The 44,208-nt window shown below is 72.8% G+C and carries 30 protein-coding genes and 2 pseudogenes; 20 read left to right on the top strand and 12 right to left on the bottom strand.

Going from position 1 to position 44,208, the window contains the following annotated elements:
- Nucleotides 1-11: 11 nt before the first annotated feature.
- The 7 genes and pseudogenes from ACFYM0_RS36815 to ACFYM0_RS36845 all read left to right on the top strand — a co-directional run.
- Nucleotides 12-6,092: pseudogene (locus ACFYM0_RS36815) on the top strand (beta-ketoacyl synthase N-terminal-like domain-containing protein); the annotation flags it as partial.
- A gap of 29 nt (nucleotides 6,093-6,121) precedes the next feature.
- Nucleotides 6,122-12,784 carry a type I polyketide synthase gene (locus tag ACFYM0_RS36820; RefSeq protein ID WP_388509759.1) on the top strand — a complete coding sequence of 2,221 codons (6,663 nt, stop codon included), beginning with the start codon at nucleotides 6,122-6,124 and terminating at the stop codon, nucleotides 12,782-12,784.
- Between the two features lie 66 nt (nucleotides 12,785-12,850).
- On the top strand, nucleotides 12,851-13,591 hold the full coding sequence (locus ACFYM0_RS36825) for a thioesterase II family protein (protein WP_388509762.1): 741 nt from the start codon (nucleotides 12,851-12,853) through the stop codon (nucleotides 13,589-13,591).
- Nucleotides 13,592-13,652: 61 nt separating this feature from the next.
- On the top strand, nucleotides 13,653-14,981 hold the full coding sequence (gene ccrA / locus ACFYM0_RS36830) for a crotonyl-CoA carboxylase/reductase (protein ID WP_388509765.1): 1,329 nt from the start codon (nucleotides 13,653-13,655) through the stop codon (nucleotides 14,979-14,981).
- 168 nt (nucleotides 14,982-15,149) lie between these two features.
- Nucleotides 15,150-15,569: an aspartate 1-decarboxylase gene (panD, locus tag ACFYM0_RS36835; RefSeq protein WP_388509768.1), complete on the top strand. Its 420-nt coding sequence runs from the start codon at nucleotides 15,150-15,152 to the stop codon at nucleotides 15,567-15,569.
- Nucleotides 15,570-15,583: 14 nt separating this feature from the next.
- Complete coding sequence (locus ACFYM0_RS36840) at nucleotides 15,584-15,946, top strand: GNAT family N-acetyltransferase (protein ID WP_388509771.1); 363 nt, start codon at nucleotides 15,584-15,586, stop codon at nucleotides 15,944-15,946.
- A gap of 8 nt (nucleotides 15,947-15,954) precedes the next feature.
- Nucleotides 15,955-16,575, top strand: a complete 621-nt coding sequence (locus ACFYM0_RS36845) for an arylsulfatase (protein ID WP_388509773.1) — start codon at nucleotides 15,955-15,957, stop codon at nucleotides 16,573-16,575.
- 276 nt (nucleotides 16,576-16,851) lie between these two features.
- On the opposite strand, the gene gndA is transcribed toward ACFYM0_RS36845, so the two are convergent.
- Nucleotides 16,852-18,297, bottom strand: coding sequence for an NADP-dependent phosphogluconate dehydrogenase (gndA, locus tag ACFYM0_RS36850; protein WP_388509776.1), 1,446 nt, complete (start codon nucleotides 18,295-18,297; stop codon nucleotides 16,852-16,854).
- Between the two features lie 207 nt (nucleotides 18,298-18,504).
- Between gndA and ACFYM0_RS36855 the strand changes: the two genes are divergently transcribed.
- Nucleotides 18,505-19,761, top strand: a complete 1,257-nt coding sequence (locus tag ACFYM0_RS36855) for a transglycosylase family protein (protein WP_388509779.1) — start codon at nucleotides 18,505-18,507, stop codon at nucleotides 19,759-19,761.
- Between the two features lie 186 nt (nucleotides 19,762-19,947).
- Here the strand turns inward: ACFYM0_RS36855 and ACFYM0_RS36860 are convergent.
- Nucleotides 19,948-20,679: pseudogene (locus tag ACFYM0_RS36860) on the bottom strand (DMT family transporter); the annotation flags it as partial.
- Nucleotides 20,680-20,880: 201 nt separating this feature from the next.
- Here ACFYM0_RS36860 and ACFYM0_RS36865 point away from each other — a divergent pair.
- On the top strand, nucleotides 20,881-22,368 hold the full coding sequence (locus tag ACFYM0_RS36865) for an SDR family NAD(P)-dependent oxidoreductase (RefSeq protein ID WP_388509781.1): 1,488 nt from the start codon (nucleotides 20,881-20,883) through the stop codon (nucleotides 22,366-22,368).
- A gap of 99 nt (nucleotides 22,369-22,467) precedes the next feature.
- Here ACFYM0_RS36865 and ACFYM0_RS36870 read toward each other — a convergent pair whose 3' ends face one another.
- Entirely contained in the window at nucleotides 22,468-22,830 is a 363-nt protein-coding gene (locus ACFYM0_RS36870; RefSeq protein ID WP_388509834.1) for a hypothetical protein, read from the bottom strand.
- A gap of 312 nt (nucleotides 22,831-23,142) precedes the next feature.
- Here ACFYM0_RS36870 and ACFYM0_RS36875 point away from each other — a divergent pair, with 312 nt between their 5' ends.
- Together ACFYM0_RS36875 and ACFYM0_RS36880 are read left to right on the top strand one after the other, a co-directional pair.
- Nucleotides 23,143-23,319, top strand: a complete 177-nt coding sequence (locus tag ACFYM0_RS36875) for a hypothetical protein (protein WP_388509783.1) — start codon at nucleotides 23,143-23,145, stop codon at nucleotides 23,317-23,319.
- Nucleotides 23,320-23,541: 222 nt separating this feature from the next.
- Nucleotides 23,542-24,525, top strand: coding sequence for an NAD-dependent epimerase/dehydratase family protein (locus tag ACFYM0_RS36880; RefSeq protein WP_388509786.1), 984 nt, complete (start codon nucleotides 23,542-23,544; stop codon nucleotides 24,523-24,525).
- On the opposite strand, the gene ACFYM0_RS36885 is transcribed toward ACFYM0_RS36880, so the two are convergent.
- The 3 genes from ACFYM0_RS36885 to ACFYM0_RS36895 are packed head-to-tail and all read right to left on the bottom strand — an operon-like array spanning nucleotide 24,511 to nucleotide 27,457.
- Nucleotides 24,511-25,986: a lipase maturation factor family protein gene (locus tag ACFYM0_RS36885; protein ID WP_388509789.1), complete on the bottom strand. Its 1,476-nt coding sequence runs from the start codon at nucleotides 25,984-25,986 to the stop codon at nucleotides 24,511-24,513. The genes ACFYM0_RS36880 and ACFYM0_RS36885 overlap by 15 nt on opposite strands.
- Nucleotides 25,944-26,540 (bottom strand): DUF1990 family protein, encoded by a 597-nt coding sequence (locus ACFYM0_RS36890; RefSeq protein WP_388509792.1) that lies wholly within the window; start codon nucleotides 26,538-26,540, stop codon nucleotides 25,944-25,946. Before ACFYM0_RS36890 ends, ACFYM0_RS36885 begins: the two co-directional genes overlap by 43 nt.
- The gene (locus ACFYM0_RS36895) at nucleotides 26,537-27,457 is read right to left on the bottom strand and encodes a YndJ family protein (protein ID WP_388509795.1); all 921 of its coding nucleotides are present in this window, start codon (nucleotides 27,455-27,457) and stop codon (nucleotides 26,537-26,539) included. Before ACFYM0_RS36895 ends, ACFYM0_RS36890 begins: the two co-directional genes overlap by 4 nt.
- 175 nt (nucleotides 27,458-27,632) lie before the next feature.
- Here ACFYM0_RS36895 and ACFYM0_RS36900 point away from each other — a divergent pair, with 175 nt between their 5' ends.
- The 5 genes from ACFYM0_RS36900 to ACFYM0_RS36920 all read left to right on the top strand — a co-directional run bounded on the left by ACFYM0_RS36900 (nucleotide 27,633) and on the right by ACFYM0_RS36920 (nucleotide 33,114).
- Nucleotides 27,633-28,913, top strand: coding sequence for a DUF6777 domain-containing protein (locus tag ACFYM0_RS36900; RefSeq protein ID WP_388509798.1), 1,281 nt, complete (start codon nucleotides 27,633-27,635; stop codon nucleotides 28,911-28,913).
- Between the two features lie 7 nt (nucleotides 28,914-28,920).
- On the top strand, nucleotides 28,921-30,984 hold the full coding sequence (locus ACFYM0_RS36905) for a SpoIIE family protein phosphatase (RefSeq protein ID WP_388509801.1): 2,064 nt from the start codon (nucleotides 28,921-28,923) through the stop codon (nucleotides 30,982-30,984).
- A gap of 43 nt (nucleotides 30,985-31,027) precedes the next feature.
- The gene (locus tag ACFYM0_RS36910; RefSeq protein WP_388509804.1) at nucleotides 31,028-31,699 is read left to right on the top strand and encodes a signal protein; all 672 of its coding nucleotides are present in this window, start codon (nucleotides 31,028-31,030) and stop codon (nucleotides 31,697-31,699) included.
- A gap of 91 nt (nucleotides 31,700-31,790) precedes the next feature.
- Entirely contained in the window at nucleotides 31,791-32,651 is an 861-nt protein-coding gene (locus tag ACFYM0_RS36915) for an Fpg/Nei family DNA glycosylase (protein ID WP_388509807.1), read from the top strand.
- A 58-nt stretch (nucleotides 32,652-32,709) separates the two neighbouring features.
- Nucleotides 32,710-33,114 carry a hypothetical protein gene (locus ACFYM0_RS36920; RefSeq protein WP_388509810.1) on the top strand — a complete coding sequence of 135 codons (405 nt, stop codon included), beginning with the start codon at nucleotides 32,710-32,712 and terminating at the stop codon, nucleotides 33,112-33,114.
- A gap of 9 nt (nucleotides 33,115-33,123) precedes the next feature.
- Here ACFYM0_RS36920 and ACFYM0_RS36925 read toward each other — a convergent pair whose 3' ends face one another.
- The 3 genes from ACFYM0_RS36925 to ACFYM0_RS36935 all read right to left on the bottom strand — a co-directional run bounded on the left by ACFYM0_RS36925 (nucleotide 33,124) and on the right by ACFYM0_RS36935 (nucleotide 35,123).
- A complete protein-coding gene (locus ACFYM0_RS36925; RefSeq protein ID WP_243341408.1) occupies nucleotides 33,124-33,588 on the bottom strand; it encodes a hypothetical protein in 465 nt (154 codons plus the stop codon).
- Nucleotides 33,589-33,882: 294 nt separating this feature from the next.
- On the bottom strand, nucleotides 33,883-34,536 hold the full coding sequence (locus tag ACFYM0_RS36930) for a class I SAM-dependent methyltransferase (RefSeq protein WP_388509813.1): 654 nt from the start codon (nucleotides 34,534-34,536) through the stop codon (nucleotides 33,883-33,885).
- Between the two features lie 47 nt (nucleotides 34,537-34,583).
- Complete coding sequence (locus tag ACFYM0_RS36935; RefSeq protein WP_388509816.1) at nucleotides 34,584-35,123, bottom strand: sigma-70 family RNA polymerase sigma factor; 540 nt, start codon at nucleotides 35,121-35,123, stop codon at nucleotides 34,584-34,586.
- A 285-nt stretch (nucleotides 35,124-35,408) separates the two neighbouring features.
- Here ACFYM0_RS36935 and ACFYM0_RS36940 point away from each other — a divergent pair, with 285 nt between their 5' ends.
- Nucleotides 35,409-36,614: a CapA family protein gene (locus ACFYM0_RS36940; RefSeq protein WP_388509819.1), complete on the top strand. Its 1,206-nt coding sequence runs from the start codon at nucleotides 35,409-35,411 to the stop codon at nucleotides 36,612-36,614.
- A 57-nt stretch (nucleotides 36,615-36,671) separates the two neighbouring features.
- Here the strand turns inward: ACFYM0_RS36940 and ACFYM0_RS36945 are convergent, their stop codons facing one another.
- Both ACFYM0_RS36945 and ACFYM0_RS36950 read right to left on the bottom strand, forming a co-directional pair.
- Nucleotides 36,672-37,397, bottom strand: coding sequence for a DUF4328 domain-containing protein (locus tag ACFYM0_RS36945; RefSeq protein ID WP_388509821.1), 726 nt, complete (start codon nucleotides 37,395-37,397; stop codon nucleotides 36,672-36,674).
- 196 nt (nucleotides 37,398-37,593) lie between these two features.
- Nucleotides 37,594-38,055: a universal stress protein gene (locus ACFYM0_RS36950; protein WP_266902794.1), complete on the bottom strand. Its 462-nt coding sequence runs from the start codon at nucleotides 38,053-38,055 to the stop codon at nucleotides 37,594-37,596.
- Nucleotides 38,056-38,116: 61 nt separating this feature from the next.
- Between ACFYM0_RS36950 and lysX the strand changes: the two genes are divergently transcribed.
- Both lysX and ACFYM0_RS36960 read left to right on the top strand, forming a co-directional pair.
- Nucleotides 38,117-41,431, top strand: coding sequence for a bifunctional lysylphosphatidylglycerol synthetase/lysine--tRNA ligase LysX (lysX, locus tag ACFYM0_RS36955; RefSeq protein ID WP_388509824.1), 3,315 nt, complete (start codon nucleotides 38,117-38,119; stop codon nucleotides 41,429-41,431).
- Nucleotides 41,432-41,552: 121 nt separating this feature from the next.
- Nucleotides 41,553-42,443, top strand: a complete 891-nt coding sequence (locus tag ACFYM0_RS36960) for a polysaccharide deacetylase family protein (RefSeq protein WP_388509827.1) — start codon at nucleotides 41,553-41,555, stop codon at nucleotides 42,441-42,443.
- A gap of 58 nt (nucleotides 42,444-42,501) precedes the next feature.
- On the opposite strand, the gene ACFYM0_RS36965 is transcribed toward ACFYM0_RS36960, so the two are convergent.
- Nucleotides 42,502-43,191, bottom strand: coding sequence for a class F sortase (locus tag ACFYM0_RS36965; protein WP_388509830.1), 690 nt, complete (start codon nucleotides 43,189-43,191; stop codon nucleotides 42,502-42,504).
- Between the two features lie 352 nt (nucleotides 43,192-43,543).
- Here ACFYM0_RS36965 and ACFYM0_RS36970 point away from each other — a divergent pair, with 352 nt between their 5' ends.
- Complete coding sequence (locus ACFYM0_RS36970) at nucleotides 43,544-44,059, top strand: hypothetical protein (protein WP_327303075.1); 516 nt, start codon at nucleotides 43,544-43,546, stop codon at nucleotides 44,057-44,059.
- The last annotated feature ends 149 nt before the right edge of the window (nucleotides 44,060-44,208 follow it).

Here is a 44,208-nt window from a genome sequence, read left to right on the forward strand (position 1 = left end):
AGTCGGGTGAGCTGACGGGGCATTTGGGCGAGGCGGATGTGCGGCGGTTGTCGCGGTTGGGGCTGCTTCCGCTGGCTTCGGATGATGCGATGGGTTTGTTCGATGCGGCGCGGGTTTCGGGTGAGGCCGTGGTTGCGGTGACCCGGTTGGATGCCGCGGTCCTGCGTGGTCTGGATGAGCCGGCGCCGATGCTGCGTGGGCTTGTGCCTTCGCGTCGGCGGCGTCGTGCCGTGGAGGCTGGTGCGGGGGGCGAGATCTCGCTCGCGCGGCGCCTGGCCGGGCTGTCACCCAAGGAACGCGAACGAACACTGGCCGAGCTGTTGCGCACGCACGTCGCGGACGTCCTGGGCCACACCGGCCCCTACGACCTCGACGCCGACCGCACCTTCCAGGACATGGGCTTCGACTCCCTGACCTCCGTCGAACTGCGCAACCGCCTCGGCACCACCACCGGACTGCGCTTCACCACCACCCTGGTCTTCGACCACCCCACCCCCGGCGCCCTCACCTCCCACCTGCTGGAACGGCTCTCCGGTGAACGCGCTGCCGAAGCCGTCGCCGCGCGCCCGGCCGGTGTCGCGGTGGATGAGCCGATCGCGATCGTGGGGATGGCGTGTCGGTATCCGGGGGGTGTGGGGTCGCCGGAGGAGTTGTGGCGGCTGGTGGCTGATGGTGTGGATGCGGTGGGTGAGTTTCCGGGGAACCGGGGTTGGGATGTGGAGTCGCTTTACGATCCGGATCCGGATCGTGTGGGTACGTCGTATACGCGGCGTGGGGGGTTTCTGTACGACGCGGATGAGTTCGATCCGGAGTTCTTCGGGATGTCTCCGCGGGAGGCCGTGGCGACGGACCCGCAACAACGTCTTCTGCTCCGGACCGCATGGGAGGCGCTGGAGAACGCCGGCATCGTGCCTGCCTCCCTGCGCGGCAGCCGTACGGGCGTGTTCACCGGGGTGATGTACCACGACTACGGCTCGGGACCGGGCACCGTCCCCGAGGAACTCGAGGGTTATCGTGCGGGCGGCACCGCGGGCAGCGTGGCCTCCGGCCGGGTGTCTTACACCTTCGGCTTCGAGGGCCCGGCGGTGACGGTGGACACGGCCTGCTCGTCGTCGCTGGTGGCCCTGCACCTGGCGGCGAGCGCACTGCGGCAGGGCGAGTGCGACCTGGCTCTCGCCGGCGGCGTCACCGTCATGTCCACGCCCCTGGCGTTCACCGAGTTCTCCCGGCAGCGCGGCCTGTCGCCGGACGGTCGCTGCAAGTCCTTCTCGGCGTCGGCCGACGGCACCGGCTGGTCCGAGGGCGCGGGACTGCTGCTCGTCGAGCGGCTGTCGGACGCCCGTCGGCACGGTCACCGGGTGCTGGGCGTGATCCGCGGCTCCGCGATCAACCAGGACGGGGCCTCCAACGGCCTCACGGCTCCCAACGGATCGGCGCAGGAGCGGGTGATCCGGCAGGCGCTGGCGAACGGCGGGCTCGAGCCCGCGGACGTGGACCTGGTGGAGGCGCACGGCACCGGCACGACCCTGGGCGACCCGATCGAGGCGCACGCGCTGCTGGCCACCTACGGCCAGGACCGACCGGAGGACCGGCCGCTGTGGCTGGGCTCGCTGAAGTCGAACATCGGGCACAGCCAGGCCGCCGCAGGAGTCGGCGGCATCATCAAGGCCGTCCAGGCCATCAGCCACGCCTCCCTCCCCAAGAGCCTCCACATCGAGGAGCCGTCGCCGCACGTCGACTGGGATGCGGGTGCGGTGCGGTTGCTGGCGGAGGCCAGGGAGTGGCCGCGGTCGGACCGTCCGCGCCGGGCCGGCGTGTCGTCCTTCGGCATCAGCGGGACCAACGCCCACGTGATCATCGAACAGGGGGACCCCGATCCGCTCCCCGCGCCGACCGCCGGTGCGCCGACGCACCCCGTTCCCTGGCTCGTCTCGGGCCGGGACGAGACGGCGCTGCGGGCGCAGGCGGGACGGCTCCATGCCCACCTGGAGACACGGCCCGACGCCGACCCGGTGCACGTCGGATACTCCCTGGCCACCACCCGAGCCGCACTCGGCCACCGTGCCGCGGTCGTCGGCGCCACCCGCGACGAACTGCTGACCGGCCTGAAGGCCCTCGCCGACGGCGCCGAGACGCCGGCCGGACGAGGCGGTGGTGCGGGTGTCCGTACGGGTCGTGTGGCGTTCGTGTTCACGGGTCAGGGTGCGCAGCGTGCTGCCATGGGTCAGGAGTTGTACGGGGCGTACCCGAGGTTCGCGGCGGCGTTCGATGAGGTGTGCGCCGAGCTGGATCCTCTGCTTCCCCGGCCGCTGCGCGGGGTGATCGCCTCGGGTGAGGGGCTGGATGAGACGGGTTTCACGCAGCCGGCCCTGTTTGCCGTCGAGGTGGCGCTGTTTCGGTTGGTGGAGTCGTGGGGGGTGCGTCCGGACTTCGTCGCGGGTCATTCCATCGGTGAGGTGGCGGCTGCTCATGTGGCGGGTGTGTTGTCGCTGGCGGATGCGTGTGTGCTGGTGGCGGCCCGCGGCCGGTTGATGCAGGAGCTGCCGGCCGGTGGTGCGATGGTGGCGGTGGAGGCGACGGAGGACGAGGTCGCCGTGCTGCTGGCGGGCCGTGGCCATGAGGTGGGTATCGCTGCTGTCAACGGGCCTTCTGCCGTGGTTGTTTCAGGTGTCGAGGAGGCTGTGGCGGAGGTCGCGGCGGAGCTGGCGTCGCGGGGTCGCAGGACCAAGCGGCTCCAGGTCTCCCACGCGTTCCACTCCCCGCTGATGGAGCCCATGCTGGAGGAGTTCGGCCGGGTCGTGGCCGGGCTGGAGTTGCGGCGGCCGCGGATTCCGGTCGTGTCCGCGCTGACGGGTGGGCCGGTCGATCCCGAGCGGTTGACGACGGCCGAGTACTGGGTCGAGCACGTTCGCCGGCCGGTCCGGTACGCGGACGCGTTACGCACCCTGGAAACCGAAGGCACCACGACGTTCGTGGAGATCGGTCCGGACGCGGTCCTTTCCGCCCTGGCCCAGGACGGCCTCGACACCAGCGACGGCGAAGGCGAAGGCCACGGGCGCACGGTGCTTCCGCTGCTCCGGCGCGGCAGGTCCGAGGCCGGCACGCTCGTCCAGGGGATCGGCCTGCTGCACGGCCTCGGCGTCCCGGTGGACTGGCCGGCGTTCTACGAGGGCACCGGCGCGCACCGCGTCGACCTGCCCACCTACGCCTTCCGGCGCGACCGCTACTGGCTCACCCGGACCGCCGGGACCGCCGACGCCTCCGGCCTCGGCCTGACCCCGATCGGACACCCCCTCCTAGGGGCGGCGCTCCCGCTCGCGGGCGGCGACGGCTTCGTGTTCACCACCCACCTGTCGGCCCGTACGCATCCCTGGCTGGAGCAGCACACCGTCCTCGGCAACACCGTCCTCTCCGCCGCCTCGCTCGTCGAGATGGCCGTACGGGCCGGCGACGAGGCAGGGACGTCCGTACTGGAGGAGCTTTCGCTGATCGCGCCGCTCGTCCTCCCCGCGCGCGGCGCGATGCGGCTCCAGGTCCGGGTAGGGGCGCCGGACACCGACGGCGGGCGGCCGCTGACCGTTCACGCACGTCCCGAGGAGGAGCTCGGTGAGGCCCCGTGGGCCGTGTACGCGCAAGGACGCCTGGGCACGGCCGTCAGGCCTCTGCCGGTGGACCGCGGCGCCGACTCCGGTCCGGCGGGAAGGGCCGTCGAGGTCCGGCTGCCCACCGAACTCACTGAGGAGGCCCACCTGTTCGGGCTGCATCCGGCGCTCCTGGACGCCGTGCTCCTCGAGCACCCCTTCGGTGAGCGAGCGGGTGCGGTCGCCGTGCCGGCCGAGTGGCGAGGCGTGCGGCTGCACGCCACGGGCGCCGTGGCAGTGCGGGCCGTGGTCACCGAGACCGGCGAAGCGACCGTCGCCATCGAACTGACCGACGAACGCGGAGGGTTGGTCGCAACGGTCGAAGCCCTGACCTACCGGGACGTTCCGGAGGAACTCTTCGTCTCCCCGGTGGGCGGAGCGCACGACGTTCTGTTGCGGCTGGACTGGACGGAAACCGCTGTCCGCGAGCCCGCCGAGCCCGCCGAACCCGCCGAACCCGCCGAGCCTGTCGAGCCCGGGGAATCCGCCTCGTGGGCGGTCCTGGGCGCCGACGGATACGACGACCTCACCGCCGTCGGGAAGGCCGTCGAGGCCGGCGCGCCGATCGACGCGATCCTCGTGCCCTGGACCTCCCGGGCCGACAGCAGCAGGTACCCCGCCCCGCACGAGGACACGCACCGGGCGACGCTCCTCCTCCGTGAGTGGGAGGCCGACGAACGTCTCGCCGGAACCCGGCTGGTGGTGGTGACCCGTGGTGGCGCCGTCACCGGACGGGCCGACGGGCCGGACCGGGTGGAGCCCGTCGACCCGGTGGCGGCGGCGGTCCGCGGGCTGCTGCGCGCCGCGCAGGCGGAGGCGGAGACGGCCGGCCGCATCGTCATCGTGGATGCCGACCCTTGGGCGGACCCCGCAGCCGCGCCGTCCAAGCAACCGTCCGTCGATCGCGTGACCCTCTCCTCCCTCCTCGCCTCGGGTGAGCCGGAGGCGGCGGTACGGGACGGGCGGCTCCTCGTACCCCGGCTGGTGCGCGTGACCGAGGCCGCCGCCGTCGCACGCCCCGTACCGGCCTTCGACCCCGAGGGCACCGTGCTCGTGACCGGCGGCGCCCGAGGATTGTTCTTCGCGCGGCATCTGGCCGCCCGGTACGGCGTGCGGCACGTGCTGTTCGCCGGCCCGGAGGAAGCCGACGACCCCGGTGTGACCGGCCTGGCCGCCGAACTGGCCGCGCTGGGCGCCGATGTCGTCTTCGCGGTCTGCGACCTCGCCGACCGCGACGCGCTCGCTTCGGTGCTGGCCGGGGTTCCCGCGGAGCACCCGTTGACCGCGGTCGTCCACGGTGCCGGTGCCGGTGCCGGTGCCGGTGCGGGTGCCGGGGACGGCGATCCGATGACTTCGCCGGACGCCGACTCGCCGGATGCCGACTCGCCGGACACGGCTCTGCGTACGGTCGCGGACGGGGCCCGTCATCTGCACGACCTGACCCTCGACACCCCGCTCGCCGCGTTCATCGTGTTCTCGTCCACCGCGGGTACCGTGCCCGGCCCGGGCGTCACCCACCGGGCGGCGGTGGAGGCCTATCTGCACGCCCTGGTCGTGCGGCGCGCGGCCGACGGGTTGCCGGCCCTGTCGCTCTCCTGGGGCCCCTGGGAAGGACCCGTTCCGCAGGACGGAGCGGGGCCGCGTCACCCGGTCCGGTCCGGGTTCCGATCCCTCGCTCCCGAACGGGCGTTGCAGGCGTTCGACGCGGCGCTCGCGATGGACGAGCCGCTGCTGACGGCGGCTCTGGTCAGTCCGTCCGCGCCGCGCTCGGCCGGGGGTGGCGTTCCGCATCTGCTGCGCGGACTGCTCCGGCGTCCGCTGCGGCCCGCACTGGACGTGACGGGTCCGCAGGCCGGGGCGGGAACCGGTGTCGGGGTGCTCGCACGACGGCTGGCCGGACTCGACGGAGACGGACGCCTCCAGGCCGTACGGGAACTGGTCCGGCAGGAGGTGGCGGCCGTCCTGGGGCACGACGACCCCGGATCCGTCGCGCTGGAACGGTCGTTCCAGGATGCGGGGTTCGACTCGATGACCGCTGTGGAGCTGCGCAACCGGCTCGGTGCGGCCGCGGGGCTGAAGCTGCCCGCCACGGTCGTCTTCGACCATCCCTCTCCCGCCGCGCTCATCCGGTTCGTTCTGAGCGAGGTGGCGACGGCGCAGGACCCGGGGACGGGGTCTTCCAGGCCGCCTCTGCTCACCCAGCTCGACTGGCTGGAGGCGGCCGTGGCGGGGCTGCGCCCGCAGGAGGCCGGTCAGGACCCGGACCAAGACCTGGACCTCACCGCCGTCGGCGCGCGGCTGCGGACGGTCCTCGACCGACTCGCCGCGGCCGTGACGCAGGAACGGCCGCAGCACGACGCCGAGGGCACCGAGAGCCGGATCGCCGCCGCGTCGGCCGACGAGATCTTCGACTTCATCGACACCGAGCTCGGCCGCGGGCCGCGCCGATGACGACCCACCGGAAGGAGAACGGTCAGCGCATGTCCAGGGAAGAGCGGATGTCGAAGGAAGGGGACGACATGTCCAGGGAAGAGAAGCTCATCGAATACCTGAAGTGGGTCACCGCCGATCTGGAGAAGACCCGCAGGCGCGTTGCCGAACTGGAAGACGGCGTCCAGGAACCCATCGCCATCGTCGGCATGTCGTGCCGCTTCCCCGGCGCGTCGACCCCCGACGAACTGTGGCGCCTGGCCGTCGAGGAACGTGACGAGATCTCGGACTTCCCCACGGACCGGGGCTGGGACCTGGACGCCCTCTACGATCCGGACCCGGCCAGGCCCGGCACCATCTACATACGCCAGGCCGGCTTCCTGGAATCGGCCACCCGCTTCGACGCCGCCTTCTTCGGCATCTCGCCGCGCGAGGCGCTCGCCATGGACCCCCAGCAACGCGTCCTGCTGGAGTCCGCGTGGGAGGCGCTGGAGCACGCGGGCATCGACCCGCTGTCCCTGAAGGGCAGCAGGACCGGTGTCTTCGCAGGTCTGGTGGAACAGAGCTACCTGGACCTGAACAGCCCCGAGGAGTTCGAGGGCTACCAGATGACCAGCAAGCTCAGCAGCATGGCATCCGGCCGCATCGCCTACGTCCTCGGCCTGGAGGGACCCGCGGTGTCCGTCGACACCGCCTGCTCCTCCGCTCTGGTGTCACTGCACCTGGCGGCCCAGTCGCTGCGTTCGGGCGAGTCGACCCTCGCTCTCGCCGGAGCCTCGTACATCTCCGCGCACCCCGGCGGTTACATCGACGGCTCCCGGCAGCGGGGACTCGCGGTGGACGGCCGCTGCAAGCCGTTCTCCGCCGACGCCGACGGCATCGGCTGGTCGGAAGGGGCCGGTCTGCTCGTCCTGGAGAAGCTCTCCGACGCGCAGCGGGCCGGCCATCACGTCCTCGCCGTCCTGCGGGGAAGCGCGGTCAACCAGGACGGGGCCTCCAACGGACTGACCGCACCGAACGGCCCGTCACAGGAGCGCGTCATCCGGCAGGCCCTGGCCAACGCCGGGCTCACACCGGCTGAGGTGGACGCGGTCGAGGCCCACGGCACCGGCACCCGGCTGGGCGACCCCATCGAGGCGCAGGCCCTGATCGCCGCCTACGGTCAGGCGCGGCCCGAAGGCCGGCCGCTTCTCGTCGGCTCGCTCAAGTCCAACATCGGCCACGCCCAGGCCGCCGCGGGCGTCGGCGGTCTGGTGAAGATGGTGCAGGCCATCCGGCACGGCCTGCTGCCCAGGACGCTGCACCTCGCCGAGCCCACCCCGTTCGTGGACTGGTCGGCCGGCGACGTCGAACTGCTCACCGAGACCCGGCCTTGGCCGCAGACCTCCGCGCCGCGCCGCGCAGCGGTGTCCGCCTTCGGGGCCAGCGGCACCAATGCCCACGTCATCCTGGAGCAGGCCCCGCCCCGGGTCCCCGCCGACGACTCCCCGCAGAAGCCCGGGCCGCAGCAGGCACCCGATCCGTCCACCGCCCTGCCCTGGCTCGTGTCGGCCCGTTCTCCGCAGGCGCTGCGGGCGCAGGCCGCGCGACTGGCCGGTCACCTCAGGACGAGCCGGCCGGACGCGGACCGGGACGCGGACCCGGACGCGGACCGGGACCCGGGCACGGACCCGGGTACGCACCCGGAGCGGGAGCTTCTCGACGTCCCCTACTCGCTGGCCACCACGCGCGCCGTGCTGGAGCACCGCGCCGTGGTCGTCGGCCGGCACCGGGAGGAGGTCCTCGCGGGACTGGACGCGCTGGCCGTCGGCGAGCCCGTGGACCATGCCGTCCAGGGCATCGCGGGCGAGGCGGGCAAGACCGTGTTCGTCTTCCCGGGGCAGGGCAGCCAGTGGGCCGGCATGGCGACCGAGCTGCTGGAGACCTCGGAGGTCTTCGCCGCGCGGATCGCGGAATGCGCACGGGCCCTGGACCCCTTTGTGGACTGGGCGTTGGAGGACGTGCTGCGCGGGGTCGAGGGCGCACCGTCCCTCGACCGGCTGGACGTCGTCCAGCCGGTCCTGTTCGCCGTGCACGTCTCCCTGGCGGCCCTGTGGCGCTCGTACGGACTCGAACCCGCGGCCGTCGTCGGACACTCGCAGGGCGAGATCGCCGCTGCCTGCGTCGCGGGCGGGCTGAGCCTGCCGGACGCGGCCCGCGTGATCGCCCTGCGCAGCCGGATCGCCCTGACGCTGCAAGGGACGGGAGGCATGGGCGCGGTCGGGCTGGCGCGCGTGGAGGTCGAGGCACGGCTGGAGAAGTGGGCCGGGCGGCTGTCCGTCGCCGTGGAGAACGGCCCCACGTCGGTCCTGGTCGCCGGCGAACGCGAGGCGCTGGACGAGTTCATCGCCGAGTGCTCGGCCGAAGGCGCCCGGACCAAGCGGTTCCCCACCGATTTCGCCTCCCACTCGCCCCAGGTCGAGCGGGTCCGCGAGGACATCCTGGCGGCGCTGGCCCCCGTGCGGCCACTGACCGGTTCGGTGCCCTTCTTCTCGACGGTGACCGGAGACTGGGTGGACACGGCCCGCCTCGACGCCGAGTACTGGTACTCCAACATGCGCAGTCCGGTGGAGTTCGCCCGGTCGGTAAGGGCCCTGGCCGCACAGGACCACGGGGCCTTCGTGGAGGTCAGTGCGCACCCGGTGCTCACCTCCTCCCTCCAGGAGAACCTCGGCGACGGCGCCGTCGTCACCGGCACGCTCCGACGGGGCGACGGCGGCCTCGACCGTTTCCTGGCCTCCTGGGCGGGGGCCCAGGTGCGCGGCGTCCGGATCGACCGGGCCGCCGCCTTCGCCGGCCGCGGGGCGCGGCGGGTGCCGCTTCCCACGTACGCCTTCCAGCACGAGCGCTTCTGGTACTCCGCCGGGTCCCGTGCCCTGGACCCGGCCGGCCTGGGGATGGCGCCGACGGGTCACCCGATGCTGGGAGCCGCCGTTGACCTGGCCGGTTCCGACGAAACCCTGTTCACCAGCCGGCTGTCGGCGCGCACCCACCCGTGGCTGGCCGAACACACCCTCGCCGGCGCCGTCGTGCTGCCGCCCTCGGTGCTCGTCGAGCTGGCGCTGCGGGCCGCCGACGAAGTCGGGTGCACGGCCGTGGACGAGCTGAACGTGCTCACCCCGCCGGCGCTGCCCGAAGGGGGCGCCGTGCAGCTGCAGATGAAGGTGGGGCCGGTGGGGGACGGGCAGCAGCGCGCCTTCTCCCTGTACGCCCGCCCCGATGCGAGCGAGGCGGAGTGGACCGAGTACGCCACGGGAAAGCTCAGTCTGCGCGGGCCCGCGGCCGCCGATCCGCTCCTCCCCTGGCCGCCGGCCGACGCGGCGCCGGTCGACCTGGAGTCGGCGTACGCGAAGCTGGCCGACGCGGGTACGGCGTACGGACCGCGGTTGCGCGGCCTCACCTGCCTGTGGACGGCGGACTCCGGCCCCGGGGTGTTCGCCGAGGTCTCCCTGGACGAGGAGGCCGCGTCGGACGCGGCCCGCTTCAACCTGCACCCGGCGCTCCTGGAGGGGGCGGTGCAGGCCGCGCTCCTCTCCGAGGCCGCGTTCCCCGCGGACGCCGGGCACGGACCCCTGCTGGCGACCAGGTGGGGCGGAGTCCAGTTGCACGCGGCGGGAGCCACCGCCGTACGGGCCCGGGTGGTCAGGGCGGACGACGGCGGACTGTCCGTGCTCCTCGCGGACAGGACGGGTCAGCCGGTAGTCACGATCCGCTCGCTCGCCCTCACCCCGGTCGGCGCGGGCAGCGTCGAACGGGCCCGCGGCAGGGCGGCGGACGCCCTGTTCCACACCCACTGGACACCGATCTCCCTCGACGAGCCGGCCGTCCCGGTCCGCTGGGCGGCCGTGGGCGCCGGGGGGTACGGCGACACCGGTGAACTGGCAAAGGCGATCGAGGCGGGCACCCCGGTGGACGCGGTCCGCTACGACATCGCCGGCCCCGCCGTCGACGACGCACCCGATCAGGTCGACGACGCACCCGATCGGGGGGCCGACCCCCGGGTACCCGGGTCCGCGGAGGCCGCCGGCCCTGCCGCCGCCGCCCACCTTCGTACCCGGCACGTCTTGGCCCTGGTCCAGGACTGGCTCGCCGACCAGAGGCTGGCCGACATCCCGCTGGTCCTGGTCACCCGGGGTGCCGTGGCGGCCGGAGGCCGGCGGGTGACCGACCCGGCGGCCACGGCCGTGTGGGGCCAGATCCGCTCCGCGCAGTCCGAGAACCCGGGCCGCTTCGTGCTGGTGGACCTCGACGAGGAGACGCCTTCGACGGCACTCTCCGCGCTCGTGCGCTCCGGGGAAGCACAGGCCGCCGTACGGGCGGGGTGCGTCCTGCTGCCCCAGCTGCGCAGGCCGGCCGCCGCCGCCCCGAAGGCCCCGTCGGGCCGGTTCACGCACGGCGGCACGGTACTGATCACCGGTGGCACCGGCACACTCGGTGCGCTCTTCGCCCGCCATCTGGTGACCGGACACGGGGTGCGCGACCTGCTCCTCACCAGCCGCCGGGGTCCGGACGCCCCGGGCGCCGACCGCCTGGTGGCCGAGCTGTCCGCCCTCGGCGCCCGCGTCGTCGTCGCCGCCTGCGACGCCGCGGACCGCTCCGCGCTGGAACGCGTGCTGGCCGCCGTCCCCGAGGACCGGCCGCTGACCGGCGTCGTCCACGCGGCGGGCATCCTCGGCGACGGGCTGATCACCACCGTCACCCCGGAGCGCCTGGACTCCGTACTGCGGCCGAAGATCGACGCCGCATGGAACCTGCACGAACTGACCAGCGGCCTCGACGTGTCGGCGTTCGTCCTGTTCTCCTCGCTCGCCGGCGCCATCGGCGGTGCGGGCCAGTCCAGCTACGCCGCCGCCAACACCTTCCTGGACGGACTCGCCGAGTACCGTGCGGGTCTTGGACTGCCCGCGACCTCGGTCGCCTGGGGCCTGTGGGCGCAGACCAGTGGCAGCGGCGAGCTGACCCCGGCCGACCTGGAACGCATCGCACGCGCCGGATATCCGCCCATCGCCTCCGACCAGGGACCCGCGATGCTCGACGCCGCGCTCGCTTCCGACCGGGCCGCCGTGGTCGCCGCGCCCCTCGACCTGGCCGCCCTGCGCGAGCAGGCCCGGCCGGCACCGGCGGTGATGCGCGGCCTGCTCCGGGTCCCCGTCCGTCCCGCCGCCCGCAACTCCGGCGCGGCCGCCGACTCCTTCACCGCCAGCCTCGCCGGGCTGGCGGAGGAGGAGCAGCGAGCCCGCGTGCTGGAGACCGTGCGCGCGGAGGCCGGGGCGGTCCTGGGGCACGCCGACCCCGGAACCATCGCGGTCGACCACCGCTTCACCGACCTGGGCTTCGACTCGCTCACGGGCGTCGAGTTCCGCAACCGCCTCGCCGCCCTCACCGGCCTGCGCCTGCCCACCACCCTGGTCTTCGACCACCCCACCCTCACCGAGCTCGCCGGCTTCCTCGTCGCCGAGCTGAGCGGGGAGGGACGGGGCGGCGCGGGCGAGCAGCCCGCCGTGGACTTCACCGCGGAGATACGCCTGGCCGACGACATCCGGCCCGCGGACGAGGTGTGCCGGGTCGCCGTGGATCCGGGGGAGGTCCTGCTCACCGGCGCCACCGGTTTCCTCGGGGCCTATCTGCTGCGCGACCTCATGCGAACGACGTCGGCGCGGGTCCACTGCCTGGTCCGCGGACACGACGAGGCGGACGCCCGGGACAGGCTGCGGGCCAACCTGGAGTGGTACGGCATCGAGGACCAGATCCTCCCCGACCGCCTGGAGGTCGTCGTCGGCGACCTGGCGGAGCCGGCCCTCGGTCTGACCGCCGACCGGTTCGACGCCCTGGCCCGCACGGTCGACGCCGTCTACCACGCGGGGGCCGCGGTCAACTGGGTGCAGCCGTACGCCACCGTGCGCGCGGCCAACGTCGGCGGAACCGAGGAGATCCTGCGCCTCGCGGCCCGCCACCGCACCGTCCCCGTCCATTACGTGTCCACCCTCGGCGTCTACGTGGGCCGGGACACCGCCGGGGCCCCGCTGCGCACCACCGACCCGACCGGCCCCGGCGACACGCTGCCCACCGGATACACCCAGAGCAAGTGGGTTGCCGAACAGGTCATCGGCCTCGCCCGGGACCGCGGACTGCCCGTGTCGGTCTACCGGGTCGACCTGATCGCCGGCGACGCCGAGACCGGCGCCTGCCAGGCCCGGGACTTCGTCTGGCTCAGCCTGAAGGGCATGCTCCAGGCCGGTGCCGTGCCCGGTGAGATCCCGGTGACCTTCCGCCTGATGCCGGTCGGCTACACCAGCGCCGCCATCGTGGACATCTCCGCGCAGCCCGAGGCCGCCGGCGGGACGTTCCACGTGTGCAGCCACAGCGGCCTGACCCTCGGCGACATGGTCGAGGAGCTGCGGGACCTGGGGTACGAGCTGCCCGAGCGGGACCGGAACACCTGGCGCGACCTGGTGACCACCGACCCGGACAACGCGCTCCTGCCGCTCCTCGACGCCTTCGAGGTCATGGCGGACCGGCCCGACGCCTTCTACCCGCCCGTCGACGACAGCGAGACGGCCGGGGCACTGGAGAGCAGTGGCATCACCTGCCCGCCGGCCGACCGCGAACTGTTCCGCAAACACGTCGAGTTCTTCGTCCGGGTGGGCTACTTCCCCCGTCCGGCCACGGCTTGACCTGCCCGCAAGAGCCACGATCGCGCCGCCCCGGCGGCGATGACCACGTCAGCGAAAGGCCCTGCCATGCGTACCGACGCCCCGACCAGCCCGTGGATCCGGCGCTTCCATCCGGCACCCGAGGCCGGGAGGCGGCTGGTCCTGATGCCCCATGCCGGAGGCTCCGCCAGCTTCTTCTTCCCCACCTCGCGCGCCCTCGCGCCGGCAGTGGACGTCCTGGCCGTCCAGTACCCCGGGAGGCAGGACAGGCGTGGCGAAGCCTGCGTCGACGACATCGACACCCTGGCCGACCTGGTCACCGCCCAACTGATCCCCTGGGCCGACCGGCCCCTGGGGCTGTTCGGGCACAGCCTCGGCGCCGCGCTCGCCTTCGAGGTGACCCGGCGGCTGGAGGAGCGCGGCATCGTGCCGCTGAAGCTGTTCCTGTCCGGCCGCCGGGCGCCCGTGGACCGGCGGGGGGAGTCGGTGCACCTGCTAGGCGACGACGACCTCGTCACAGCCATCAAGCGGCTCGCCGGCGCAGAACTCGAGATGCCGGACGACGACCTGCTCCGGCTGGCGCTGCCGGCGATCCGCAGTGACTACAAGGCGGCCGAGACCTACGAGCCGCGCCCGGGGCCCCCGTTGAAGACACCGGTGGTCGCTCTGACCGGCGACAAGGACCCGAAGGTCACCCCCGAGGACGCCGACCGGTGGTCGCGGTACACCACGGGGGCCTTCGAGTTGCGGGTCTTCGACGGCGGCCACTTCTACCTGGTCAAGCGCTTCGACCAGGTGGTCGCCGTCCTGCGGGAGACCTTCGCCTGACGTGCGCCGCCCGCCCCGGCTCCCTGCCCACACGAAACGTACCCATCGAAAGGACCGCCCAGTGTCTGATCTGCTCCAGGCCGTCATCGCCGGCGCCGCACCCGAGGAACTGCTCTCCATCGACCTGCCGTCAAGCTATCGGGCGGCCTACCTCCTCAAGGAGGAGGTCGACATGTTCGAGGGCGTGCGCGACAAGGACGTCCGCAAGTCCCTGCACGTCGGTGAGATGCCCATGCCCGAGCCGGCCCCCGACGAGTGCATCGTCGCGGTGATGTCGGCCGCGATCAACTTCAACACGGTCTGGTCCGCGATCTTCGAACCGGTCCCCACGTTCGCCTTCCTGGAGAAGATGGGCAAGCAGGGACCCAACGGCGCACGCCACGACCTGCCGTTCCACCAGCTCGGATCGGACGCCTCCGGCGTGATCGTGAGGGTCGGAGCGGGCGTCAAGAACTGGAAGGTCGGCGACAAGGTCGTCGTGTCGCCGTCCTACGTGGACGAGGAGGACCACGCGTCCTACGACGACGGAATGCTGAGCGAGACGCAGCTGGCCTGGGGCTTCGAGACGAACTTCGGTGCGCTCGGTGAGTACTGCCTGGTCAAGGCCAACCAGCTGGTCAGGAAGCCGCGGCACCTCAGCTGGGAGGAGGCTGCCTCCAGCACCCTGTGTGCCGCCACCGCCTACCGGATGCTGGTGGGCAGCCACGGGGCCCGGATGCAGCAGGGAGACGTCGTCCTCGTCTGGGGCGGCACCGGCGGTCTCGGGTCGTACGCCATCCAGTTCGTCAAGAACGGCGGCGGCATCCCCGTGGCGGTGGTCGGTTCGGAGGAGAAGGCCCGGCTGGTCCGCGCCCAGGGGTGCGAGCACGTGATCAACCGCTCCGAACTGGACCTTCCCGACGGGAGCTTCCGTCATCCCAAGGCGGGCCGCGTCCTCGGCCAGGCCATCCGCGCGCTGGTCAGCGAGGACCCGCAGATCGTCTTCGAGTATCTGGGCGCCGAGACCTTCGGCGCGTCGGTGTACGTGGCCAAGCGGGGCGGCAGGATCGTCACCTGCGGCTCCTCGACGGGCTACCGGCACGAGTACGACAACCGGTTCCTGTGGATGCGGCTGAAGCAGATCATCGGGTCGCACGGATTCAACTACCACGAGGCCGTACAGACCAACCGGCTGATCGGCATGGGGATGATCCATCCGACGCTGTCGAAGGTCTACTCCCTGACGGAAGCCGCCGAAGCGACCCGAGCCGTGCAGACCAATCAGCACGTGGGCAAGGTCGCCGTCCTGTGCGGGGCGCCGGCCGAGAACCTGGGCGTGGACGACCCCGAACTCCGTGCCGGGATCGGGGAGGAGAAGATCAGCCTCTACAGGCGGTGGGCGCAGCACTGACCTCGTGGAGGGGTGCGTGGCGACGCCCGCCGAACCGTGGTGGGCCACGTGCTCGCAGGCTTCGGCGTGGCCGGTCACCTGACCGGACACGCCGATGGTTGTACTCTGCGGAGACCGCCCTTGACCTGCACTGAGCAGGCAGGGAGCAGACATTTCGGGAGTATGCGCATGCTTCGCACCATGTTCAAGTCCAAGATCCACCGGGCCACCGTCACCCAGGCCGACCTGCACTACGTCGGGTCCGTGACCATCGACGCCGATCTCCTCGACGCGGCGGATCTGCTGCCCGGCGAGCTCGTGCACATCGTCGACATCACCAACGGGGCCCGGCTGGAGACCTACGTCATCGAGGGCGAGCGCGGATCCGGGGTCATCGGGATCAACGGGGCCGCCGCGCACCTGGTGCACCCCGGGGACCTGGTCATCCTCATCAGCTACGCGCAGGTGGACGACGCCGAGGCCCGCGTGTTCGAGCCGCGCGTCGTCCACGTCGACGGCGACAATCGCATCGTCGAGCTGGGTGCGGATCCGTCCGCACCGGTTCCGGGAACGGATCAGGAGCGCAGCCCCCACGCGGTGGCTGTCTGAGGGGAGTCGGGACGATGGCGCAGACCGGATCGAGCGAATCGATCAAGATCGTGGACGACCGCGCGGCCGGGCGGCTGCTGGCCGTCGAGGACGGGGCGGTGGTCGGGTACATCGCCTACTTCGTGCTCGCCGAGGCCCCCCACGCCCTCGTGGCGGTCCACACGATCGTCGAGCCGGGGCACGAGGGCCGAGGGATCGCCGGGAACCTGGTGAAGACCTTCTACGGGCTCGCGGCCGACGAGGGCGTACCCGTCGTTCCGCTCTGCCCCTATGCCGCGAGCTGGGCCGCCAAACATCCCGAGCAGGCGCCCGAGGCACCGGCCGGGGTGGTGGCCGCCGCCAAGGCGCAGCTCGCCTCGGATTCCGACCTGTGGTGACGGGGTCCGTGCCGGACCTGACGCTGCTGCACACCTCGCCCGTGCACGTGCCGGTCTTCGACGCCCTGCGCGACCGGCACCACCCGGGCGCCGTCCTGCGCCACCTGGTGGTGCCGGAGCTGCTGGAGCGGGCCCGTGCGCTGGGGCCCGGGTCGCAGGCCCCGGCCGTGCGGGAGCTGCTGGCGGGCTCCGGCGGGCCCGTCCTGGTCACCTGCTCCTCGATCGGTGCCGTCGCCGAGTCGCTGGCCGGGGAGCTCGGCGTCCCGGTGCTCCGGGTCGACCGGCCGCTGGCGGCCGCCGCGGTCCGTAGCGGGCCGCGGATCCTCGTACTGGCCACGGTGGAGTCGACGCGGGTTCCGACGGCGGAGCTGCTGGAGGAGGAGGCCGACAGGGTGGGCCTGCCGGTGTCGGTCCGTACCAGGCTGGTCGACGGGGCCTGGGACCGCTTCGCGGCGGGCGACGCGGCCGGCTGCCTCGGGCTCGTGGCCGCCGCGGCGGACGCGGTCGCCGATGCGGACGTCATCGTGCTCGCCCAGGTGTCCACGGCGGGCGCGCAGGATCTGGTCACCACCGCCGTGCCGGTCCTGTCCAGCCCCGCTTCCGGCCTCGCGGCCGCTCTGGGGACGTAGGCCGCCTCTTTCGGATCTTGCCCGGCCCGCGCGACGGACCGGTCCGGCGGGCGCCGGAACCGGGACCGGGGGAGGCTGGAGGTATGACACAGCCTCCCGTCCCCGTCCCGGTCCCGGTGCCGAATCCCTTCCCGGATCCGGCGCCGCTGCCCCGCCCCGATCCGCCGACACCGGGACCGGTGCCCGAACCCGACCCGATTCCGCCGCCGCCCGGCCCCGCGCCGCAGCCCGCGCCGGAGCCGCTGAGCTGACGCGGAGCCGGTTCGGCCCGCCGCGTCAGTCCGTACGGACTTCGGAGCGGTCGCCGCTCCACAGCGTGTGGTACGAGCCCTCGCGGTCGGTGCGCCGGTAGGTGTGCGCCCCGAAGAAGTCGCGCTGGCCCTGGGTCAGGGCCGCCGGGAGCCGCTCCGAACGCAGGGCGTCGTAGTACGCCAGCGAGGCCGCGAAGGCCGGTACCGGAATGCCCTGGCGGACCGCCGCGACCAGCACCTCGCGCCAGTCGTGCTGCGCGGCGCCGATCTCGTCGGCGAAGCCGGCGTCCGCCAGCAGGCTCGGCAGCTCCGGCCGGGCGTCGTACGCGGCGCGGATCCGGTCCAGGAAGGCGGCCCGGATGATGCAGCCGCCGCGCCACAGTGAGGCCACGGCGCCCGGGTCCACGCCCCAGCCGTACTCCTCGCTGCCGGCCTGGATCTGGTGGAAGCCCTGCGTGTACGAGACGATCTTCGAGGCGTACAGAGCCTGCTCCACCTGGGCGGCGAAGGCGTCCGCGGCCGCGGCGGAGAGCGGCTCGGCCGTCGGTCCGGACAGCCCGCGCGCGGCCGTACGCAGCTCACCGTGGCCCGAAACCGCGCGGGCGAAGACCGCCTCGGCGATCCCTGACACCGGAACGCCCAGGTCGAGGGCGATCTGCACGGTCCAGCGGCCGGTGCCCTTCTGCTCGGCGGCGTCGGCGACCACGTCCACGAACGGCCGTCCGGTCGCGGCGTCCGTGTGCGCGAGCACCTCGGCGGTGATCTCGATCAGGTACGAGTCCAGCCGGCCCTTGTTCCAGGAGCGGAAGGTCTCGGCGATCTTCGCGGGGGAGTAGCCGGCCACCTCGCGCAGCAGGTGGTAGGCCTCGGCGATCAGCTGCATGTCGGCGTACTCGATGCCGTTGTGCACCATCTTCACGAAGTGCCCGGCGCCGTCGGGGCCCACGTGCGAGGTGCAGGGCGTGCCGTCGGCGGCCTTGGCGGAGATCTTCTCCAGCAGCGGGCCGAGCGAGGCGTAGGACTCCTCGGATCCGCCGGGCATGATGCTCGGGCCGAGCAGCGCGCCCTCCTCGCCGCCCGAGATGCCGACGCCCACGAAGTGCAGGCCCTGCTCGCGCAGCTCCTTCTCGCGGCGGCGGGTGTCCTCGAAGTGGGCGTTCCCGCCGTCGATGATCACGTCGCCCGGCTCCAGCAGCGGGGCGAACTCGCGGATCACCGCGTCGGTCGGGTCGCCGGCCTTCACCATGATGATCAGACGGCGCGGGCGCTCCAGGGCGTCCACGAACTCCTTCGCGGACCCGGCGGCCACGAAGGAGCCTTCGTGGCCGAACTCCTCCACGAGCGCCGTGGTCTTGGCGGTGGTGCGGTTGTGGAGGGCGACCGTGAATCCGTTCCGGGCGAAGTTGCGGGCGAGGTTGCTGCCCATCACCGCGAGTCCGGTGACGCCGATCTGGGCCGTGCTGCTGGTCATGTGGGTGCGCTCCTGAGTGCGTCGACAGTGCATTCGATGTGCGGCGGAATGCAGGAACACCGACGCTACCCCGGTGGAGATCCTTACCGGGGTCCCACATTCGGCGAGAAATCAACTTCCGCTCGAATGCGTCTTGTTGTGTGCCTTGTCATGCTCCGGTCGTGGCGTTAGGTTGCGAGGTTCCTGATGTCTTCGATGGGGGCTCCCATGGGTGTACGGGGCCGGCACCGCCGGTATCAGCCGAGCAGCATCAACCGTGCTTCGCTCGTCGTCACCGCCGGAGGAGCCGGGATAGCGCTGCCCCTGATCGGAGCGGGCACGGCGCACGCCGCCTCGGTGGACACGTGGAGCAAGGTCGCCGCCTGCGAATCCACGAGCAACTGGCACATCAACACCGGCAACGGCTACTACGGCGGACTCCAGTTCAGCCAGAGCACCTGGCGCGCCTTCGGCGGAACCGCGTACGCGGCCCGCGCCGATCTGGCCACCAAGGAACAGCAGATCGCCGTGGCGGAGAAGGTGCTGAAGGGTCAGGGGCCGCAGGCCTGGCCGGTCTGCGGGAAGCAGGCCGGACTCAGCCGCAGCGGCCCGGCACCCGCGCTCGGCGCGCAGGGCAAGGCGACGGGCCCCGGAAAGGCGACGGCTCCGAAGGTCGCGGCGCGGACCACTCCGAAGGTCCCGGCGCAGACCACTCCGAAGGCGGCTCCGCAGAGCACGACGCCCCGCCCGACCGGGACTTCCGTCCTGCCCAACCCCTACGTCGTCGCCCCCGGGGACTCGCTGTCGGAGATCGCCACCGAGCAGCACGTCGAGGGCGGCTGGCAGTCCCTGTACGCGACCAACCGGGCCGTCGTGGGCGGCGATCCGGACCTGATCTTCCCCGGGCAGCGGCTCACCCTGCGCGTCACGGCCGCGCCGCCCGCGCCGAATCCGGAGAAGCCGCCGCGCACGGCCGAACCCGTGAAGCCCGTGGCACCGGCGAAGCCCGCCGAGCAGGCCGGTACGAAACCGGCCGAGAAGCCCGCCGAGAAGCCCGCGGAAAAGCCGCAGACCCCTTCCGGGGCCTTCAGCGCCCCGGTCGACGCGGGCCTCGGCACCGCCTACCACGTCGCGGGCTCGGCCTGGTCCAGCGGCTACCACACCGGCATCGACTTCCCGGTGGCCACCGGTACCACCGTCAAGGCCGTCAGCAGCGGGCAGGTCGTCTCAGCGGGCTGGGCCGGTGCGTACGGGTACCAGGTCGTCATCCGGCACACCGACGGCCGGTACTCCCAGTACGCGCACCTCTCGGCGCTCTCGGTCAAAGCCGGCGCGGCGGTCTCCGGGGGACAGCGGATCGGCCGCTCCGGCTCGACCGGCAACACGACCGGGCCGCACCTGCACTTCGAGATGCGCACGGGACCCGGCTACGGCACCGACATCGACCCGCTGAGGTACCTGCGGGCGCACGGGGTTTCCATCTGAGGCCGGGGTCGGGACCGCGGCTCCGGCCGTTGCCCCGGCCGAAGGCTCAGCCGGCGCCGGTGCCGTTCCCGACGGTACGAGCACGTGACCGTCCCGGGGCGCGACGGTGAGCAGGACGAGCCCGGTCGCCGCCGCCGCCGCGCTCACCACCGCCGCGGCGGCGCCGGCCGCCCCGTAACGGAAGCCCTCGTCGAACAGCGCGATGCCGACCGCGGCCGCGACCACCGGGTTGGCCACCGTCACGGTGGCCAGCGGCGCGGTCAGCCCGGCGCCGCGGTAGGCCGCCTGCGACAGCAGCAGTCCGGTGGTGGCCAGTGCGGCGATCGCCGTCAGCTCCGGCCACAGCGTGACCAGTGCGTCCGGGGCGAAGGCCTCGGCCACCGACTTAGTGAACACCGAGGCCATCCCGAAGGCGGCTCCCGCCGCGGTGGCCAGCAGCACGCTGTGCGCGGTGACCCGCCGCACCCGGCGCGCGGCCAGGAACAGTACGGACACCAAGGCGCCGGTCGCCGTCAGGAGCAGGCTCTGCTCCCCGCCCGAAAGGGACTGCTCGGCCCGTCCGCCCCCACCCGTCAGGGCCAGCAGCCCGGCCAGCCCGGCCGTGGCCAGGACGGCCCCGCGCCAAGCGGCGGCGCCCGCGCGGCGGCGTACGAAGACGGCCGCCATCGGGAGCGCGAAGACGATGGTGAGGGCGCCGAGCGGCTGCACCAGGCTCAGCGGCCCGTAGGCCAGCGCCACCACGTGCAGCAGAGCGCCCAGGCCGTTCAGCGCGATCGCGGCGTACCAGGCGGGCCGGCGCACCGGCGCGTACGGCCGGCCCGCCGTACCGGACGCGACCCGCTCCTGGACGATCGCTCCGGCCGCATACGCCACGGCGGACACCAGGCACAGCAGGACCGAAAACGCTAGGGCACTCATAAAAGTCACAATGCACGAGTCCGCGGAGCTATTCCTCCCCCTGGAGGCGGGCACGGGTACGCCGCTGGGCGTACTCCGAACGCAGTAGCCGGGAGCGGGGGAGTGCGTTTGTCTTCCCGTCCGGGGGATCCGTACACTAGCCCTTTTGGGGACTTCCGCATCCGGCGGACGCGGACGACTGATCAAGGAACTACAGCGGGTATGACGGTGACCGAAGACAGCCAGGAGCAGGGCCACGCCTTCGGGCCCGGCATCGACCCCGACCGCCTGGCCCTCTGCCTCAGCGTGCTCGACGAGCTCGACAAGCTCGACGTCGACCACCCGGACGCGATCACCGTGCGCCGCGCCACCGCCGGGCTGTACCGGACGGTCAAGCAGCGCCGCCGCCAGGACCGCCGCGCCGCCAAGACCGCCAACGACAAGGCCGTCACCGAGGCGACCGCGACCGGCTCCGCCGAGCGCATCGACGACGAGACCGAGGGCCTGCTGCCCTCCTCCGTCACGGAGGCCGGACGGATCGCCGGAATCCTCCAGCGCCCCCGCTCCTGCTACATCTGCAAGACGCGCTACGTAGAGGTCGACTACTTCTACCACCAGCTCTGCCAGGACTGCGCCACCGTGAACCGGGCCAAGCGGGAGGCCCGCGCCGACCTCACCGGCAAGCGTGCGCTGCTCACCGGCGGCCGCGCGAAGATCGGCATGTACATCGCGCTGCGGCTGCTGCGCGACGGTGCCCACACCACGATCACCACCCGCTTCCCCAAGGACGCCATCCGCCGCTTCAAGGCGATGGATGACTCGGCGGACTGGATGCACCGCCTGGAGGTCGTGGGCATCGACCTGCGCGATCCGGCCCAGGCCGTGGCGCTCGCCGACCAGGTGGCCGCGGCCGGTCCGCTCGACATCCTGATCAACAACGCGACGCAGACCGTCCGCCGCCTGCCGTCCGCCTACGCGGCGCTGGTCGAGGGGGAGGGCGCCCCGCTGCCGGCGGGAGAGCTTCCCGCCCACCACGTCATCGGCGCCTTCAACTCCGGCGCGGTCGACGGCCTGGCCGCGCTGCCCATCGGCGTGAGCGGGCTCGAGGCGCAGAAGGTCGCCGACCTGGCCCTGGTCGCGGGCAACGCCAGCCTGGAGCGGCACCTCGCCGGAACCGCCATCGACGCGGGCGGCCTGCTGCCCGACGTCGTCGACAGCAACACCTGGGTGCAGACCATCGACCAGATCTCCCCGGTGGAGCTGCTCGAGACCCAGCTGTGCAACTACACCTCGCCGTTCATCCTGATCAGCGCGCTCCGGCCGGCCATGGCCGAGGCGGCCCGGAAGACGGACGGCGGGCGGGCTTACATCGTGAACGTCTCCGCGATGGAGGGTGTCTTCAGCCGCGGCTACAAGGGCGCGGGACACCCGAACACCAACGCGGCCAAGGCCGCGATGAACATGGTGACGCGGACCAGCGGCCAGGAGATGTTCCAGGCCGACCGGATCCTGATGACCTCGGTCGACACGGGCTGGATCACCGACGAGCGCCCGCACTTCGACAAGCTCCGCCTCGCCGAGGAGGGCTTCCACGCCCCCCTCGACCTGGTCGACGGCGCGGCCCGGGTCTACGACCCGATCGTCCGCGGCGAGCTCGGCGAGGACCTGTACGGCGTCTTCCTCAAGGACTACGCACCCGCCAACTGGTAGGCCGCGCGTAGGGGGGCGCCCGTCCCGCGCCACCTGCCCCGCGTCAAATGAGCGCCCCCGGTCCCCCTCCCCGAGAGGGGGACCGGGGGCGCTCCGCGTTCAGGCCGTACGGCCGTAGGCCCCCGCGGCGACCAGCTCCAGCACCGGGCGCCAGTCCTCCAGCACGCCCGCGTCCAGGCCCGCGGACCGGCCCGCCTCGGCCGCGTGACCGAGGGACTCCGCGTCGGGGTCCGGCCCGGGCACCGGTGCGCCGGGCCCCTGGAGCCGTACGAGCCGGGCCACCCGCTCGCCCAGCAGGGGGCGGATCACCTCCGCGGGATGACCGATCAACAGCCCCGCGACCTGCAGTTCCTTGTCGAAGGGGTGCGAACGGCGCAGCAGCGCCGCCACCCGCAGCCCATGGCCGTCGCCGGGCCCGCACCGCAGCAGGTCCATCAGTTCCCCGACGCTTCCGACGACCACCGGCACTTCGGACTTCGCCACTGTCGTTCCTTCCGTCGCCTGACCGCGCATCACCCGTATGGCGCCGTCGAGCAGATCAGCCCTACACGACGCGCCGCCGTGCAAGGTGATGAACTCGTGGAGAAAACAAGCTGTCCGGAGCGGATTTTACCTTTCCATCGAGCGGGGGTGCGCTCATATGTGTACTCTGATCGCCATGAGAGCCCCACACGGGCACTCGCTCCACCAAGGCGCCACCGCGTCCGGAAACCCCCTCTTCCCGCACCGGCGCGCGGTTCGCCCGCCGGGTTACGCGACACAAAGGAGTGCGCGGTGACGCCAGAACTGACGACGACCGACCAGGCGACCAGAGAACGGACGAGCTCGCGGAGCGCGAAGCGCCCCGAGACCCTCGGCAACCTGGAAGTCTGGGCCCGGTCCGCTCCGATCCGCCTCGCAGGCTACGAGGACGACCTCGCGGAGCCGCACATCCTGCCCGGCATCGACTAGACACGCGCCCGACCCGTACGGTGCGGTCCGCCCGTCGTTCCCGGTGTGAAGACCCGGGACGGCGGGCGGCGCCGTGCGGTGGCTGAGCCCCGCGGTGGCTGTTCGCGGGCCCGTCCACGCCGGAGGGCGCCCGGAAGTTCCCGGTACCCGTACGCCGTGGGCGTCATCGCTCTGGGCGATCAAGGGTTCCGTGCACCCCCGGCCCCGGGCAGGCTGACCTGCATGAAGCTGCTGATGCTGGGTGGAACCGAATTCGTCGGGCGCGCGATCACCGAAGACGCCCTGAGCCGCGGGTGGGAGGTGACCGTCTTCCACCGCGGGCACCACGCGCCCCCGCCGGGGACCACGGCCCTGCGCGGGGACCGCACCGCACCCGGAGGCCTGGACGCCCTCGCCCAGGGGCGATGGGACCTCGTCGTCGACACCTGGGGCGGAGCCCCCACCGCCGTGCGCGACAGCGCCCGGCTGCTCGCGGGCCGGGCCGGGCGGTACGTGTACATATCCAGCCGCTCGGTGTACGCCTATCCCGCCCCCGCCGGTCTGGACGAGGACGGCCCGGTGGTCGAGGGCTCGCCCGACGCGGAGTCCACCGCCTACGCCGAAGACAAGCGCGGCGGCGAACTCGCGGCCCTGGACGCCTTCGGCGACCGCGCCCTGCTGGTGCGCGCCGGGCTGATCATCGGCCCGTACGAGAACGTCGGCCGGCTGCCCTGGTGGCTGAACCGCGTCGCCCGCGGCGGGCCCCTCCTCGCGCCCGGGCACCCCGGACTGCAACTGCAGTACATCGACGTGCGCGACCTGGCACGCTGGACCCTCGACGCGGGATCGGCCGGGCTCGGCGGCGCCTACAACCTGGTCTCCCCGGTCGGCCACGCCACCATGAACAGCCTCCTGGAGGCCTGCGCCGCCGCCACCGGCGCCGAGTTCGAACCGCGCTGGACCGACTCGGCGGTGATCGAGAAGGCGGGCATCGAGCCCTGGGTCGAGCTGCCCATCTACCTCCCCGAGGGCGAACTGCACGACTACATGTTCGGCGGGGACGTCACCAAGGCCCTGGCGGCGGGCCTCGTCTGCCGCCCCGTGGAGGAGACCGTCGCGGACACCTGGACCTGGCTCCGGTCGCTCGGCGGGGTCGCCCCGCACCGGCCCGACCGGCCCCAGAAGGGCATATCGGCGGAGCGGGAGGCAGCGCTACTCGGGCTCTGACCGGGGCGCCGCCCGGGGTCCCGGCCGGGGCTCCGGCCAGGACGCCTCCGCGAGCCGGGTCGGCGGCAGGTACTCGCGCACCAGCGTGCGGTGCCACCACGCCCCGGTCTCGCGCAGTTCCCGCCAGGTCGTGAACCGGTAGCGGTACAGCCGCGCCCGGACGTAGAGCGGCGGTGCGTCCGGGAAGGGGTTGTGGCGGATCAGCTTCAGGGTGTCCCGGTCGCCCGCCAGCAGCCGCTCGACGAACGGCCCGAACCAGTCGCGGGCGTAGCCGGGGGAGAGCGCCGCGAACCACATGAGCCAGTCGAGGCGCAGGTGGTACGGAGCGAACTGGCGCGGGATCCGGCGCACGTCACCCGGCTTGCCCCTGAACCCGTACTCCCGCCACGCGCCGTCCTCCCGGGGCCGCCGGTCCGCGGTGCCCTCCACCACCACCTCCTCGCGGATCCGGCCCACCGTGCCGAACGCCCCGTAGGTGTTGACCAGGTGGAGGGGGTCGAAGGACCGGTTCATGACCTGGCCGCGCGAGATCATGTTGGCCACCGGATGCCGGCTCAGCACGAGCACCAGCGCGGTCGTCGCGCACAGCAGCACCACGTACCAGAGCGGACCCTCCCGGGAGGCCGCCGGCGGCGGGTCGCCCGCGAGTGCGCTGAAGTCGAAGGCCGGCAGGGCCGCCGTGATCGTGATCCAGTTCAGCCAGGCGAAGTTCCCCGACAGCACCAGCCACAGCTGGGTCGCCACGATGATCCCGGCGGCGTACGAGGCCACCGGCTGCGGGGTGAACAGCAGGACGGGCACGACCAGTTGGGTCACGTGGTTGGCGGCGCACTCCACCCGGTGCAGCGGCTGCGGCAGATGGTGGAAGAACCAGCTCAGCGGACCGGGCATCGGCTGCGTCTCGTGATGGAAGTACAGGCAGGTGAGCCGGCGCCAGCAGGGATCGCCCCGCATCTTGATGAGCCCGGCGCCGAACTCCACCCGGAAGACCACCCAGCGCAGCAGCCACAGCACCAGCACCGGCGGCCCGGCCCGCGCGTTGCCGAGGAAGACGGCCAGGAAGCCGACCTCCAGCAACAGCGACTCCCAGCCGAAGGAATACCAGGTCTGCCCCACGTTCACGATCGACAGGTACAGCAGCCACAGCAGCGCCCACATCGCCATCGCCGCCCCCAGCGGCACCGCGTCCCCCGCCCCCGCGGCGAGCGCCGCGGCCAGGGCGGCCCCGGTCCAGGCGCAGACGGCGAAGAACCGGTCCGAGTAGTGCAGGTGGAACAGGGTGGGGGCGCGACGGAAGGGCACGTACCGCAGGTGGCGCGGCACGGGCAGCATGCCGTGCGCCCCGATCAGTGCCCGGAACTGCAGGGCGGCCCCGGCGAAGGCGACGAGGTAGACACCGGCCAGGGCCCGCTGGAAGATCAGCCGCCCCAGCCAGTATCCGGGCGCCGTGAACCAGTCCATCCCCTCCAGTATCGGGCCGGCCGGACGCCGGTGGCCAGCTGCCGGACGTACCGGCCGAGGCGGCGGGCGTAAGCCTGCTGGAGGAAGGGCAGGACCGGGCCGCCCAGCCGGGCGTACCAGCGTTCCGGGCGGCTGAAGGCGTTGACCTCGAACCAGACCGAGCCGTCCGCCTCCATCTCCACCACGAAGGACTCCTCGCCGCGGGCGGGATGCCCGCTCAGCGTCCCGTAGGCGAAACCGGTCCGCCGGGGCTCGTACACCGCCCAGATCACCTCGCACGGGGCATCGATCCGCAGGGGGCCGACGCCCATCCCGACCACCACCCGGTCACCCCGCCGGACGGGGTCCGGTCCGGCGGTGACGAGCATCCCCGAGTCGCGGTGCGCGCGGAAGGTGGTGACGGCGATGGCGGCGGCGTCGAGGACGGCCCTGCCGTGCCCGAGCCGGGTGCGGTGGTGGGTGATGCCGTATCCGGTGGGCAGCGGCCGCACGGCGGTGGCGCCCCGCTCCGGGTAGTTGAAGGTGCTGCGGCCCTGGCTGGTGAGGCGGGTCATGCCGGGATCTCCGTTCGGGCGGGTCGGGCGGGCAGGCGGGCCGGCTCGGCGGCGCGGGTGCTCAGGCGGCGCCAGGCCAGCAGTGAGCACAGGCCGAAGCCGAGGGCGTTGCCGAGACCGTGGGTCGCGGCCATCCAGGTCAGGGTGGGGTGCACGATCCCGGTGGCCTCGCCGAGCGCCCACCACAGGGCGAGCAGCATGGTCGCCACCAGGACGGCCGCCGAGACCGCGAGCAGCGCGCCGGTGATCCGGTCGCGCCCCGCGGCCCCGGGGCGGACGTCCCGCCAGGTCAGCAGGGCCACCGCCCACATGCCGCCGGTCAGCGTCACCGCGCCCACCAGCTCGGCCCAGTCGTCGACGAAGTAGCCGAGCAGTACGAGCCCCGTCCCGGCCGGCACGCTGTACGCCGCCCAGCGCGCGAGGGCTCCGGCGGCGGAGGCCCGGCACACCAGTCCGGCGACCAGGGCCGCCGTGAAACCGGCGAAGTGGAAGTGCGGCACGGTCAGGGCCAGGATGTCGAGGTCGAAGCCGAAGAGCCGGTGTCCGGCGCGTTCGGCGACCAGGGCGGTCCCGGCGACCGAGGGCGCCACGAGCGCGGTGAGCACGGCCACCTCGGCGGGTCCGGGGCCCCGCCCGGGTGCGCCGGAACGGGTCGGGTTCCGCGCCGACCGGGCCAGGGCCCCCACCGCCGGAACCAGGGCCCGCACCGCGAGGGCCAGCGTGGCCGCTGCGTAGAGCGCGGCGAGCGCCGTGGCCGGGGCTCCCCGGGGCAGCCACAGGCAGACCGCTCCGGGGGCCGCGAACAACGGCCACAGCCGGGCCGTGCGGCCGAACCGGACCGGATCGATCAGGCGCAGGCCGGCCGGGACGACGTACAGCATGCCCAGCGTGACGATCAGATTCACCAGCACGGTCACCGAGGATTCCCCCTCCCGGGAACGAACGCATTGAACGCGTTCAACTCACGATCGTGAGCCTAGACCCTCTCTTGAACATGTTCAAGGGAGGGTTGGGGGCGTGATCTCCGGTTGCGGCCACCCCGGACATGCGGCAGACAAGAGGGAGCAACCGGGGCGAAAAGGGAGATGCAACGTGTACGCACCGACACCCCGTCAGGCGCCGCGTCGTCACGCACCGGCCCGTGCGGCCCTCTTCACCGTCCTCGGCCTCCTCGCCGCGGCCTGCGGGGCCTCCGGCGAAGAGGGGCGGACCAAAGGCCCCGCCGCCGAGAGCCAGGACGTCCACCTCCAGCCCGTGGCCTCGGCCGGCCCGGACCCCTTCACCTCCTCCTCCGCCACCGCCGAATCGGCCCCCATCCAGCCCCCGCTGCCCAACGCGACGGGCCAGGGCATCCGTACCGTCAACGCGGCCACTCCCGGCCTGTACGGCGGGACCCAGCGGCTCGGCAGCTGCGACGTGGAGGCGCAGGTCCAGTCCCTGACCGCCGACGACGCCAAGGCCCGTGCCTTCGCCGAGGCCTCCCGGGTGGAGCAGGCGCAGATCCCCGACTTCCTGCGCGGTCTCACCCCGGTCGTGCTGCGCGCCGACACCCGGGTGACCAACCACGGCTTCGTCGGCGGCGAGCCCAACGCCTTCCAGTCCGTCCTCCAGGCCGGAACCGCCGTCCTCGTGGACGACCACGGCATGCCCCGCGTCCGCTGCGCCTGCGGAAACCCCCTGCTCGCGCCGCGCGCCGCGCCCGGCGCGCCGGTGCTCAAGGGGGAGCCCTGGAGCGGCTACCAGCCCACCCAGGTCGTGGTCATCGAGCCGACCATTCAGGCGATCGACAACCTGGTCATCGTCAACATCGCCGACAACACCTGGATCGAGCGCACGGCCGGCGACGACGGAGCCCAGGACCGCACCCCGCGGACGCCGCCCCCGTACGACCCGGCCGACGGAATCCCCAGCGGGCCCGCGACCCCGCCCGGCACCGCGCCGGCGGACCCGTGCCGGACCCCGGAGAGCAACAGCCTCGCCCGCACCGAGCCGCCGCCCACCGGCCCGCCGAGCCCCGGCCGCAGCACCGCCCCGAAAGCGGCCGACTGCCCGCCGAGCTCCCCGCAGACGGCCCCGAACACCCCGAACACGCCGGTCACCCCCGACCAGCCCTCGTCCGGCATCCCCTCGGGCCCGCCCACGGCCCCGCCGCCCGCCACCGACCGGCCCTCCGAGGTACCCACCGACATCCCCTCCGACCTGCCCGGGCAGATCCCGAGCGATCCGGGGACCCTGGTGGCTCCCGACGGGGTGTCGCCGGAGCCCAGCGACCCGTACGCGGATCCCTACGCGGACCCGTACGCCGACCCCTACTCCGTCCCGGAGCAGCAGCCCTCGGCCCCGTACGACGGCCAGTACCTGGAGAGCGCCTAACCGGCCCGTGTGTCATGGTGGACCGGTGCCGACCGCCGTATCGCTGCCGGAGGACTGGCCCGCACATCCGGACCGGTCGCTCTCGCTGAACCGCATGGGCAGTTTCGACTGGGACCTGGTCACCGGTCTCATGCACATGGACTCGGCCGCCCTCGACGTCTTCGACACCACCCCCGAGGAGTACGACGGCCGGCCGGAGTCCCTCGCCCCGCGCGTCCCGCCCGCCGAGAGCGTCCGGCTCGACGCACTGGTCTCCTCGGCCCTCAAGAGCGGGGTCGACAGCTACGGCGCCTACTTCCGCATCCGCTGCCACGACGGCCGACTGCGCTGGACGCACACCCAGGGACGGGTCATGCGCGGCCCGGACGGCCGTCCGTACCGGATCATCGGCATCGTCCGCGACGCCACCGAGGAGCTCAGTCATTCGGCGGAGCGCCTCGGGCTGGACGAGGAGCGGCGCCGCCAGACGTCCGTGGTCGAGAGCACCACCGCCGCGCTCGCGCACGCCCGTACCGTCCAGGACGTCATCGACGCGCTCGGCGACGCCCACGGCCTGGAACGGCTCGGGTCCATGGGCATGGTGATGGGACTGGTCGAAGCGGGCCGGATCCACCTCGTCGCCGAGGGCCCCGCGGGCAGCTTCGTCCCCGGCACCCGCTACACCCGCATCGACGAGCAGTACCCCATGAGCGAGGTGGTGCGCTCGCTCCAGCCGCGCTTCCTGGACTCCGCGGCGGAGTTCGCCGCCGGCTACCCCGGCCTCTGGGCGAAGATCTCGTCCATGCACATCTCGGCGGCCGCCTACCTGCCGCTGATCGCCCAGGCCCGCCCGATCGGTGCCATCGGCCTGCTCTACCAGGACAAGGACGGCTTCACGCAGGAGGAGCGCAACCTGCTCGTCGCGCTCGGCAGCAGCATCGCGCAGAGCCTCCAGCGGGCGATGCTGCTGGAGCAGGAACACGATCTGGCGGAGGGACTCCAGCAGGCGATGCTGCCGCGCCGGATCCCCTCGGTACCGGGCGCCGAGATCGCCGTACGGTACCGCTCGGCCCGGATGGGCAGGGACATCGGCGGCGACTGGTACGACGTCATCCCGCTGCCAGGCGGCCGGGTCGGCGCGGTCATCGGCGACGTCCAGGGCCACGACACCCACGCGGCGGCGGTCATGGGCCAGCTGCGGATCGTGCTGCGCGCCTACGCCGCCGAAGGGCACTCGCCCGCCACCGTCATGGCCCGGGCATCCGTCTTCCTGCACGAGCTGGACACCGACCGCTTCGCCACCTGCACGTACGTCGAGGCCGACCTCTCGACCGGGGTGCTGCAACTGGTCCGGGCCGGCCACATCGACCCCCTGATGCGCACCCTGGACGGCGGCTGCGAGCGCCTCGCGCTGGAGGGCGGGATGCCGCTGGGGCTGTCCGCGGAGTTCGGACTGCTGGAGTACCCGGTGACCACGGTCGAGATGGGACCGGGGGAAACGCTCCTGCTGTGCACGGACGGCCTGGTGGAACAACCCGGAGCCGACCTCGACGACGGCGTCCGGCTCCTCGCCTCCCTCGTCCGCACCGGACCGGCCGACCTGTCCCTGCTCGCCGACCGGCTGTGCGAGGTCGTGGACGACCGGGGCGGCGACGACGACATGGCCCTGCTCCTGCTCCGCCGCGACGCCGAGGAGGCCCAGCAGGCCGGCGGCCGGCTCCAGCAGCACGTGGCCCCCGGCGATCCGGAAGCCCTCGTATCGGCCCGCCACATGATCGGCGCGGCGGTGCGCGCGTGGGGCGCGCGGGACCGGGCGGACGAGATCGAGCTGATCGCCGACGAGCTCATCGTCAACGCCCTCATGCACACCGACGGCCCGGCGATCGTGACCCTCCGCGTCCTGTCCGGCCCCGAACGCAGACTCCGGGTGGAGGTCGAGGACCGCTCCAGCGCCCTGCCCCGGCGCAGGGAGGCGGGCGACGCCGGTGTCTCGGGGCGCGGGCTGATGCTGGTGGACCGGCTGGCGGACGTCTGGGGCGTGGAATCGCGGGGGAGCGGCAAGTGCGTATGGTGCGAGTTCACGATGCCGTGACCCCTCCGCGGGTAGGAGGCTCACGGCCTCGTACTCTTCGCTCATGCATCCCGGAAGATCCATAGCCCTGCTGATCGGCGCATCGGTCCTGCTCAGCGCCTGCTCCACCACGTCCGCGCCGAGCTCTGCGGACAGCAGTGGCTCCCCGGCCGGCACGGTGACCGCGGCTCCCGCCGCGAGTTCTCCCGCCGCGAGTTCTCCCGGCGCGCGAGCCAAGCTGAGCGCTGCCGATCTGCAGGGCAGCTGGTGGACCTGGGCGGCTTCGAGCGTCAGCGAATCGAACCCCGTCTCTGACCCGGACGGCCATCTGTGCGCCCAGGGCCAGGAGGACGGCATCTGGTTCCTGGCCGGCACCTTCGGCGGCACCGTGACGCGCACCTGCACGGTGCCAGCATCGGCGCCGGTGGCCTTCCCCCTGGTGAACATGATCGGCGAAGAGGACGACTGCACCGCCTTCATGGCCTCGGCGCAGGGGAAGGCCGTCCTCGACGGCCGAGCTCTGGAACCCGAGCGATACGAGGCGACGGACGTCAGGTTCGTTGCCGTCGACGGCAATCCGCTCACCAAGGACGGGGGGCGCTTCCTCACCCACGGCTGCGGCCTCTGGGTGCAACTGGAACCGCTGGCACCCGGCAGCCACACGCTGAGCATCAGGGGAGCATCGGGCTCCTTCGCCGTCGGCGTGAACTACAAGCTTCAGGTCTCTGCCGGCTGAGGGGCGGCCCGCAGGACCGGATCGGCTCCCGTGCCCCGTCCCGGCCCGCGCTCGGCTCGCGCCCGGCCCGGGGCCGCGGCAGGCTGGGGGCATGCCCGAGCTGCCCGAAGTCGAGGCCCTGAGGGAGTTCCTCGACGAGCACCTCGCCGGGCGGGTGGTCGAGCGCGTCCTCCCGCTCGCCGTGAGCGTGCTCAAGACGTACGACCCGCCGCTGACCGCGCTCGAAGGGCAGCAGGCCGGGGCCACGGCCCGGTACGGAAAGTTCCTCGCCCTGCGCATCGGTGAACTGCACCTCGTCACCCACCTGGCCCGGGCCGGCTGGCTGCGCTGGATCGACACCGTTCCCGACCGGCCTCCGCGCCCGGGCAAAGGGCCGCTCGCCCTGCGTCTCGTCCTGGAGGGCGGCGGCGGGTTCGACCTCACGGAGGCCGGGACCCAGAAGCGGCTCGCCGTGTACGTGGTCCGCGATCCGCAAGAGGTCCCCGGCATCGCCCGGCTGGGTCCGGACCCGCTCGCCGAGGGCTTCGGCCGCGAGGCCTTCGCCGCGCTGCTCGCCGGGGAACGGCGGCAGATCAAGGGCGTGTTGCGCGACCAGAGCGTCATCGCCGGCATCGGCAACGCCTACAGCGACGAGATCCTCCACCACGCCAAGGTCTCGCCCTTCAAACTGGCCGCCTCCTTCGACGAGGCGCAGGTGGACCAGCTGTACGCGGCCGTCGAGGAGACCCTGCGCACGGCCGTCGAGCGCGCGCACGGGGTGGCCGCCGGGCGGCTCAAGGCCGAGAAGAAGAGCGGGATGCGGGTCCACGGCCGCGCGGGCGAGCCCTGCCCGGTGTGCGGGGACACCGTCCGCTCGGTCTCCTTCGCCGACTCCTCGCTCCAGTACTGCGCCACGTGCCAGACCGGGGGGAAGCCGCTCGCCGACCGGCGGCTGTCGAAGCTGCTGAAGTAGGCCCCGGGGCCCCGCCCGGAGGGTTCCGGGGGGCCCGGGTCCGGTTAGACTCCGGCCCATGGCCGAGGAGCAGCAGCCGCAGCCGCCCCGGCGGGAGGTCGTCACCGGGGTCCCGCGCGGGAGCCGCCGCAGGCCCCCCGCGCACACGCCGGCCCGTTCCGAGATCTCCGAGCAGACCACCCTCGGCGCCACCTACGTACGGGCCCTCATGCGCAGCCAGCTCCGCGCGGGCCTCGGCGCCCTGGCCGCGCTCGTCCTCCTGGTGGGCCTGCTGCCCCTGCTGTTCCTGCTCCCGCGGGTCGCTTCGGGCCCGCTGGTCTGGGTCGTGCTCGGGGTCCTGGTGTACCCGGTGCTGTGGTGCGTGGCCCGCGCGTACGTGATCCGGGCCGAGCGCAACGAGGCCGACTTCACCGGTCTGGTCACCGACCCGACGGAGCCGGCGGGGCCGCGCCGGCCGGAGTAGTGCCCGCCCTCAGAACAGGTGCATCGCCAAGTGCCCGAGAGGGAGTCCGAGTTGCCAGGCCGGGGTCCAGACCCGGGCGTTCTCGTCCAGGCCCGGCGGGGTGTCGGCGTGGCCGTGGCGTCCCGGGTCGAGGTTCGTGGCGAACAGTTCCGTGTGGTCCAGCCAGCGCCAGGCCGCCCGGGCCAGCTCCAGGTCGGGGTCCTCGCCCCGGCCGCGCTCGCGGGCCTCCTCGCCCAGCGCGAGGAACCGGGTGTGGACCCAGTCGCGCCAGGGGTGCCCGTACGCCGTCAGCGACATCCACTCGTCGAGCTGCGAGACGACCCGGATCCCGGAGAGTTCGCCGGCGGCGTCCGAGAGGTAGATGGTCAGCGCGAGCGTGTCGCGTCCGGCGCGGAACTCCAGGGTGCTGACCGGGATCAACCGGCCCGTGCGCAGCAGTTCATCGGCGATGTACTCCGCGTAGAGCCATGCCATGGGCACCGCGAGCCCGCCGTCACTGGTGCCGTTCGTACCCTCGGGCTGCACCGTTCCACCTTCTCCCGCACGCGTCGAGTCTTCCCGCCGTCAGCGCCGAGCCTTCCTTGCGAGGCTCGCGGAGCGGGGGATGTTTACTCAACTTGAACGGTCCGATGCCGATTTCGATGCGGTTCATGTCCGATTCGGGGGTGTTCAAGCCATTCTTTGACGCGTTCGCCGTACGTCGGTCCGTGTGCCGGTCCGTGTGCGGTCCGCGCGTCGGGTCTGTGCGTCGGGTCTGTGCCTGCAAGGTCAGACCGTGGCGATCACGGCGTAGCGTTCGTCGGTCACCGTACGTCCCCACAAGGCCGCGTCGTCGCCGAGGGGTTCGACGCGCAGGGTGGTGACGAGCGGTCGTACGGCGGCGGCGAGGTCGTCGGCGCCGATACCGCCGGCCCAGGGGAGGGTCTCGGCCCCGGGTACGTACGGCGCGGCGCCCGCTCCGGCTTCGCGCCAGCGGCCCTCGACGAGGACGAGGGTGCCGCCGGGGCGCAGACGGCCGGTCCAGTCGCCGAGCGCGGCCCGGGGATCGGGCAGGGTCCACACCAGGTGGCGGGAGAGCAGGACGTCGAACCGCTGGTCGCCGGTGGGCGGGACGGAGGCATCGCCGACCAGGAACCGGCCCGTCAGACCGGCGGCGGACAGTTTCGCCCGGGCGTGCCCGACCATCTTCGGGGAGAGGTCCACGCCGGTGACCCGGTGCCCGGCTTCGGCCGCCAGCAAGGACAGCGATCCGGTGCCGCAGCCCACGTCGAGGACGTCGAGCGGCCCGGCCGGCAGCCAGGAGCCGAGGAGGCCGGCCCAGGCGTCGCGGGTTTCCGGAGCCCGCAGGCCGTGGTCCGGCTCTTCGTCGAAGCGGGCCGCGGCGTCGTCCCAGTAGGCGCTGATGGCAGCGGTGTTCGTCATCCCGCGAGTCTCGCAGCCGGCACTGACAACGCTCCCGGATGCCGACCCTAGGCGCCGAGTCCGTACCCGTAGCCCTGGAGGTCCTTCCGCAGGGCGCGCAGGGCGTAGTGCGTACGGGACTTGACCGTCCCCGCCGGGATCCCGAGCTCTGCCGCGGCCTCGGCCACCGAGCGGTCCTGGAAGTAGACCTGCACCAGGACGTCCCGGTGCTCCGGGCCCAGCGATCCCACGGCCCGCCGGACGTCGATGGCGGTCACCGAGCCCGCCACCGCGTCTCCCGGCGCCGGCGCCTGGTCCAGCCCCTCCGGGTCCACCTCCAGGGGCCTGGACAGGCGTGCCCGGCGGGCGTCGATGGCGAGCCGCCGGGCCACCGTGAACAGCCAGGGCCGCAGGGACTCGTAGCCGCTTCCCAGGACCTCCGGATGCTGCCAGAGGCGCAGGAGCGTCTCCTGTACGAGGTCCTCCGCGCGCTGGGCGTCACCGGCCGTGAGGCCCAGCAGGAAACCGAACAGGGCCCGTCCGTGTTCGTGCTGGAGTTCGGCCAGCGCCTCGGGGTCGGTGCGCTGGAGGGTGGGGGCAAGGGGCACGGGAGGCTCCTTCCGGGGGTCGGTGCGGGGGTCGGTCGAGGTCGACGGATCCACCCTGACCTGCACCGGGCCCGCCCGGAACCGTCCCGCCCGGACGGTGCGCCCAAGCACCCGGGTCATCCGGTGGGCGGGCGCGCGTGGCGGTGAACGGTCGAACGGCGCGCCGAACGGCCATTGGGGTGAGTGCGCGGCCGGGCGGCGGAGCCGGTTCTTGACTTCCGGCGTCTCTTTCTATGGATTGACGGAAGATCAGGTAGTCGTACTAATTAAGGAGAGCCGGGACAGATGACCGCGCGCACCCGCCACGCCCTCGCACTCCTGACCGCCGTCGTGCTGTCGGCGGTAGCCGGCTGCTCCGCAGGCGGGGACCCCGCGCCGGCCCGTCTCGCCGGCTCCCGGCCCGCCGGAGCGCCCTCCGGTGCTCCCGGATCGACCACGGCCCCCGCCGCGAAGGGGTTCACCCTCGTCGCGAGCGGCGACGTGCTGCCCCACGAGTCGGTCATCCGGCGGGCGGCCTCCGACGCGGACGGGGACGGCCACGACTTCCGGCCGATGTTCTCCGCGGTCAAGCCGATCGTCTCGGCCGCCGACCTGGCCCTCTGCCACATGGAGACCATCTACGGGCCGGAAGGCGGCCCGTTCACCGGCTATCCCGCCTTCCAGTCCCCGCCCGAGGTCGCCGACGGCCTCAAGGACGCCGGGTACGACGGCTGTTCCACGGCTTCGAACCACACCCTCGACGGCGGCGGCGCCGGTCTGAAGCGCACCCTCGACCGGTTCGACAAGGTCGGTCTGAAGCACGCGGGTTCGGCCCGTACGGCCGCCGAGGCGGGCACCGTGACGATGTACTCCGCGGGCTCCGCGAAGGTCGCGCACCTCGCGTACACGTACGACACCAACGGCTACCCGATGCCGGAGGGCCAGCCCTGGGCGGTCAACCTGATGGAGCAGGAGAAGATCGTCGCGGACTCCCGGGCGGCCCGTAAGGCGGGCGCCGACGTGGTCCTCGTCAGCCTCCACTGGGGCACGGAGTGGCAGACCGAACCGGACGAGAAGCAGCTCGCGCTCGGCAAGGCGCTGACCGCCTCGCAGACCGGCGGCCGTCCCGACGTGGACATGATCCTCGGCACGCACGCCCACATCCCGCAGGCGTACGAGAAGGTCAACGGGACCTGGATCGTCTACGGCATGGGCGATCAGGTCGCCGGCGAGATGTTCAACTACACCGGCGCCCGCGACATGCGCGGCAACTACGGATCCATCGGCCGCTTCACCTTCGCCCCGCCGGCCGCGCCCGGGCAGCGCTGGCAGGTCACCAAGGCCGAGTTCGTCCCGCAGATGATGGATCTCGGAGCGGGCCGGGTGATCAACCTCCCGGCCGCTCTCGCCCAGAACCCGGGCCGGGAGGATTACGAGGAGGCCCGCGACGAGATCACCGAAGCGGTCCTGGGGCGCGGCGCGGCCAAGGACGGGCTGACGACGGCCAAGTAGGGCTGGAGCGCCTCGGCCCGGAGCGCCCCGGCCCGGAAAGCCCCGGCCCGGGAAACCTCAGACCGCGGCGTTCGGTCCCTGGGCGGCCTTGAGGCCCTGCATCACGGTCAGTCTGCGCACGAAGAGGACGGCGAGCACGGCGGCCACGGCGGTGGTCAGGTCTCCGACGGCGCCCAGGAGGGAGGCGTCGCGGAGCCCCTCGTGAGCCGCCGACTTCGCGTAGTTCCACGCGGCGACCCTGCTGATGACCGAGCCGGCGATGAAGGTGAGCCACCAGGCCACCACCGGGGTGCCCGAGACGTGGCGGTAGGACCCGTCAGGGGCGTACTGGGTGCTGGCGTCCCAGGTCTCCCGCGCCGTCCGGTACGGGAGGAAGAGGTTCGCGATCGGGACGAACCACCCACCGATCGCCCAGCCGGCGCTCTGACTGAAGCCGTCGGGGCGGAACACCTCCGCGTTGCAGCGCACTCGGTGGAACCAGATGACGAAGACCACGACCGTGGCCAGCGTCGTGGCCCCCTGGAGGAAGCCGACCAGGGCGTCGAGGCCGTCGATCGAGCCGAGGTTGTCGTAGTCGACGCCCGCGGGATCGGCGATCAGCTGCTTCTGAACCTGCCATGTGTGCACGTTGAAGCCGGTCGAGAGGAGATGGGTCACCGCTCCCACCAGCAGCAGCACGGTCGCGGCCTTCGCCATCGAGTCCGGGGAGCGCAGGAGTGGGGCGGGCCGGGACGGCGGATACGGGGACGGTGACGGTGACGGAGCGGGCGTGCTCGAGGACATGGCGAAGTACCCCCCACGGGAACTGTGCGACGTATGACGTGTGACAAGGGAACGGCTGAGGGACGGACGGGCGGCCCGGAGCCGCCTGAACATACGTCACGCCCGGGCCCGCCGTCTACGGCGTTCGGTTGCGTGGGCAAATCACTGCCCCGGGGGCGTGGGGGTCGCGACCTGCGGACCCTGCTGCGCGCAGACGCTAGGGAACCACGGTCACCGGCCAGCGCCCCGCCTTCACCAGACGGATCGCCACCGAGCCCACGATCCGGTGCCCGGCCTGCTCCGAGGCCCCGACCACCACCGCGTCCGCCATCAGCTCCTCCGCCGCGCTCACCAGCCCGGCGTACGCGTCCCCGCGGAAGGTGTGGAACTGCCAGCGGACGTCGTAGACGCCCTTCAGCCGCTCCGCGGACTCCCGGATCTCGGCAACCAGCCCCTCCGCGATCTCCTCGGTGGCCTCCGACACCGGAGCCCCCAGCGAGGCCCCGGCCGGCATCACCGGCTGGACGTACACCAGTGCCAGCAGCGCGTTCTGCCGCCGGGCCAGCCCCGCCGCGTAGGCGGCCGCGCGCAGCGAGGACTGGGAACCGTCCACCCCCGCGAGGATCACCTTCGGACCGTCCGTACCGCGCTCGAATCCCGTACCCACGTGCTCCGTCACCCTTCCGAGGCTAAACCCCTTCACCGCGCGAAGGGACGCGGCCCTCCTTACAGTGCGAACCATGAGTGCCACCGTGGAGGAGACGCGCAGGACGCGCGGCAGCCGCAGCCGCTTCCTGAACCGGGTGCCCGATGCCTTCGGAGCGTTCTTCGGCACGCTCGGGCTGCTCTGCGCCCTGCTGGCGCTCTCCCCGGGGCTGCGCCGCTTGCTGCGGCCCGTCGTGCGCTTCCTCGACGCCATCGTCGTGCCGGTCAGCGCCAACCTCGCCTACGCCGTCTTCCTCTTCCTCCTCGCCGCCGCACTCGGCATGCGCAAGAAGGTCGCCTGGTGGATCGTCGTCACCTATTTGGCCCTGCTGGTCCTGGTCGACGTGCTGACCATCGCCGCCGAGGACTACTGGGTGGGCTTCTCCTCGATGGCCCTCGCGGTCGCCGCCCTGGCGATCCTGATCGCCGCGCGCAAGGAGTTCAACGCCGCCTCCCGGCCGGGGGCCCTGTGGCGGGCCCTGCTCGTGCTCGGCCTCGGCCTGCTCGCGGCCGTCTTCCTCGGCTGGGGCCTGGTGGCGCTGTTCCCCGGAACCCTGCCCAAGGGACAGTGGCTGGACTGGTCGGCCAAGCAGGTCTTCGGCGGGCTGTTCTCGGCCCGGCAGTTCGACGGCCGCCCGGCCAGGCCCCTGTACTTCCTGCTCGGCCTCTTCGGCGCCCTCGCCCTGCTGAACGCCGCCGCCACCCTCTTCCGTTCCCAGCGGCTCACCGCCGCCCTGCACGGGGACGAGGAGCCCCGCATCCGGGCGCTGCTGGGCGCCTACGGGCGCAACGACTCCCTCGGCTACTTCGCCACCCGGCGGGACAAGGCCGTCGTCTTCGCCCCGAACGGCAAGGCCGCCGTCACCTACCGGGTCGAGGCCGGCGTCTGCCTCGGCAGCGGCGACCCCGTCGGCGACCCGGCCGCGTGGACCCCCGCCATCGACGCCTGGCTCGCCGTCGCCCGCCGCTACGGCTGGCAGCCCGCCGTCATGGGCGCCTCCGAGGACGGGGCGACCGCGTACGCCCGCTCCGGGCTCGGCGCCCTCCAGCTCGGCGACGAGGCCATCCTGCACGTCGCCCACTTCGACCTCGACGGCCGCGACATGCGCGTCACCCGCCAGGCCGTCAACCGGGTCAAGCGCACCGGGGCCAGTACCGTCATCCGCCGCCACTCCGCCCTCTCCGAGGACGAGATGCAGATGATCGTGGACCGGGCCGACAAGTGGCGCGACACCGAGACCGAACGCGGCTTCTCCATGGCCCTGGACCGGCTCGGGGACTCCGCCGACGGGGACTGCCTGCTCGTGGAGGCCTTCGACGACAAGGGCGAGCTGATCGCCCTGCTCTCCTTCGTGCCCTGGGGCAAGGACGGCATCTCCCTCGACCTGATGCGCCGCGACCGGGCCGCCCCCAACGGGGTCATGGAGTTCATGGTCGCCGAGCTCTGCGCGGCCGCCCCGGGCCTGGGCGTGCGCCGCATCTCCCTCAACTTCGCCGTCTTCCGCTCCGCCTTCGAGGAGGGCGGCCGGATCGGCGCCGGTCCCGTCCTCAAGGTGTGGCGCAAGCTGCTGCTCTTCTTCTCCCGCTGGTGGCAGCTGGAGGCGCTGTACCGCTCGAACGTCAAGTACGGCCCCGAGTGGTACCCGCGGTTCCTCTGCTTCCAGGACGCCGGCTCGCTCGCCCGGGTCAGCCTCGCCTCCGGCATCGCCGAGGGGTTCGTCTCCGTGCCGAGCATGCGCACCCTGTGGGGCAACGGCCACCCGCGCGGGCTCACCGCCCCCGCCACCACCGCCGGCCTGCCGCCCATCGAATCCCTCGGGCTGGAATCCGTGGGGCAGGAGGACACCGGGGGCGCACGGGCCGAGCGGCTGCCCGAACAGGTCCGGGTCCGCCACGACAAGCTGGAGCGGATCCGGGCCGCCGGCACCGACCCGTACCCCGTCGGCATCCCGCAGCGCACCCACACCGTCGCCGAGCTGGAGGCCGCGCACCCCGGCTACCCGCCCGGCACCCGCACCGGTGCGCCGGTCACCGTCGCCGGACGGGTGATGGTCGTGCGCGACCTCGGCGGCGTGGTGTTCGCCGTCCTGCGGGACTGGTCGGGAGACGTCCAGCTGATGTTCACCCGGGACGAGGCCGGCGCCGCCGTGCTCGGCACCTTCACCTCCCAGGTGGACTTCGGCGACCACGTCGTCGCGAGCGGCGAGGTCGGCGCGAGCAAGAGCGGCGAACTGTCCGTGGTCGTCGGCTCCTGGCAGCTCACCGGCAAGTGCCTGCGCCCGCTGCCCGACAAGCGCAAGGGTCTCGCCGACCCGGAGGCCAAGGTCCGCCGGCGCTACCTCGACCTGGTGGCCAGCCCGGAGGCGCGCGATGTCGTACGGGCCCGGTCCAGCGCCGTCCAGGCCCTGCGGCAGGGGCTGCTGGACCGGGGCTACCTGGAGGTCGAGACCCCGATGCTCCAGCAGATCCACGGCGGGGCCAACGCCCGCCCGTTCCGCACCCACATCAACGCCTACGACCTCGACCTGTACCTGCGCATCGCACCCGAGCTGTACCTGAAGCGGCTCTGCGTGGGCGGCATGGAGAAGGTCTTCGAAATGGGCCGCACCTTCCGCAACGAGGGCGTCTCCTACAAGCACAACCCCGAGTTCACGATGCTCGAGGCCTACCAGGCCTTCGCCGACTACGACGTGATGCTCGACCTGACCCGCGAGCTGATCCAGGGCGCCGCCACGGCCGCCTACGGCTCGCCGATCGCGCACAAGGCCGGACCGGACGGAAAGCTCGTCGTGCACGACATCTCCGGGCCCTGGCCGGTCAAGACGATGTACGGGGCGATCAGCGAGGCGCTGGGCGAGGAGGTCGACGCCGACACCGAGGAACACGTCCTGAGGCGGCTGTGCGACCGCGCGGCCGTGCCGCACACGCCCGACAACACCCGGGGCGACGTGGTCCTGGAGATGTACGAGCGGCTGGTGGAGGAGCGGACCAAGCTGCCCACCTTCTACAAGGACTTCCCGACCGACGTCTCCCCGCTCACCCGGCAGCACCGCAAGGACCCCCGGCTCGCGGAGCGCTGGGACCTGGTGGCCTTCGGCACCGAACTGGGCACCGCCTACTCGGAGCTGACCGACCCCGTCGAGCAGCGGCGCCGGCTGACCGCGCAGTCGCTGCTGGCGGTGGGCGGGGATCCGGAGGCGATGGAGCTCGACAACGACTTCCTGGACGCCCTGGAGTACGCGATGCCGCCGACCGGGGGACTGGGCATCGGCGTCGACCGCCTCGTCATGTTCCTCACGGGTCTGACGATCCGGGAGACGCTGCCGTTCCCGCTGGTGAGGCGGGGCTGACCGGCAGGACTACTCCGAGAGGGTGAGCGGCGGGAGCCGCGTCCGCGCCTCTCGACATCTGCGGCGATGTCGTTGATACGTAGTAGTAATGAAAAATGACGAGCCGACAGTAGGGCGACGCATGCTCCTGCGTTCCGCCGTCTTCCTCGGAGTCGCCGCCGCCGCAGGGCTGCTGACGGGCGGTGAGACCGATCTGCCGACACCGGGCGCGGGTGGCCCCGCAGCGGGTACCGGACCCGGGGCGGCACCCGGTGGAGCCGCGGGGCCCGGCCCCCTCACCGGAGCCCCCGGCGGACTGCCGCAGTTCCCGCGCGGATCCCCGTACCGGCTCGAGCCGATGACCTCCGAAGGGGCCCCGGAGCGCGTGCCCGTCGCGAAGCCCGCCGTACGGACCCGGCCGATCCTGGAACTGCCCGCCGGCGCCCAACGGGGAAGTGGGTCGGCGAGCGCCATGACCCTCACCTTCGACGACGGCCCCGACCCCCGCTACACCCCGGCCATCCTGGACACCCTCGCGCGCCACGGAGTCCGGGCCATGTTCTTCGTCTGCGGGGAGATGGCGGTGGACAACCCGGACCTGCTGCGCAGGATGGTGGCCGAGGGACACGTCATCGGCAATCACACCTGGACCCATCCGCAGCTCACCAAGATCAGCCGGCCGGCGATGGCCTCCGAGATCGGCCGCACCAGCGAGGTCGTACAACAGGCCGTCGGCACGGCTCCGCTGTGGTTCCGGGCGCCCTACGGGGCATGGAACCGGGCCGCCTTCGAGATCGGCGCGGAACTCGGCATGGAACCGCTCGCCTGGACCGTGGACACCCTGGACTGGAAGGAGCCGGGCACCGTGACGATCGTGTCGCGGGTCCTCAAGCAGGCCGCGCCAGGAGTGATCGTGCTGAACCACGACGCGGGCGGCAACCGCTCGCAGAGCGTGCAGGCGCTGGCGAGCTACCTGCCGCAACTGCTCGGACGGGGATTCCGGATGACGCTGCCGGAACTGCCGCCGCGCTGAGGGCCCCCACCATCCGCGCGGCGGCGGCGATGTCCGCCGCCGCGCGGGGGTGGGCGGGTCAGCGGGCCTCCACCATCCGCGCGAACACGACGACGTTGCCGTCGTAGCCGCGCCCCTTGGAATAGCCGCCGCCGCAGGTGATCACCCGGAGCTCCGGGTGCCCGGTGTCCCCGTAGACCCGGGATCCGGGGAAGGTGCTCTTGGAGAAGACCTCCACGCCGTACACCTCGAACACCGCCGTGCGGCCGTCGTAGCGCGCCACCTCGATGCGGCTGCCCTTCTGGACCGAGCCCAGTCCGTAGAAGACCGCGGGGCCCTGCGCGTTGTCCACGTGGCCCACGATCACCGCCGAACCCTGCTGGCCCGGCGAGATGCCGTTGAGGTACCAGCCGGCCAGGTTCTTGTCCTGCGGGGGCGGCGCGTCGATCCAGCCCTGCGCGTCCAGCCCGACCGTCATCACCGGTGCGTCCACGCTGATCGACGGGATCCGGATGCGCTGTACCGACGAGTGGTCCAGCGCCTCCATGTCCGGCGGCGGCACGGGCGGCTCCGAGGGTGCCTGGTCGGCCTGTGGCCCGACCGCCGACCCGGCCGGTGCGCTGACCGCGGCGGCGGCGGCCGGCTGCGGAGGTCCGTCGCCGGCCTCGGCTCCGTTGCGCATCATGGCGAGGCCGGTGAGCATGACCAGCGCGATCGCACCCCAGGGGGAGCGTCTCCTCGGTGGCCTCTCACTCTCGTCCTCGAGCATGGTTCTCCCTTCCCGACGCGGGGGTCCCGACCCGCGTTCTTGTCCCACCCCTTCACGCCCTACTTCACGCACGCTAAGGCGGTGCGTGCGGGACGGCGATCGGGGAAGGGCGAACGGGTGGTGGGGCCGGAAGGGGTGCGGCCATCCAGGTAATCGTCACATAAATGCCTGACGGGTCGTGACCTGCGGATCCGTCAGCAAACGCGTCCGCGCTTCGGCGTGTCGCTCAACCTTGCGGCCCAAAGGTGGAAATGCGCTGGTTGCGGACCGAGCCGAGGGTTCGTGATGGGAGGCGTTCTCGTCGATCTGCCCGGGCCACCGCTCCGGGGCGCTTCCCGCTGGAGGTTCCACCATGCGTGTTCTCCGCGCTCTTACCGTGACCGCGGCGGCCACTTGCGCCGCCATCGCCCTCAGTGCCCCATTCGCCTCCGCGAACCCTGCGGGCGGTCCGCCCTCGGGAGGAAACGGCGGGCCGAGCAATGTCACGGTCAACCCGTACTCCGTGCACCAGGGCTCCACGATGCAGGTCAGCGCGGCCGGTTGCGGCCACGGCGGCATCGTCTTCTCGCACGGCAACTTTCCGCAGACGAACCTGTCGGCAGGCTCCATCGGCTTCGCGACCGTCCGGATCTTCAACCACGCATCTCCCGGGCACCAGACGCTGTCGGTCAAGTGCCACGACAACAGCCTGGTCGCCACGCACCGCTTCACGATCCTGGACGGCCGTGGCGCCCAGGGCGGCATCGGCGGCTCCCTCGGCCCGTCCACCACCGAGACCGCCATCGGCGCGAGCCTCGTCGGCGCGGCGGCCCTCGGTGCCGGTGCCCACGTGATGCGCCGCCGGCGCCCGATCCGCGGCCGGGCCTGACCGGCCGACCTCCCCGGTCGGCCCGGACAACCGCCGGGGGCCCCCCGGGCCGGGCCGGGCCCCGGGGGGGCCGCGGGTGGGGGGGGCGCCGGGGGGGGGGGGGTGGGGGGGGGGGGGGGGGGGGGGGGGGGGGGGGGGGGGGGGGGGGT

The sequence above is a fragment of the Streptomyces sp. NPDC006487 genome, assembly GCF_042870555.1.
In the GTDB taxonomy this organism is placed as follows: domain Bacteria; phylum Actinomycetota; class Actinomycetes; order Streptomycetales; family Streptomycetaceae; genus Streptomyces.

What these genes read in the sequence shown, in the direction of transcription:
- ACFYM0_RS36910 (WP_388509804.1), top strand. Translation starts at nt 31,028, where the DNA reads ATGCATCCCGGAAGATCCATAGCCCTGCTGATCGGCGCATCGGTCCTG.
- panD (WP_388509768.1), top strand. Translation starts at nt 15,150, where the DNA reads ATGCTTCGCACCATGTTCAAGTCCAAGATCCACCGGGCCACCGTCACC.
- ACFYM0_RS36840 (WP_388509771.1), top strand. Translation starts at nt 15,584, where the DNA reads ATGGCGCAGACCGGATCGAGCGAATCGATCAAGATCGTGGACGACCGC.
- ACFYM0_RS36940 (WP_388509819.1), top strand. Translation starts at nt 35,409, where the DNA reads ATGACCGCGCGCACCCGCCACGCCCTCGCACTCCTGACCGCCGTCGTG.
- ACFYM0_RS36885 (WP_388509789.1), bottom strand. Translation starts at nt 25,986, where the DNA reads ATGGACTGGTTCACGGCGCCCGGATACTGGCTGGGGCGGCTGATCTTC.
- ACFYM0_RS36865 (WP_388509781.1), top strand. Translation starts at nt 20,881, where the DNA reads ATGACGGTGACCGAAGACAGCCAGGAGCAGGGCCACGCCTTCGGGCCC.
- ACFYM0_RS36855 (WP_388509779.1), top strand. Translation starts at nt 18,505, where the DNA reads ATGGGTGTACGGGGCCGGCACCGCCGGTATCAGCCGAGCAGCATCAAC.
- ACFYM0_RS36970 (WP_327303075.1), top strand. Translation starts at nt 43,544, where the DNA reads ATGCGTGTTCTCCGCGCTCTTACCGTGACCGCGGCGGCCACTTGCGCC.
- gndA (WP_388509776.1), bottom strand. Translation starts at nt 18,297, where the DNA reads ATGACCAGCAGCACGGCCCAGATCGGCGTCACCGGACTCGCGGTGATG.
- ACFYM0_RS36960 (WP_388509827.1), top strand. Translation starts at nt 41,553, where the DNA reads ATGCTCCTGCGTTCCGCCGTCTTCCTCGGAGTCGCCGCCGCCGCAGGG.
- ACFYM0_RS36915 (WP_388509807.1), top strand. Translation starts at nt 31,791, where the DNA reads ATGCCCGAGCTGCCCGAAGTCGAGGCCCTGAGGGAGTTCCTCGACGAG.
- ACFYM0_RS36820 (WP_388509759.1), top strand. Translation starts at nt 6,122, where the DNA reads ATGTCCAGGGAAGAGCGGATGTCGAAGGAAGGGGACGACATGTCCAGG.
- ACFYM0_RS36890 (WP_388509792.1), bottom strand. Translation starts at nt 26,540, where the DNA reads ATGACCCGCCTCACCAGCCAGGGCCGCAGCACCTTCAACTACCCGGAG.
- ACFYM0_RS36925 (WP_243341408.1), bottom strand. Translation starts at nt 33,588, where the DNA reads ATGGCATGGCTCTACGCGGAGTACATCGCCGATGAACTGCTGCGCACG.
- ACFYM0_RS36945 (WP_388509821.1), bottom strand. Translation starts at nt 37,397, where the DNA reads ATGTCCTCGAGCACGCCCGCTCCGTCACCGTCACCGTCCCCGTATCCG.
- ACFYM0_RS36965 (WP_388509830.1), bottom strand. Translation starts at nt 43,191, where the DNA reads ATGCTCGAGGACGAGAGTGAGAGGCCACCGAGGAGACGCTCCCCCTGG.
- ACFYM0_RS36930 (WP_388509813.1), bottom strand. Translation starts at nt 34,536, where the DNA reads ATGACGAACACCGCTGCCATCAGCGCCTACTGGGACGACGCCGCGGCC.
- ACFYM0_RS36880 (WP_388509786.1), top strand. Translation starts at nt 23,542, where the DNA reads ATGAAGCTGCTGATGCTGGGTGGAACCGAATTCGTCGGGCGCGCGATC.
- lysX (WP_388509824.1), top strand. Translation starts at nt 38,117, where the DNA reads ATGAGTGCCACCGTGGAGGAGACGCGCAGGACGCGCGGCAGCCGCAGC.
- ACFYM0_RS36920 (WP_388509810.1), top strand. Translation starts at nt 32,710, where the DNA reads ATGGCCGAGGAGCAGCAGCCGCAGCCGCCCCGGCGGGAGGTCGTCACC.
- ACFYM0_RS36825 (WP_388509762.1), top strand. Translation starts at nt 12,851, where the DNA reads ATGCGTACCGACGCCCCGACCAGCCCGTGGATCCGGCGCTTCCATCCG.